We start from the raw sequence: 55,887 nt of genomic DNA, 5'->3' as shown, positions 1-55,887 counted from the left end.
GCCGATGCTCGGCTTGCGCGGCATCCTGCGGCTGGCGCCGTACCGGCATGCCACGGTGCTGGCCGGGGTCGGCGTCGGGGGTGGCAGCCTCGTCTACGCGAATACGATGTATCAACCGCAGAGCGACGATTTCTACCGGCATCCGCAGTGGGCCGAATTGGCGGATTGGCGAGCGGAATTGGCGCCGCACTTCGAGACGGCGTCGCGGATGTTCGGCGTCCAGCCGTATCGCGGCGAGCGGCCGGTCGACACCTTGATGCGCGACCTTGCCACGAATCTCGGTGTGCCGCAGGGGTATCGGCCCACGCCGGCCGCGGTGTTCCTCGGTGCGCCAGGTAAGACCGTGCCGGACCCCTACTTCGGCGGTGCCGGGCCCGACCGGACCGGCTGCATACGGTGTGGGCAGTGCATGCTCGGCTGCCGCCACGGTGCGAAGAACACGTTGCCGAAGAACTATTTGTGGCTGGCGGAACGAGCGGGCGCCACGATCACCGCCGACTTGAAAGTGGTCGATATCGCGCCGCTGCGGGCCGATTCGGGGGCGGACGGCTATCGAGTACGTGCCCGCAAACCCGGCTTTAGGTGGGGACGAACGCGCGAATTCACCGCTCGCGGTGTCGTTGTCGCCGCCGGGGCACTCGGGACGAACGAACTACTGAGTGCCTGCAAACGCAACGGGTCGCTGCCCGGACTCTCGGACCGGCTCGGTGACCTGGTGCGCACCAATGACGAATCGATTCCGGCGGCGTCGACGGCCGACGCCACCGCGGACTATCGCAGCGATATCGCCATTACCTCGAGTATCTTCCTCGATGACAACACCCATATCACCAACAACACCTACGGCGACGGCGGTGGGCTGCTCGCCTTGGCGTACGGACCCGCCACCACCGCCCGGTCGGCGCTCGGCCGTTGGGGCCAATTCCTGTGGCGTTACCCGGGATATCTGGCCCAAGTAGTGATCCGAGGGAAATGGTCTCGGCGCACCGTGATCTTCACCGTGATGCGGGGCACCGATGTCTCGTTGCGGTTGCGCCGTGGCTTCGGTCCAGGACGGCTGCGCACGGAGTCGACCGGCTCCGTGGCAGGAGGGGAATCCGCCGTGGACGTCGCTCGGCGGGTGGCTCGGCTGGCGGCGGCCGACATGCGCGGCCGTCCGCTGGCCGCACTCGGCGAGACCCTCGGCTCGGCTCCGATGACCGCGCACTTCCTCGGTGGTGCGGTCATCGGTGCCGACGCCGAACAGGGCGTCATCGACCGGCGCCATCAGGTTTTCGGCTATCGGAACCTGCTCATCTGCGATGGCTCCGCGGTGCCCGCGAACGTCGGAGTGAATCCGAGCCTCACGATCTGTGCCATGGCCGAGGCCGCGATGGCCTATGTGCCGCAAGCTCAATCCAGCACGTCGGCAACCAGGACTCGCACCAAGCGCGTGTAAAGCCTTGCTGGACGCGGCAATTCGGCCGCGCCCTGCGCATCGATCAATCGCGGCGCGCGTAATTCGCGGGTACGGCGCCGATAAGTCGCCGCGCCGCCGCCCGCCGCGAGCAGGTTGCGCACCCAGTCGCTCCGGTCGCCGTACACCAGCGGGACCAGCAATAGGTCGCCTCGATAGGAGGCGAAAACCGGCGTGTCGAACGCACGCCCGGACCGACGGCCGACATGGTGAATGATGGTGTACGGCGGTAGTTTTCCCGCCGTCGGCCGCACGAGCCGGTTCGTGACGATCCGATTGAATTCGGCCAGTCCGCGCGGTGCGATACCGCGTCCTCGGTGATGTTCGAGCATGAGCGGAGCCTATGGATCGGCACTGCGGTGCCGCCATGACCTGACCCGCCAGACGGTCGAGTTTCTCGGCCAATAAAAACATCGTCCGGACTGTCCGGAGGGCAGCACCACCGGGTGGTCCCGGTGGTGCTGGTTGCCACTCGCCAGAATTCCGATCGCCCGGAGGAGGCGACCCTGCGCAGCGGTGGCGGCCGGAGACCGGCTACCCGTCGAGTCCCTCGACGAGTACTTCGGCACGGTTGCCGCAGTTACAAACGCAGTACCCGCAGGTACAGCACGCGGTGCAATCGCACGGTGGGATCAGGCCCACCGGGGCCGAGCGGTCCTCGGTCATGGTGAGGTCTGCCGGTTCGAGATCGAGCAATGCGAGGGCGAGTTTCGCCGAGGTGGTAGGCATGCGCCTTTCCTCTCCTGGTTAGGTTGAACAAGGACCTCGAATATGCGCGCCGCGCTTGCCCTTTCGACAGGGAAACGATCCCCGCCGAACCGGGTCGCGTCCCGGTTCGGCCGGGAACATTTCCCGGCCGTTCGGGAATTCACGCCCTGTCGGGGTGACCATCGCTCGTGTGATGGTGCTCCTCGAGGCGAAGGGAGTCCGGCATGCGTCCACGATTGAATCCGGCCGTGCGTTATGTGGCCTGTCCCGACGGGGTGTACCTGTTCGGTGACCGGGGTGCGCGCACGCTGCGGGGAGCTCGGGCCTTCGAATGGCTCAGCAGGCTCGAACCATATCTGAACGGTGAACTGGACCTGGACGAGCTGACCGCGGCGCTGTCCGCCGAGCAGCGGGCCACCGTCGAGGGCATGGTGACGGCACTGCACGACCACGGATTCGTGATCGACGCGCAGGCCGATCTGCCGCACCACCTCTCGGCGGCCGACCAGCGCACCTATGCCCGCGAGATCGCGTTCCTCGCTTGCGCGATCGACTCGCCCGAGCATCGGTTCCAACGTCATCGGGAGGGGCGGGTGACGGTGCTCGGCGGGACAGGGACCGAGTCCGTGGTCACCGCGGTCGTCGCGGCCGGACTGCGATCGGGTTGGGCGGATGTTCGCGTTATTGCCGAGGAGCAGGCCCGCGCCGCACTGGCGGTGGCCACCGAAGTCGCTCGTCGAGACGAACAGCAGCAGGTGGTTGTCGAGACCGGGGCGGTGGATTTGCGCGACACCGATGTTGTGCTGCAAATCGCGAGTGTCCCAGACGAATTGGTGAATGTTGCGCGTGCGTTCCCGCAAGGAATGTCGCTCGGGCAGATGCTGATCGGGACCGACGAAGCCTGGATTTCCGAGGTCGGCGACCCCATCGACAACGCCGCCTGCTGGAAACGCCTGCGCGCCAACCGCAAAGCTGTGGATATGCCCGGGCCGAATCGGTGGATCACTGGACCGGTGCCCGAGGTGCTCGCCGCGCATCTGGTCCTCGGGGCTTTCCATCACCGCACCGGACTGACCATGCTGCCCGCACCTGCGCCGAGTGGGCCGCGATTGACCAGGGTAGATCTGCGCACCTTGGATATGACGACGCACAGTGTCACGCCGATACGCACTGCCGCCGAACGTGATTCACGGCCACCGGATGGGGGAGTCGAGCAGATCGCCCTGGCACCGGACGACCTGCTCACCAAGGCCGGTCCGCTCGTCGACGAGAATACCGGCGTCATCACGGTTCTCGACGAGAGCGACCTGCCGCAGTTCCCGCTGTCGCTCTGCCGTGCGGTGGTCTCCGATCCGGCGGCAGTGGTCCCGGCATCGGCCGCACCTGCGGAGGTGCTCGGATGGGGACCAGACCAGCATGTTGCCCGTACCCGCACGGTGTTACGGGCACTGGCCGTCTACGCATGGCTCTCGGTGGGGGCGACAACGACCGGCTTGGATCTGATGACCGGCGAAACACGCTCGTTGTCAGCGACATTCGCGAGCAAAGCGGCGAATCCACGGTCAGTCGGCGTCGCTGCGGGACTCACTCAGTCCGACGCCATCGCATGGGGGCTGCGCCAGCAGTGCGAAGCGTTGCTCATCGAGCGCCGTGCGACGTGGGCGCAGCAGTTTACCGTCGACGCGCATCGAATGCCGTTGGACGAGGCCGGGGTTCGGCTCCTGCGTCAGCTCGATGTGGCGGGATGCCGGACGTCCGTGGTCGACCTCACCGACGTCCTCGGCGTGCCGGCCTACTGCATGCGCACCGATCGTGGCGACGAGGTGGTGAGTTGCGCGGCCACCGCACCGGACGCGGTGCGCGACGGCTTGGAGCGCATACTGCTGGCCTGGCAGGGTTATCCGACCAGCTGTGCTGCCGCGACCGTTGGTACGTCCGAGGACCCGGGCTTGCTCGCCAAGGCCTTACACGAATGCGGATTCACACCCGTCGCAATGCTGCTCGACAGCGACGTCACGCTCGTGCACACCGTCCGGGTGGTGCTCGATGCCGCATGACATCGCTGTGCTCGGCGAGGGACTGCTCGCCGCCGCGGTTCGAGCGGCCTTGTCGGCGGCCGGCAATCGCGTCTGCGCCGTCGGCGACGGACAATCATGCGATGCGCTGGTCGTCGCCGAAGACAGCCCTGGCACCGCGGCGCCGACCACCGGTCGCACGGCCGAATTGCCTTGGATTCCCGTGCGGCTGAACCATACTCGGGTACTCGTCGGGCCTGGCCGGGTGCCCGGTAGACCCGGCTGCCCGACCTGCGCGCACCGCCGTCGCGAACACAATCGGGTCGACGCGCCGCAGCGGGCGGCGCTGGCCGAACAGTTCGGCGCGGATCTGCTCGACCGATCCTCACCACTGCTACTGGAGACCACCGCGGCCGCCGCCGCGGCGCTCACTGTCGCCGAGGTGACGCAGTTGCTGGCAGGCGCACCGACTTCCACCCAGTGGAGCCTGAACCTGGAAACGGCGGTCACCAGCACCCACCCGATCATGGCCGATCCGCTGTGCCCGGATTGTGCGGAGTTGCCCGACGACAGCCCCGAACTCGTGCGAATCCCGCCGGCCCCGAAGCCGGAACCACAGCGGATACGTACCCGCGACCTCACTGCGGATCTGCCCGAGCTGCAACGGATTTACGTCGACGAGGACACCGGGATGGTCCGCGCGATCACCACCTGGACTACCGCGACCTGCCCGATGTCTAGGGCGGCAATCGAATCCGAACAGGCCCCCGCGAGCAGCCACGGTTACGGGCGCGGCTTCGACGTCGACGCGACCAAAGCCGCTGCGGTGGCCGAGGCACTGGAACGCCTTGGCGGACAACGTCCCCGCGGCGTCCGCACTGCGGTCCGAGCCGCGTACGCGGCGGTCGCCGATCGGGCCGTCGATCCGCGCACCTTCGGCCTGTACTCCGACGAACGATATGACAGTCCCGGCTTCCGGTTCCATCGCTACCATCCGGACCTGGAAATACCGTGGGTGTGGGCGTATTCGTTCGCCCGCGCGGAGCCCGTGCTGGTGCCGGAGTGCCTGGCGTACTACGGCGTGCACGACAGTCGTTTCGTCTACGAGACTTCCAACGGATGTGCCGTCGGAAGTTCGCTCGCGGAGGCGGCCCTGCACGGGTTGCTCGAGGTCACCGAGCGGGATGCCTTCCTGCTCACCTGGTACGCCCGGCTGCCCGCGCCTCGGGTGGACCTGAATTCGGCGGTGGATCGGCGGATTCCGCTGCTGGTGGATCTGGTCGCGCACGAATTCGGCTACGAGGTAGCGGCTTTCGACTGCGCGACCGAGGTGGGCATCCCGGCGTACTGGCTGATGGCCGTTGACAAGACTCCCGACGACGGCCGACCACGGGTCCTCTGCGGGGCGGCGGCGCATGTGTTTCCCGAGCACGCGTTACTGAGTGGCATCCAGGAAATGCTCACGATGCTGGAGGGATTTGATACTCGCTACGATCCCGAGGCGGCCCGTCGCATGGTCGCCGACGCCGACGCCGTCGGTGACATGGAAGACCACAGCATGCTCTACGGCCACCCGGATGCTTTTTCCCGCTTGGACTTTCTGCCCTTCGACGGCCCGCAGCGGCCGATACCCGGCTCCACGTGGCCCGAATTCGCCGACCTCACCCAGGATCTGGGGCACCTCGCCGACCGGTATCTCGCCCGCGGCCTCGATGTCCTTGTCGTCGACGAGACCTCGGCGGAGCATCGTGCGGGCGGGCTCGCCTGCGCCGAGGTCCTCGTTCCCGGCACGCTGCCCATGACTTTCGGGCACCGGCACCGCCGCGACCACGGGTTGCCGCGAATTCGCACGGCACCAAGGGTTCTCGGCTACGCCGAACACGACCTCGCCCCGGGCGCGGTCAATCCGTATCCACACCCGTTCCCGTGAGGAGGCAGTCGATGAGCGCCGAGATCGGCTCGCTGATGGCGACATTCCTGGACCGCAGCCGCGGTCCGGCGCGCGGTCCGATCGACTGGGACGCCGCCCCGGCGAAGTACAAGCACTACCCAGCGGCCGACCGAGTACACCTGCCGTGGGGCGGGGCCGCTGCCGCGCCGGTCCTTTCGTTGACCGGTGACCTGCTGCTCGATCTGTGCGGCCTCACGCGCGTGCTGTGGACGCCGGTCGTCGACCATGACGGCGTACCGACGCCCGGCGCGTTCGCGATCCAGCTCGGGCGGTCCGCCCCGTCCGGTGGTGCGCTGTATCCGCTGGAGGCGTACGTCGCCGTTGCCGAGCCCGAACCTGCGCTCTATCACTATGATTCGGCGCATCACTGCCTCGAGCTGTTGCGTCCGGGCGATCATCGCGGCGCACTGTCTGCCCTGGCATCCGAGCCCCCCAACCCACTCCCTGCCGCAGTGCTGGTACTCGCAACTCGGTTCTGGCGCAATGGATTCAAGTACGGCGAGTTCGGCTACCGTTTGCAGACACAGGAAATCGGCGTGCTCGCCGCCCAAGCGGAGGCGGTGGCCGCGCGCCTCGGCACCACCATTCACACTCACCTGCACTTCGCCGACGAACCGATCCATGAGCTGCTCGATCTCGATCCGCGCGCGGAGGCCGCGCTGGCCATGATGTTCGTCGGTGAGGACACCACGGCGACAAGCACACCCTCCTACGCCGAACTGATCGGACTCGCCCCGGCCATCGCCCTGCAGCGCACACCGGCGATCACCGACAAGCTCCCTGCCATGGCGGCACTGCATGCCGCCTCGATGACAGAACCGGATGACCCAGCAGCGGAACCAGCGCCGTATCCGATAGAGGCCGGCCGCGCCGTCCCACTCCCACAGGTGCCGGTGGCCCTCGAGGCAGGCATCGAGGGCAGATCCTCACCCTCCGACGGGTTCTACCCTCGCCCCATCGGGGAAACCCAACTAGCCGGTCTGCTCGGTGCGGTCGCCGAAAACTGGGTAGGGTTCAGCCGAGGATCGGCACTGTACTGCCTCGTCACACGGGTCGGCGGAGTGTCACCCGGCCTGTACCGCTACGACCCCACCCGGCACACGCTCATCGAAATCGCCGCAGGCGTCGACGCCGCCATCCGATGCCACCCCATCGTCGGCGAGGCCGCCGCAATCCTGCTGCCCGTCGGCGATTTCGAAGCTGGTCTCCCCGCCGCGGGGCCTCGCTGGTATCGGATCGTACAAGCCGACGCGGGCGTCGCCTTGCAACGCGGAGCGCTCGCCGCCGCAACCCTCGGCCTCGCCACCCGTATCTACTCCGGCGAAACCCCCGACTTCACCACCCACCTCGGTTGCACAGGAACCCGCACCGCACTAGCCGCGCTATTGATCGGACTTCCGCGAGTGACCTCGACACTGAACCAACGGATTCACCCGAACGGTTGAAACATAAGCAGATAATTTTTAGATTTCGTCGACTATTCGACCCGCAGCAGCGGAGCAATCGACGACCCGCTCCTTACGCGTGAGTCAGGGCCGAAAGGCACTGTCCGCGTGTAGTTGCCGCTCCTACCATGGACCGGAGGTGCTCGGCACCTTCGGTACTGGGAGAAGCTGATGTTGAATATAAAAGACCCGACAACGACCGATATCCTTGCCTCGCGGGGGATTCCGCAGCAGGACTTTCTGAAGGCCACCGAACTGCTCGTTCAGTTCGTCAAGCCGAAGCCTAAGTCGGGCACGTCCGCGTACAAACTGCTCGGAATCATTGCCATGAGTGCGATCGAGGACAAGTCCGAAACGTATTCCGAGCTGGATGTCGCCTATGCCTACGCGAAGCTGTACGAGCTCGCCCAGTCCAGGAAGACCCAGAACGAAGTCGACCGCAAATACTTGATCGAGCTCATGGACAGCAAAGAGAATCGGGAGCGGGCTGGGAGACTCGCCGGTGCGCAGCGTGACCAGTCGAAGAAGGGCAGCGAGGCCCTCGACAAACTGGAGGCCGAGAAATACATCTTCATCGCGCGCGGCACCGATCCGAGCCAGGCGCGAAAGATCATGACCCAGGAGACCTTCGGGGGACTGGAGCCCAATCCCGATCGCACCGCCGCGCCCACGGACAAGGACGCGGACAAACAGACCGGCTTCGGCGACAAGGGCACGGAGGCGGGCGTCATCGAGGAGTGGTCGCTCGGACAACTGGACGGCTTCGCCACCAACGGGTTCATGTTGCTGGCGGCCACCGAGCCCGCGTATGTGACGTTGCCGCCGAAAGGAAAGCGCAGTGCCGGGGAACGCGGCGTCTGCGGCTACGCCGACCGTCGGCTCGCCGGCGTCGCCATCGGCGGCGAGGGCAGAGCGGGTGACGGCATCGACCCGTTGGTTCGTGAGATCGACGGCATCAACAAGGCCGATCACCGCACCCACGCCTCGCTGCTGGCGCTGCGAGAATCGGCGGCACGCCGGGTCACCTGAGTGATCCGCTGTCGGACAACACGTTTCGAGAGACAGGTTCGCGACGAACGTCGCGGCGGTTACTGTCATGGGATGAGTCCGCAGCCGCTTGCCCTGCCGTCCGACGACTGGTCCGAATGGCTCGACGGATATGTGCGCGGCAGGCTGCGGACCGCGTCCGAGACGCTGCATCGACTCGATGACGGCACCCACCGCGAAACCGCTGACGTGCTGAGTCTCTGGAACGATGCGGATATCGCGCTGCGCGGTGCCGAATCGGCCGCCTTGTTGTTCGTCGAGGTGCATCCCGATCCGGAGGTGCGTGCGCTTGCCGAGAAGCTTGTGCAAGAGGCTGATCGGGTCAAGACCGATCGTGGCCTCGATCGTGGGCTCTACGACATCGTCGGGGCCACCGACTCGACCGGTCTGGACGAGGTGGCGCTGCGCCTGCGCGAGCATGTGCTGCGCGACTTCCGCCGCAGCGGCGTGGACCGCGACGATCGGACGCGAGCCAGACTGCGCGACATCGCAGAGCGACTCGCCGAACTCACCCAGGATTTCGGCCGGGCGATCCGAGACGATGTCCGCTCGATACGGCTGCCCCCCGAGCAGCTCGACGGACTGCCCGCCGACTTCATCGCCGCCCATCCGCCCGCCGAGGACGGCTTGGTCACCATCACCACCGACTACCCGGACTTCCGCCCATTTCGGGTCTACGCCCGAGACCACGATGCTCGGCACCGGCTGACGGTCGAATTCGAGAGTCGCGGTTGGCCGGTCAATGACGCTGTCCTGCACGAGATGCTCGACCTGCGCGACGAGCAGGCCCGGCTTCTCGGCTATGACAGCTGGCCCGACTACGACGCCGAAGTCAAGATGATCGGCACCGGCACTGCCATCGCCGAGTTCATCGAGCGGATCTCGACCGCCGCGGCAGCCGCGGGTCGGCGCGACTTCGACACACTGCTCGCGCGACGACGCGAAGACGACCCCGCCGCTACCTTCGACCGCGCCGACTTCAGTTACTACAGCGAGCTGATCCGGCGGGAACAATACGACGTCGACGCCAGGGAGGTGCGCCGATACTTCGATTTCAGCCGGGTACACGCGGGCCTGCTCGCCGTCACCGGTCGGCTGTTCGGGCTGGAATATCGGCCGGTCGACGTCCCGCGCTGGCACGCGGACGTCACCGCATATGACGTCTACGCCGACGGTGAACGACGCGGACGCATCTACCTCGATCTCCACCCACGCGAGGGCAAATACAAGCACGCCGCGCAATTCGATCTCGTCGGCGGGATCACCGATCGGCTGCTGCCGGAGGGAGTATTGGCATGCAACTTCTCCCGCGGGTTGATGGAACACCACGAAGTCATCACGCTGTTCCATGAATTCGGGCACCTCATCCATCACGTGCTCGGCGGCAGGCAAGACTGGGCGCGGTTCTCCGGCGTGGCCACCGAGTGGGATTTCGTCGAGGCGCCGTCGCAGATGCTCGAGGAGTGGGCATGGGACCCGGTCATTCTCGGTACCTTCGCCGTTGACGAGACCGGAACTCGCATACCCGTCGATCTGGTGGAACGGATGCGCGCCGCAAAAGACTTCGGCAAGGGTATTCTGATCCAGACCCAGGTCGGCTACACCGCGATTTCCTATCTGCTGCATCGTGATCGGCCCGCCGACCACACCGAAGCGGTCGCCGAAACCATGGAACGTTACAGTTCGTTCGCCAGATTGCCCGGCACCAATTTCCAGGCTTCGTTCGGGCATCTCACGGACTACTCATCCGCGTACTACACGTATTTGTGGAGCCTGGTCATCTCGAAGGATCTCTTCTCCGCCTTCGATACCGATGATCTGTTCGATCCCAAGGTGGCGCAGCGGTATCGCGACCGAGTTCTCGCTCCGGGTGGATCGAAGGACGCCGCCGATCTGGTCACCGATTTCCTCGGCCGCCCGTTCACCTTCGATGCGTTCGCGGCGTGGCTGGCAGCGCGCTGACGCCCGAGGCTATCCGATGACGCGCTGGAGATTCCGCAATGTGAGGTGGATGTTCTTGCGCTGGAAGTCCGCGAAAGTCTTTCCGCTGGTGACGATTCGGTCGAAAACTGCGGCAACGCTGTCCGGCCATCCGGTCCGGTCGTCGTGCCAGGTCTCGGTGACGCGAGTCCCGCCTGCCTCGGGTTCGAATCGATACTCCCAGCTGGCAATCGGTGCACGCACGATCGGCTTGCGGAGTCCGATCACATGCACGCGGAAGGCGAACCGTTCACCGGGATCTGCCGCGGTGACCGTGCAGCGGGTGGTCCATCGGGTAAACCCGCGCTTGTTGTGCCCGACGAAAACCATGCCGACATAGGCGGACTCTCGCGGCTCCTCGACTGTTGCGCCACGGTTCTCCGGACTCCATTCACCCATCTGCGTAGGATCGCTGACCCGCCGGTACACCGCGATCGGGTCGACATCGATCAGGATGGTGTCCGATACGGTCATCGTGCGTCTTACCACCAAGGTCTGCCTCCGATTAGTTCCTGGACTCGCTACGGTACCGATCGAGTCCGTTCGGTCGAACAGGCCAGGACCCGCAGACCGCCCCGTTGGTCGGACATGAGAAGTGCTCCTTCCGCACACAGCAGAAGGTATTTCGCAGCCAACCGGTCGACGGATTGGTGAGTATTGCCATCACCTCCTCCATTCCCTGACCTGGGATTCGATTCCTTCTGCGCGGTGCCTCGGTCGTAATGTGCGAGGGTTCCGATCGGGGACCGGTCCTGACAGGGGAGCGTATTGGTAGACAAGTTGTCGGCACCGTGCGAAGACCGGTTCGCCGAAGAGACCGAGCGGTTCCGGCGGGAGTTGTTGGCGCACTGCTACCGGATGGTCGGCTCAGCGCATGATGCCGAGGATCTGGTGCAGGAGACGTACCTGCGGGCGTGGCGGTCTTACCCTGGGTTCGAGGGCAGGGCGTCGGTTCGGTCCTGGCTCTACCGAATTGCCACCAACGTCTGCCTGACCGCGTTGCGGCCGCGGCGAATTCGGGTGCTGCCCTCGGGGTTGGCAGGTTCGTACGATGGGCCCGATCGACCGCCGAATCGCGTTGCGCCAGGCGAGGTCTCGTGGCTGGAACCGCTACCGGACGCATTGATCGCCCCGGCGGACGACGATCCGGCCGCGGTGGTGATCGCCCGCGAGTCGGTGCGGCTGGCCCTCATCGCGAGCCTGCAGCACCTGCCCCCTCGGCAGCGCGCGATCCTCCTGCTGCGTGAGGTGCTGGCGTTCTCGGCGGCCGAGACCGCGGAGATCCTCGGCACCACCACCGCGGCGGTCAAGAGTGGCCTGCAGCGGGCTCGCGCCCGGCTGGACGAGCTCGAGCCGAAGCCCGCGGAACTGCTCGAACCGGGTGATCACCGGGCGCGTGCGCTGTTGGACGGGTACATCGCGGCTTTCGAGCGATCCGATGCTCGGTTGCTGGAACAGGTGCTGCGCAGGGACGCCACGCTGGAGGCGACGCCGTTCCTGGACTGGCGGGCAGGCCGGGCGGGGTGCATCCAGATGCTCGACGCGTATGTCCTTGGTGTGCAAGGTGACTGGCGGATGCTCGCGACCGCCGCCAACGGTCAGCCCGCCGCGGTGATCTATCGCCGTGACGTGGACGGCAAGCTCCAGGCTTACGGTGCGGTGGTGCTGGAACCCACCGCCAGCGGCGTCTCGCGCGTGATCGCGTTCCACCATTCCGCCTTGGTCACCACCACATTCGGCTTCCCGGACTCGCTCGCAGAATGACTCCGACTCGGCGTCCCATCGGCACGCCGGCCGTCCCGAATAGCGGGCCTGTTCAGGGGAGCAGGGCGAGTTTGCCGATGGTCTCTCGGCTTTCCAGGTCCGCGAGCGCCTTTGCGCCATCGGCTAATTCGTATGTAGTGGGCTGTTCGGGGGAGAGCACGCCGGCGGCAATAAGCGCGAACAGCTCGCCCATCACCTCGCCGAAGGTCTGCGGCGCGGCCTGGATCAGCACGCCGATGTTGAGCCCGATGAGGTGAACCTGATGCTTGTATACCAATTCCCAGTTGGTGATCGAGGCATCACCACCGGCCAGCCCGTACACGACGACCCGTCCAGTGACCCGCTTGGCCGCAGCCAAACTCGCGCCGAAGGTATCCCTGCCCGCCGATTCCAGAACAACATCGGCACCTGCGCCACCGGTCAGCCCGAGCACCTCGGCGGCGATATCGGTACCGCGAGAGTCCAGCACCTGGTCCGCGCCCAACGCCCGCACCGTCTCGTGCTTGTCCGGCGAGGCCGTGGCGATGACCGTCGCGCCGTAATGCTTGGCCATCTTCACCGCGGCCTGGCCGGTCCCGCCCGCCGCAGCATGAATCAGCACGACCTGTCCGGCGGCGAGCTGCCCGAGCTGCCTGAGTGCGGCCAGCGCGGTGGGCCAGTTCACGACCAGCCCCAGCGCCTGCTGAGCTGTCCACCCCGCAGGTACCGGCACCGCCGCAACCGCCGACAACACCATGTACTCGGCGAAAGCGCCATACCCGACACCGATTACGCGTGCACCGAGCTCCAGGCTGGTAACCGCCTCGCCCACCGCGACGATCTCACCGGCAGCCTCGAAACCCGCCAGGTACGGTGGCGGCCCGCCCAGCGCCATGCCACGTGACAGCGAGATATCGCGAAAGTTGATGCCAGCGGCGGTAACTCGAATCAGAATCTGCTCGGCGCTCGGGACAGGCACCGGCACATCGTCGATCAAGCACATGTCGTGCGGACCGTTCAGGGACATCTGTCGCAGGGCACGCATGGTGGCGGGGAGGCTCAAGGCAGTCAGCTTTCTTGTCGGCTCACACGATTCGAGGCCGCCCGCTTCGCCGGCCGCCTCTGCACCATGTAGACCTCAACCGCCGCCCAAAGGAATCGGTATGGTCACCAGCGTCGCAAGCTGATGATTTCGACGGAGTTGATGATCCCGGCGTTGGTCAGGGATTCTGATGTCCTTGTCGCCAAGGCGGATGCCCATGGGTAGGTGGCGACAACTTGGTTGTAGGAACGGTCGTTGGCGTTGATGCTGCGGTACCACGCACGGATGTAGTTTCCGTCGTTGAACAACAGGACATCGACGTAGTCGTTCGTCGACAACGCCACCCGGAAAGCAGCTGTCGGTATTTGCGAAGACCTGTGCAGTTCGAGCGCGGCGCCGATATCCAGCGCCTTGATCTCGTAACTGCCGATCCCCGCCGTCGAACGATATTTGAGTCTCCGCTGTGGGAACGGCGGTTGCACCGTGGCAGCCCACCGTACGGCGTCGGCAACCCGTTCATGACTGGTTTTGGCGACGAGAGTGAGCGCGCACTTCCGGGGGAGGATAAGGCCGGCCATGTAGCCAGCTTCGCAGCACGCGTCCAAGACGTCTGTCCGCTGATCAGACGACATTCCGATACATCCCCTCCGTGCATCGGCGAACCGGTCCGGTCAGCCTTCCCCGCCGCAGAGCTTCTCGGAGATTTCCCACAGCGCTGCCGCATGGTCCTCGTCGAGCGCGTATGGTGCTGTGTCGCTGCAGATTCCGCAGTTCGCGAGATAGACCGAACCGGTGTCGGCGAGTGCTGGGCTCACGGCGGCCCAGACCTGGGTGGCGGCGCCCTGGTCGGGCATCGTGATCTTCGGGCCGGAGTCGGGCTTCGGGCCGGTTGGTTCGGTGACGTGTTTGGCGCGCCGGGGCAGGTAGGTGCGGAGCTTGGTGATGTCTTCGGGCGTCATATGGCGGGCGAGTGCGGTGGCGACCATGCCGGGGTGGACCGCGTACGCGCGCACGCCGCGGTCGCGTAGGCGCCGGTCCAGCTCGACCATGTGCAGGATGTTGGCGGTCTTCGAGGCGCCGTAGGCGCGGAATTTGTCGTATTCGCGTGCGTGCCAGTTGATGTCGTCTAGGTCGATGTCACTCATGCGGTGACCGTCGGAGGACAAGATGACGACTCGGGCACCGTCGGCGGCGCACAGCTGGGGGATGAGCAGCCGGGTGAGTTCGAAATGGCCGAGATGGTTTGTGCCGAACTGGATTTCGAAGTCGTCGGCGGTTCTGCTGAGCGGGGTGAACATCACTCCGGCGTTGTTCATCAGCACATGGATCTGTGGGGCGACGTCGGCTATCGCGGCCGCGGCCAGCCGGATGTCGGCCAGCGAGGCCAGATCCAGTACGACCGCGGTGGTCCGCGCGCCCGCCACCTCCGCCCCGATCCACTGCTGTGTCGCGGCCAAGGCTTTGGCATCGCGAGCGGCAAGCACGACACGAGCGCCTGCGGCGGCCAGCGCCCGCGCCGATTCCCGGCCCAATCCGGACGACGCGCCGGTGATCACACATGTCTTGCCGTGCAGGTCGATGCCGTCGACGACCTCCAGTGCGGTGGTGGGCGTCATCCCTGGTTGCCGAACGCGTGGATGCCTGTCGGCGAAAGATCGGTCGCGCCGTTGCGGGCGTCAGTCACGTTGGGAGACATCGTTATTCACCTATTTTGCTGGGCGGGTCACGCTGATAGTCGCTTTGAACAAAGTATGTCAGAGTGTTCAATGTGTCAACGATCGAATCGCGTTGGGCGCAGCCGTGATCCGCCGGCCTCGTCGGGTCGCCGCCTTGCCGCCGGCCGGATCAGCAGCGACGATAGTGCGCCGCTACCGTCGACAAATGCGACGAGAATCGAGATGGACGTACTGATGGCCGGACCGAGCCCGACGACGCAATCCGCAGCCGGAACCCGCCTCAATCGACGGGGCAGGGAGACGCGGCAGCGACTGCTCGACGTCGCCATCGGCTGTCTCGCGGCGGGAACGGGCGAACCGCTGTCGGCGAATCGGGTGGCTCGCGCCGCCGGGGTCAGCTGGGGGACGTTGAAGCATCAGTTCGGCGACATCGACGGACTGTGGGCCGCGGTCCTGGTCGAGTTGACCGATCGCACCGGCGCGAACAGCCCCGAGAGCTGGCCCCGGTTCAGCGGCTCGATCCGAGAGCGGGTGTGCGAGATGGTCGATGCCATCTGGACCATCCTCGGCACGCCCGAAGGACGTGCGGTCGAGACGCTGCGCGCCGGACTGCCCAACGATCAGGCCGAACGCCTTTCGGTCTTTCCGCAGACCGCGGTGGCCATGGCCGGGTACGAGGACGCCTGGCTCAGGGCGTTCGAGTATTCGCTGGCCGACCTCTCGCTCGATCCGGACAAGGTGCACCGGATGCGCTGCCTGATTCCGCCTGCGATACGCGGCATCAATAGCGAGCGTCGCCTCACTCCCGCGGCCGAAGTGGCCAGCGCGCGTGCGGGACTCGTTGACGCGATCACGGCTTACCTGCGGTAACTCCCATTCATTGAGAACCCTCGTTGACAATTGCGGCGCGGCGGCCGATGGTTACCCGCAGCTTTCGCCATCTTGTCAGGAGTGACCCATGTCTCAACCTCGGGCCGAAAACGGCATGCGACTGCAGCGCAGCAGCCGCGACACCAGCACGCTGATCCCGCGCCTGACCGATTGGCTGGCAACACAATTGCCGGTGGACGCCGATCCGAGCGTGGTCCTGCGGACCGGCATCGACAGCAACGGCATGTCGGCGGAGACCCTGGTGCTCAACGCGACCTGGACCGAAGCGGGAGTCGCGCACGCCGCCGACCTGATCGCTCGAATGGTGCCTGCCCCAGGCGATTTCCCCATCCTCGAGCACTACAACCTGCCGGACCAGTTCGACGCCATGCGCATCGTGGCCGAAGCGAGCGAGGTCCCCGTCCCGCGCGCGCGGTTCATCGAACCGACCGGCGCGGTGCTCGGCACGCCCTTCCTGCTGATGGACCGCGTCGACGGGTTGGTGCCGCCCGACGTCATGCCCTACACCTTCGGCGACAACTGGCTCTTCGACGCAAGCCCGGAGCAGCAGCACCGACTGCAGCACAGCACGATCGAGGCACTCGCCGCGCTGCACGCGATCCCGGACGCGCCAACCACTTTCGCCTTTCTCGACCCGAAGCAACCGGGTTCGAGCCCGCTCGAACGGACCCTGAACCGCGCCAAGGGGTGGTACGAGTTCGCCGCCCGCGACAGTGGCAGGTCGCCGCTGGTGGAGCGAATCCTGGTGTGGCTCACCGCAAATCTGCCCGAGACCGGCGAGACCGTGCTGTCGTGGGGCGACGCACGCATCGGCAACTGCATGTACCGGGACTTCACGCCCGTCGCGGTACTCGACTGGGAACTGGCCACGATCGGCCCCCGCGAGCTCGACCTGGCCTGGCTTGTGTTCGCGCACCGCGTCTTTCAAACGATCGCCAACACCTTCGGTCTCCCGGGCATGCCGGACTTCCTGCGCGCGGAGGAGGTGAAGGCGACCTACGCCGAGTGCGCGGGCGTGCTTGTCGGCGACCTCACCTGGTACACGCTCTACGCCGCGCTCAACTACTGCGTCGTCTTCATGCGCGCCGGTGGACGTCAGGTGCACTTCGGCGAGATGGCACGTCCCGACGATATCGAACTGGTCTTTCATCACAAGTCGCTCGTCGAGGAACTGCTCGCCGAAGTCGGCGCCTAGCCCATCGAAAACTACCAGGGGAAAACAACTCTCGTGATCGAGCAACTGAACGAACTGGCCTACTACTGCATCACCCGGCACCCGGCCGACGCGCGGGTCCTCCTCCCGGAGGCGCGCACCGCCGAGGAGCTCGGTCTCGGCTCGTGCATGATCGGCGAACGGATGACCGTCAAGGACTCCGCGGTCCTGTCCGGCGGACTCGCCGGATGCACCACCGATCTGGGGATCGCGGCGGCCGCCACGAATCACCACACCCGGCACCCGATGGTCACGGCGACAATGGGTTCCACGATGCAGGCCATCACCGAGGGCCGATATGCCATGGCGTTCGGTCGCGGCATGGCGGCGAACTGGAAGGCGATCGGGCTGCCTGCCGTCACCGAAGCCCAACTGCGCGATTTCGTCGGCATCCTGCGCCGCCTCTGGGCGGGCGAGACCATCGTCGGTCACGATGGCCCCGCCGGTTCGTGGCCCGTGCTGTATCACCAGAACGGACTGGAGGATTCGCCGCCGATCGGCTTCGTCGCCGTCGGCCCGAAGACACTCGAGCTCGCGGGCGAGATCGGTGACTTCGTCGTCCTGCACACCTTCTTCTCCGACGAGGCCACGGTGAAATCCGTTGCGGCGGTGCGCCGTGGTGCTGAACGGGCGGGCAAGGACCCGGACAGCGTCCGGATCTGGTCGTGCCTGGCGACCGCGAGCGACGCACTCTCCGAAGAGGATCAGCTGCGCAGGCGGACCGGCCGCCTGGTGACCTACCTGCAGGCCTACGCCGACATCCTCATCGCCGCCAACGGCTGGGACCCACAGGTGTGGGAGCGGATCCGCGGCACCCAGCTGTTCCTCGACGCCGCCGCGGCCGGGCCCATCGACGCGTCCGCCTCCGTCGAGGTGCTGGAGCAGTTCGACGCCCTCATCCCGGACGAATGGCTGGCCTCGGCCGCCTACGGCACGCCGGAGCAGTGCGTGCGGAAGATATCGCGCGAGTACGACCTAGGCTGTCACTCCGTGATCATGCATGGCGCGAGCCCGCACGAACTGGCGTCGGTGGTGGCTGCCTACCGAGCCGACCGACCGACGCTGCGCCGGGCAGTGGCGGCGAATCCTGGAAAGTTCGGGTGATGCCCGTGGCACGGGAGATTCGGGTGCTCGCGCTGAATGTGTGGCACAGCGGTAGCAAGGTCGCGGACGGCACTCAGCTGATCGCCGATCTCATCAGCTCGACCGGGGCTTCGATCGTGCTGCTGTCGGAGGCGACCACCGCGACTAACGCTGTCGCGGCCGAATTGGCGCGGCGGGGACGCGAATTCACTACCGTCACCTCGCGCGACACGGGCATTCTGACGGTGTTTCCCGTCGAGGACTCCGCCGATCTGCAGTGGATGGTCAAGGCGCGGTTGAACATTGACGGACAGCGCGTCACCGCCTATTCCGCGCATCTCGAGTTCCGCTGGTACGCCTCCAATTTGCCCCGCGGCTACGGACCCGGGGTCCCCGAGCCGGGTGAATTCGCCGAGTACAACTTCGCGAAGCTGCCCGGCGGCCCGGTGACGGATACCGCTGCGATCCAGCGCGTCAACGCGGCCTCGGGGCGTCCCGACGTCATGAGCACCCTGCTGGCCGACGCGAAAAACGAGATCGCCCAAGGGGCTTCGGTCGTTCTGGGCGGCGACCTGAACGAGCCGTCCGTGCTGGACTGGACGTCCGCCACCGCGAACATGTTCGACCACAACGGCGTCACGGTGCCGTGGGAGTCCACTCGACGCCTGCACGCCGCCGGTTTCGTCGATGCCTACCGATCGATGTATCCCGATCCGGCCACCCACCCCGGCCTCACCTGGCCCTCGGACAATGCCGAAGTAGCTGTCTCCGAGCTCGCTTGGGCGCCCGAGGCCGATGAACGCGACCGCGTCGACTTCGTCTTCACCAACGGTGCCGCCCTGACGCTGGCCACCGTCGGCATCGTCGGTCCCCGCGGGTCCATCGTGCGCGGCACCCGGCAGCAGGAGACCACCGAGGACAATTTCGCCGCCTCGCCACCGCGGTGGTGTAGCGACCACAAAGGGATACTCGCGACGTACCAACTGTCACATCATGGCGAGGCTGACGGCGCCGAGTAACGCCAGGCCGAAGGCGGCCAAGACGGCCAGCGCCAGCGTGCGGATCAAGCCCGGCCCGACGGTACGAGCGATGAAATAGCCGACGACCGCACCGACGACCGCCAGGACAATCCCTTCGCCCTTGATCAGATAGAAGACCGAGGCCAGCGCCGCATTGCCGACCTCCGCGACGCCGCGTGCGTCGTCACCGAACGGGATCGGGAACCGGTAGACGATGCCGACCAGGCCTGCCGCGATCGGCGCGGTCAGTACCGCGGTGATCAAACCCCAGACCGCCACCGCCCACAGCGCGGGTGTGCTCGTCCGACCTTCGTCGATCTCCATGCATGCCCACTTTCTGCTCGCCGTAGCTGAATCGTAGAGTTGCCGATCTTTCGCTGGGCGGTCGACCGTGAGGGCGTTCGGTCCGCGGGCCCGGTGCGGCTGTCGCGACCCTGTCAAAAGCGCTCGGGCGCAAGTAAAATGGCTGGAATACCTGGGGCGCAAGGAGGGGTCATGTCACCCGATCCGCGAAATCCGAAGCACGGTCGACGTCGAGCCGCCCGGGTGGTCCGAGCCGCCACTGTCCTCGCGGTGCTCAGCACCCTCACGCTGACGCCCACTCAGGCCTCCGCGCAGCCGTACCCGATCGGTGGTGCGATCCGGACCGAATACGACGAGGCCGGTGGTTTCGCGTTCTTCGGCAACGCGCTGAACCCGGAGTCCGATGCCGCCCGCGGCGGGCGCTGGCAGGAGTTCGAGAAGAACAGCTCGATCTATTGGCATCCGCTGGTATCCGACGGTCACGCCAATCAGATCGGCGGCGCGATTCGCGCCAAATGGGGCGACCTCGGCTGGGAGAACGGCGCGTTGCGTTATCCGACCAGCCGAGAGCTGCCGACGCGAAAGCCGGGGCGGTTCAACCAGTTCGAGGGCGGCACGATCCACTGGTCGCCGTCGACCGGCGCGCACAACACCTGGGGAGCGATCCGCGACAAGTGGGCCACCCTCTCCTGGGAGGACGGCCGACTCGGATTCCCGGTCACCGATGAGTTCCCCGCCAAGAACAATGGGGCAGGACAGCATTTCGAAGGCGGCTCGATCTACTGGTCGGCCAATACCGGTGCCCGCGTGATATCCGGGGCGATTAGGGACACCTGGGCGAGCCAGAATTGGGAGAACGGCCGCTACGGTTATCCGATCAGCGACGAATACGACTACAACGGCGGCCGCGCCCAAGATTTCCAGGGTGGTCGCATCGAATGGCATCCGCCCCGCTGACCTGGCCGGATCGTTACGCCACCACCTCATCGCAAGGGGCTGGACGGTACCACTGCGGCCCGTGCGGGCGCATTTATGCAGTCTGTGCATATGTCTGTGCGCGGCGGGTACGCGGTACGCAGTTACTTCGACGAATGGAGGCTCTGATGAACGTCGACGACAACGTTTCTGCGGATCGCGGCCCGGCGCTCAGAATTCCGCGCAGCCGAGGAGCGCTCGGCGGGCTCGCGGTGTTCTTGCTCGGCATCTGGGGCGCACTGATTCCGTTCCTCGGGCCGTACTTCGACTTCTCGTTCACGCCCGATGATTCTTGGGTGTGGACCTCGGCGCGTGGCTGGCTCGAGGTACTCCCCGGCGTCGCCGCGATCGTCGGCGGGTTCCTGATGTTGGCGAGCCGCAACCGGCTGGTAGCCGGCTTCGGTGGTTGGCTGGCGGCCGCGGCGGGTGTGTGGTTCATCATCGGGCCGTTCCTGGCGGATCTGCTGAACATCGGCACCCTCGGCGAACCGGTCGCGGCCTCCGACCTGAAACGCGCTGTCCTGCAACTGACCTTCTTCTACGGCCTCGGCGCGCTGATCCTCTTCTTCGCCGCGACCTCACTGGGCCGGTTGTCGGTCCGTACCGCACGCGATATCGCCTTCGCGCGACGTGAGGTCGATGCCAAGACTGTTCGGACGGACAGGCGCGGTCCCGTAGTCGCCGGACCGGAACCGGTTACCACCACCGGGCCCACCTTCGGCACCCAGCCACAACTGAACAAGCCGGGACTGGGCGGCGGCCACGCCTGATCCGGGCTACCGGCGCAGCTCGGCGATAACCTGACGGGCTTGGTCCCGTGCGCCGAGCGCGTTCGGGTGCAGGGGCGCGGCCAGGTCGGTGGGGATGGGTCCTTCGACCCACTTCGTGCCTGGTGCCTGGCACATGTCGTGGCCGATGCTGCTGGTGTAGGTGTCCACATAGGTGGCGCTGTGCTGGGTCGCCTGCTCGCGCAGGACTTGGTTGAGCAGTGTGATTTTGTCGCGCAGGAAGGGCACGTCGCCGTCGGAGATCGGGACGATCGGCCAGCAGCCGTCCCCGGTCTCGGGCATGACCACCGGGTAACTGACGAGCAGTACCTTGGCTTTCGGCGATCGCTGGTGGATGCCGTCCAGTGCCGCACCTATTTTGGGGCCGACCGCGCGGACTTGCTCGGCCAATGTGTCGGTGCCGTCTGCTGTGTAGAAGTCTTTGCACGGAGAGCCGTGCGGAACCGCAGCGTCGCGCACCCCGCAGTTGAACACGATGTCGAAGGCCGGTACGTCGTTACCGCCGATGCCGAGGGTGACCAGTGCGGTATCCCGCCGCAACGCGTCGAACTGCGGCGGATTGGCGGTGAGCACCTGGGGGTTGGTCAAGGCTTTGGTGGTCGCGCCGGCACAACTGGCATCGGTGAACGACCTGGGTCCGATCGCATCGGCGACCTGGCGCGGGTAGTTGTCGGCGGACCTGGCGCAGCGAGGGACGACGTACGGCAGGAACGATCCTGACGTGTAGGAATCGCCGAGCGAAACGTAGGACGGGTACGCGGTTGCCTCCGGCGCGGCCGAGACTGCCGGAGCGGCAACGGTTCCCGCGACAAGAGCCGTCAGGATGGCGATAAATGCTGGTCGCTTGGACATCGAAATCTCCTGTGGAATTCAAGAGCGAAGTGCCATGGCTCGTGCGGTCGGCCAGGCTGGGACACCCATTCAATGGTGTCCCATGTCACACTAGAATCGATGCAGCCCGCGCCACCAGTTTCCCCAGTTCCCCAGTTGACCTCGGTCGATACCGTGCTGCGCGCCGCGGTGGAGATGTTCCTGCGCGACGGCTGGATCGACGCGCGGGCGCTGGCCGCGACCGCCGGTATCGGCCGCTCGACGCTGTACCGGCGCTACGGGGACCGCACACGCATTCTCGGCGAAGTCATTTGGGTGATCGCCACCGCCGGGTTCGAGGACATCCGTCGGGAGTGCGGTGGACGGGGCGCTGCCAGTGTCGCCGAGATCGTCCGGCGCTGCCTGCACCTATCCGCCGGTTACCCGGCCATGCGCACCTTCGTCGCACAGCACACCGACACCGCGCTGCAGGTCCTGACCTCCCGCGACGGGGTCATCCAGCGACGGTTCGTGGCCAGCATCGCGCAACTGATCCGCGAGGAGGTCGGCGAACCGGACGATATCGACGCGCACACCCTCGCTTACGCGATCGTCCGGATCGGCGAATCCTTCTACTTCCGTGAACTCATCACCGGCGAACCCGACGACATCGACGCCGCGGCGGCCGTCATCCGCCGACTACTCAAATAGGTTCCGGATATTCGCGCGGACCGCCTTGTCGATCGGTGTCGAGCCCGAGTTCAGTTCGAGGATTTGCCGGCCGATGCACGGCTCGTGCAGTAGTTCGGCGAGCGTGGCGGCCACGTCGTCGCGAGTGATCTCGCCGTGGAACTCGGCGGGGCCGAGAGATACGTTGCCTGTTCCCGGACCGTCGAAAAGTAAAGCGGGACGCAGGATCAGCCAATTCAGTTCGCTGCGGCTGAGCGCGATGTCGGCCTCCTTCTTGACGGTGAAGTAGTACTCGACCTCCTCGCCGTTGTCGCGTTCCCGCCATGATTCGGGGAGCACCGAGACCAGGGCGAAACGCTCGATACCGGCGCGGCGGGCGGCGTTGATGGCTTTCGCCACCCCGTCGCCGTCGATCGCCTTCGTGACTTCCCTTGTGCCGCCGTTGGATCCGGCGCTGTAGACGATCACGTCGGCCGTACCGAACGCTGCCGCCAGTTCCTCCTCGCTCAGGGCTGCCAGATCGCCGACTTGTGCGGTGATGCCCTGTGTTTCGAGTTCGGCCCGCTGCTCATCCCGGCGCACCAGCCCGTTGACCGTGTCGCCGCGCGACCGCAGTTGCTGCGCGAGCAGACCACCGATACCGCCGGTGATGCCGATGATGAAAACGTCCATCGTGAAAGCTCCTTCAGTCCGGTGGGCCATATCTCAGGTTTCAACGGCGCGGGTTCCCGGGAGAATTCCCACAGAGTTTCGGCGACGAGCAGTGGAATCGCTTCCGGCTAAGCCGGATTCGTCGCCTTTTTCACGGTCCTGATCACCGGTGCCGTCTCGATGTGGGTGATGGCGGGCAGGGCGGCCACCCGGGTGGTCAGATAGCGATACAGCGCCCGCTGATCGGCGCATACCGCGGTCGCGTACAGGTTCGTCGGCCCGGTTGTGGCTGCGGCGAAAGCGATTTCGGGATGCTGGGCCAGTGCCGCGCCGGCCTGCGCCAAATGCGCGGGGGAGACCGAGATCCACAGCAGAGTGCGGACGCCGAGACCGACTCGGTGCAAGTCGATGTCGATATCCAGGTAGAGCACTCGGTGTTCGCGCAGTTCGGTCATCCGCCGCCGGACGGTGGTCGGCGACCAGCCGGTCACCGCGGCCAACTGCTCGACACTGGTCCGCCCGTCGTCGGCCAGGGCGGCGAGGAGTTTGCGGTCGCCGTCGTCGAGTTGGACCGGGCCCGGCCGATACGGCACCGGAGGTGTGCGCAGCCGCGCGGCCTCGTCCTCGTGCAGCGCACCGAGTTTGGCGATCAGGTTGTCCGAGTTGCCGTAGAAGACGTGTAACACCGAGTGGGCGGTCACCCCTTCCACCTTGGAGGTGCGCGGGAGTTTGTCCAATAACAGTGTCTCGCTGTCGGTTTCGTTCTCTGTGCGGACCGCGCAGCTGATCTCGGTGCCACCGGAGTGCAGGGTCACCCACGCGGTGTCCGATCGCCGGGCCAGCGCCTCGGCGACCGGGACGGCCGCGGCGGGTGCGCAGCGCACTCGCAGGAACCAGGTCGTGCCGCCCAGTGCGGCCGGGTCGACGCCGCCGATCACTCGAACCACCCCGGCCGACCGCAACCTGGCGTAGCGGCGGGCGATCGTGCGATCCGATACGCCGAGAACCTCGGCGATGACGCTGAACGCGGCCCGGCCATCGATCTGCAAAGCGTGTAGGAGACGACGATCCAGTTCATCGATGACGAATTCCACCGCGACGACGGTAGTCATTGTCGGATATCGACACAATGGGCCCGGTCACTGGCTCGGCGATGCTGGCGGGCGCATCGTTGCCGTGTCCCGGTCGATACTACCGAATCCATTGCGACACAAGGAGAACCCATGAACACCGAGGTGCTCATCGTCGGCGCCGGGCCGACCGGCCTGACGTTGGCCAACGAACTACTGGTGGCGGGCGTTTCGACCACGTTGGTCGACAAGCTGGCCCGGCGCAGTCAGATCTCCAAGGCGGGCGGTGTGCAAACCCGCGTTCAGGAGGCTTTCGACCAGCGCGGTCTGTTGGAACCGTTGCTGGCCAGCGGAAATCACCAGACCAGCACCGCGCACTTCGCCGGTATCCCGCTGCTGCTCACCCGCGGGCGGCATCGCCTGCCGTGGCGGACCATCCCGCAGGTGGTGATCGAAGGCTTCCTCGAACAGCACCTTGCCGCACATGACATCCACGTTCGACGCGACCACGAATTGATCGGCCTCACCCAGCACGACCACGGTGTCACCGCGACCTTCGCCAACGACGTCACCATCGAGGCAGAATACGTTGTCGCCGCCGACGGCGCGCACAGCACGGTGCGGTCCCTGCTCGGCGCCGAATTCCCTGGGCGAGTGGGGAAGTCGACCGCGATCGCCGCCGACGTCCGGCTCGACGGCGACGCCCCAATGCTGACCCGCACCTGGAGCGAGGACGGATACTCGGCGCAAATCTTCTCGCTGGGCACCGACCCGGAAGGCAGGCCACTGCACCGGCTGGCCCTAGGCGGGCCGGACCGGACCCTATCCAGGGATGTTCCCGTCACCGAGAACGAAATCCGCGACGGCCTGCGCTGCGTATTCGGCGACCGGGTGCGCCTACTCGAACTGCGCTACGCCCGCCGCATCACCAACGTGTCCCGCCAAGCCGCCCAGTACCGGCACGGGCGCGCATTCCTGGCCGGCGACGCCGCCCACGTCCACCTCCCGATCGGTGCGCAAGGCATGAACACCGGAATCGGAGACGCGGTCAACCTCGGCTGGAAACTCGCTGCCGCCGTGCACAATTGGGCTCCCGAACAGCTACTCGACACTTACCACGCCGAACGACACCCGGTCGCAGCCGCAGTACTGCGCAACGTCCAGGCACAGAGCCTGCTGATGGATTGGGAAGGCAAACACGACCCGGATGTGCTCGCCGCCAAGGACTTGTTCACATCACTGACCCAACTGCCCGAGGTCCAGTTCCACCTCGACAACATGCTCTCCGGAATAGGCATCCGCTACGCCATGCCCGGCAGCACCAACCGACCACTCGTCGGTCTCCCCGCTCCAGACCGGAAGATCGGCCCGACCCGTCTGCACGAGCTGCTACGTTCCGGCCGCGGCCTCCTGCTCGACCCGTCCGACAAACTCACCGAACTCGCTGCGCCCTGGTCAGATCGGGTAGACCGTGCAAGTCTGGGCGCCGACACCGAACCGATGCTCATCCGCCCCGACGGCTACGTCTGCTGGACTGCAGGCGATGACCACAGCACTGACGGATTGACCCCGGCTCTGACCTCCTGGTTCGGTATGCCTCACGGATGAACCGCTGAGCTGCTGCGCCACACCGGCCTGACCGTCGGCCACGTGGCGCTGCGCTGCGGTTTCGCCAGTCCAGGCGCCCTATCAACTGCCTTCTCGAAGCACACCGGAACTCGTCCACCGGTGTATCGCAGTTCTTGACCGGCGCTCTGTGCCGCTGCGGCTTTCACCCGCTTGATTGCGGACTCTCGTCACGCAACACCATGTAGCTCGAGGTCCTCGCCCGCAGCAATGCCCGCATATAGGCGGGCCCGTCATCATCAGGCCAGACGGTTCGGCGCTCACCCACGAGCTCCACACCGTCTTCGTACAGCCACTGGGCGGCGTAGGGCTGTTCCTTGTTGAGAATAATCAGCTCTACTCGGCCGTTGGCCGACAGACGGAACTCTGCGATCGGCCGATCTTCTGTGTTGCCCAAGTTGTACATGGCCACCACAGTCGGTGTGTACTCGGTCATCCCGTGTCATCTTTCTGATCATCATCGCACTGTTTACTGCCTCCTTGACCGACTTACTGCCCGTCGGCGGCCTTCATGCCTGGTTGGGGACTCTCGTCACACAGCTGTATATAACTTGAGCGTGATGGCAGTAGCAATGCGCGCATAAAGGCGGGCCCGTCGTCGGGTAGTACATAGCGGTGCTCCGCGAAGATCTCCACGCCCTCCTCGTATAGCCATCGGGCGACATTGGACTGTTCTTTATCAAGGATGACCAGTTCTGATCGGCCATCGACTGACAGGCGGAATTCTGCTATCGGCCGAAGTTCTCTGTGGCTCAGGTTGTACATAGCCACTACGGTCGGTGTGTACTCGGTCATTCCGTGTCATCTTTCTATTGCAGTTCCTGACCGCCACCGCAGCTTTCATTCGCCCGATTGCGGACTCTTGTCGTGTAATTGGATGTAGCTTGAGCTCGACGACGGCAGCAGCAATGCGCGCATAAAAGCGGGCCCTTCGTCTGGCAGCACGTACCGTCGCTCTGCGAATATCTCTACGCCCTCCTCGTACAGCATCTGAGGAGCGTAGGCCTGTTCCTGGTTCAGGATGATCAGTTCTGCCCGACCATCGGCCGACAGGCGGTATTCTGCTATTGGCAGATTTTCTCTGTTGCCCAAGTTGTACATGGCCACTACGGTCGGTGTGTACTCCGTCATTTCGTGTCGTCTTTCTGATCATCGTTGGGGCGGAACGGTTGACGTGGCAGGAGGCTCCGGTCGATCGGATTCTTCGGCGGAGAAACCGAGCCGGTAGCAGGTGGGGCAGCCGGTGGAATCTTCCCCGGATTGATGATACCGGGCCATGCGTCTCCGGTGATCCGGCCATGTGTACGAATCTCGGCCAACCGCGCGAGCACGCCATCGATCGATGCTGCGGGTAAACCCGTGTCTTTCAATGCTATTCGGAGATGCTGCGTATCGACAGCGCGCACCTTCGCCATCATCTCCGGACTAAGGTTGACACCCACAAAGTTATAGACAAAGTCTGACCGGATGCCTGCGATCGGATCAGGAGTAAACGGAAATGAGTGGCCGTGATCAATGGCAATAAGATTTCCGTTGGGATCGGTAAGGAAGTTCTTGTAGTGACGATCCGCATTGCCTATCACGTAGTCGAAAACCGCCATTCGCTCTCGCTGGGATCGTGGATACCTGACGTATGGCAGCGAGGCAATGCTTTCCATCCAAAGCTGATTTGAACCGGTCCCGCGAGGGCCCGCAATCAGCCCGGTGGGCGGTACGAGCCCGAAGTCCAATATCTCGTCGATGCGTGCTGCCAAGACCTCGTTATAGCCCATTGGCACCGGAGTTCCGATACGGCCCGCGAGAGATTCCCCGAAGATCGGTTTGTAGATACTGGACGAGCCGATATCCAGGGTGACTGTGAAGGCGAGGTTTGTGTTGCTTCCGGCGACGGGCTCTGGACTACCTACTATCTTGCTATTGTTCATAGCCTGCTCGGCCTGACTTGGCTGATACTCGCCGCCAGCGAAACCCGGGTTCCGGTCGAGGGCGGAAGTCGGTTGGGTTATGCCAGGCTGTGGCAGGTGCGAAGCCCCGCCCGGAATAGTCGCCGCAGGCGTAGCCTCCGACTCGGCAGTGGAAGTCCCAGTCAGGCTTGGATTCCGTGGCGGTGCGGTAGTTATTTCGGCCTCTGCCGTAGCGTCCGATTCGGCTCGTCCCGTCGCTGTTCTCGAGGCGGATGAACCTATACCAGCGTTCTCCGGACTTGGCAGGCCGCGTCGCGCCTCCGGCGTGCTGGCCTCCGGCCCAGCCGTTGCCCCGATGCCTGTCGTCGATTCCGCTGCGCGACTCGTTCCGGCAGCAGTCTGTGTCCCGCTTTCAGTGACGGTCGCGCCTTTGACGACTCGGACACCTGATGCGACCCCATCGACAACGAACTCGCCGGCTCGGAAGACCATCCTCGTGATACCGCCGTAGGGCACAGGCAGAACCGAGAAGATTATGCCCTCGGCGGCGAGGTCGACGTTCGCGGTTCCTGGGTCCAGATAGTTCGGGTCTCGCGGGACTTTCGTCGCGTGCTGGTCGTAGGTGTAGTACTCGACTGGGACGCCGTTCTGGTAGTTGGTGCCGCGCACCATCGGGTCGGTGCGGAGTTTTACGCCGGTTGCGGGGGACCAGTCGCCGCGTGGCCAGTCGTCGACGGCTTCGGTGCTGAGCAGTTTTCCTTCGATGAAGGTTGCGTAGACCCGGCGCATTGTGCGGCCCTTGTCATCGATGAGATCCCATTGCTGATACAGCAACCCGTTGGGGTTGGGGCCCAGCTCGCCGCCGATGCCCTGCCACTTCCAGCCGGTGAACGGATCCGCGTTGACGGCGGGCTTTCCGTGCTTCGGTAGCTCCGACGGATCTGTCGGGAACATTCCCGCTTCTGGATTGATGTTTTGGTGGGATACGACGTCGACCAGCGGTTCCATCCCCGGGATCTGCGTGATGATCGTGCGGGTGGTGGACCGGCCGTCCTCGGTCGTGGTTGTGTCGTTGAGGCGGACGATCCCGCCGGGCAGTACCTGTACCTGGCCGGGCGCGGGCAGTGGAGTGATCGTCATGGCCGTGATTCCCCCTCCGACACCCTGCAACTCGGTGGGCGGGGATGTTCCGTCGAGATTGTAAAGCTGCTGCAGCCCAAGCTTTTCGAGTTTCGCGCGCAGGGCGGGATCGATCTGCGGTTGATCCGGTACCGGGCGGCCGGGCGGCGGCGACTGGGGGTCGGGCTTTCGCTCGAAGGTGATCTGGCCGCCGACTGTCTGATCGATTACGGCCCGTTGTGCCGGTGGCAGATCGTTGTAGGCCTGCTGGGCGGCCGGTGACGCGGGCGCCGGAGGTGGCGTCGGGGTTCGGCGGGTGCCATCGAGGTTGTAGAACTGCTGCAGCACCGGATTCAGGCGGACCGCGCGGGGGTCGAACGTGGGCGGCAGTTCCGCCTGGGGCGTGGCGGGGTCGGTAGGTGTATCGCGGGCAGGCTGGGCTGGCCCCGGGGCAGTCGGTGTCGTTTGCTGCGGAGCAGGTGGCGTACTCGGTTTGGGTGAATCCTTTGTCGGCGCAGGCGGATTCGTTTGAGACGGTGCCGGCGTCGGCTGCATCTGGGCACGCTGATCCCAGTATCGCTGGTTCTCCTCGACGCGAGCCTGGTTCTGTTGCGCGCGTTCCTGTTCGTTGGCGGGTGGGGGCGCGCCCAGTCCGGTTTCGAAGCTGACCGGCTTGATGACCGGCGCGGCATCCGGGACGATTCGGGGGATCGGATCCGGAACCTGTGCAGCGTCGAACGACGGTGTGGAATCGGTTGTCTGCAAGAGAGATTGGGCTTGTTCGGTCAGGCCGCGGCGGGCCTCGATCCGCTCGATCATCCGCGCGGCCGAGCGTGGATTCATGCGATGGAAGGTGTATGTGTTGCCGCCTGCACCATCGGACCTGTCATCGACCGCTGGGCTGGTCAACCGGCCGGGAATGAAGGGCGGGATGGGCGAATCCGCGCCAGAATTGGTCATCTCGTTGCACCTCAGGGGATTTGGAACACGGCCGAACCAGGTCGAACCGGTGTGCGTTGCGGGAATGCGGGGCTGTGCGCTCGGCGCTACGGTGTCCGCCTGATGGCTGTCGTGTCCGTGAACGAACAAAGCCCCGATCCCCGAAGAACGGGATCAGGGCTGCACATCGACAATTGTCGAAACGGATTTGGGGAGAGAAAGATTCGCCACAAGGAGGGGAGGGCACAGCGATGCTGCTGCATCCATCGTCACCTAACGTTGTTGACCTTGTCAACAGGTCCGGCCACAACTGGGCAGATTCGTCCGGTCACCGGAGGACTTTGTGGCCGTCGCCACGGTGACCTTTCCTGCCGACAACGGTTCGGGGCAAAGTCGGCAGTTTGCGTCTAAATCACCTGAGTACGGATATATTCGTTGGGCGCGTGCGGCGGTGGTACAGCAGCCATAGTGGAGCCACCGTTCGGCCGCAGGGCGCAGGGCGAGAGGACGTACCCATGAGCTCGGGTAATAGGGGCGGTCCGGCGGTTTCGTTCAACCGCCCTTCTTCGGCGCGGGTGTATGGGTGGATGCTCGGCGGGAAAGATATTTATCCGTCCGACCAAGACATCCTGCTCTACATGTTGGGCCGATTTCCGGAGTGCGTCGATATCGCGCGGCAGAACCGGCAGTTCCTGTACCGCGCGGTCCGTTACCTGGTGCAGGAAGCGGGGATCAGCCAGTTTCTCGACATGGGGTGCGGGCTGCCGACGGATAACAATGTGCATCAGGTCGCCCAGCGGTTCGATCCGGACGCGCGGGTCGCCTACGTCGATGCCGACCCCATTGTCCTGGCGCACGGCCGCGCGCTGCTGGCCGATTCCCGGGCGAGCACCACGGTCGTGACAGCCGACATGCGCCTGCCCGAAACGATTCTCGCCGATCCCGATGTCGAAGGCCTGATCGACTTCACCAAGCCGGTCGCGGTGCTGTATCTGTCGGTCGGCCATCATCTCAAGGACGCCGACAAGGTCGGCAAGGGTGCGCGACGTGTGTTGCGGCACATCATCGATACGGTCGCGGTGCCGGGCAGTCACCTCGTCTTCTCCCAGGTTGTCAGCGACGACGCCGAGCTAGGTAGGTCGTTCGCCGCGAAGATCGACAACTCCGGCATCCCGTGGCAGAGCCGCACACCTGCGGAGGTGGACGCGCTGTTCGACGGTCTCGAACCGGTCGACCCGGGTCTGCGCAATCTCGTCGACTGGCGTCCCGACCCGAACCAGCCGCCGCTGCAATCGGTACCGGAGCCACTGCTCAAGTACGTCGGTGCCACCGAGCGTCGCACCAACGTCTATGAATACGGCGGAATCCTGCGCAAGCCCTGAACGGAACTGCGTTCGTTATCCTGTTGTCTCGCTGTGGCTTTGGCTGGTCTCACGCAACGCGGAGTTGTCGCCGCGCAGGCGGTCGTTGTCGGTGTGCAGGTTGGCATTGGCGTCTTCGAGGTCGAGGATGCGGGCGATGCCTGCGAGGTTGACGCCCGTCGCGGCCAGGGTGGCGATGCGTTGCAGGCGGGCGATGTCGTCGCTGCTGTACCGGCGGGTGCCGCCGTTGCTGCGCGCCGGGGTGAGGAGGCCGTGGCGTTCGTAGAGTCGCAGTGTTTGCACGCCGATGCCGGCGAGGTCGGCAGCCACCGAGATTCCGTACACCGCTTGGCCGGGCTCGGGCAGGTGTGCGCCTTGCTGGATCTCCTGGGGCATCGCTCTCCTCATCTGTAGGTACTTGTCAGGTTTTCTATTCTAGGCACTTGCGTTGACTTGTCGATAGTGCTACAACAAATCTATTCCAGATGGCATAGGTTATCTGACCTGACGATGAAGATGGTGATGCCGATGGACACCTGGCCCGCGGAACTCAACGAAACGCGCGGTGCCACCGCCGCAGCGGTAGCGCGATGAGCGCCGAGTCTCGCGCGTTGCAGGTGCAGCTGAACTGGGTCGACTCGGCGGCGATACTGACCGTCGGCGGCGAGGTCGACGCGGCCTCGGCGCCACAGCTGCAATCGGGCATCGAGGATGCGCTCGGCGCCGAACCGGCGCTGCTCGTGGTCGACCTGTCGGGCGTGCGGTTCTTCGGGTCCGCGGGGCTCAGCGTGCTGTTGTTCGCGGTGGAAGCGGCCGCGAAGGACGGACTGCGAGTGGTCGCGTCGGCGCAGGTGCGACGCCCGATCGAAGTGACCGGGCTCGACGGGATACTCGACGTGTTCGACTCCTTGCAGGACGCGCTCGCCTCGGGTGACACCCCGGACGTTGCTTGAATGCGCCACTGGCGCAACGCCTTACCGTGAGCGGTGGACTCGCGTCTCATCCCAGACCGGTGTGTCGCGTTCGTAAACGGCACCGTCGGAACCGAATACGAGGAAACGGTCGAACTCGCGGGCGAACCAGCGGTCGTGCGTGACGGCGATGACCGTGCCCGCGAACTCGGCGATGCCCTGTTCGAGCGCGTCGGCGGAGTGCAGGTCCAGGTTGTCGGTCGGCTCGTCGAGCAACAGCATGGTGACCCCGGACAGTTCGAGCAGCAGGATCTGCAGCCTGGCCTGCTGGCCGCCGGAGAGTTCGTCGTAGCGCTGCTCGGCGGCGCGGGCGAGCCCGTATCGGTCCAGCACCCGGCTGGCGGCCTCGCGGCCCATGCCGTCACGGTGTTCGTTGCCTAGATGCAGAATCTCCAGCAGTGTTCGGCCCGACAGATCCGGCCGGGAATGGGTCTGTGCGAAGTAGCCGGGGCGGACCCGGGCGCCGAGCGCGGCGGTGCCGGTGTGCGGCACGGGCGCGAGGTCGATGTCCTGGATGGGCCGGTGTGCGAGGTCGGGATCGGTGCCACCCGCGGCGAGCAGCCGCAGGAAGTGTGATTTGCCGGATCCGTTGGCGCCCAGCACCGCAACGCGATCGCCGTACCAGATCTCGGCGTCGAACGGCCGCATCAATCCGGTGAGTTCGAGTTGCGTGCACACCAGCGAGCGCCGACCGGTCCGGCCGCCGCGCAACCGCACGGACACGTTCTGCCGCAACGGAACCGACTCGGGCGGGCCCGCCGCCTCGAACTTGGCGATTCTGGTCTGCGCGGCGTGATAGCGGGCCGCGATACTGTCGTTGAACTTGGCCTTCTCCCGAAGGCGGAGCACGAGCGCACGCAATTTGGCATGGTCCTCGTCCCAGCGTCTGCGCAGCTCGGCCAGGCGCGAATTGCGGTCCTCGCGGGCCTGCTGATATCCGGCGAAACCGCCACCGTGAATCCATGCGGTCGCGCCGTTGACGCCGGGTTCGAGGGTGACGATCCTGGTGGCGGCGTTCGCGATCAGCTCACGGTCGTGGCTGACGAACAGCACCGACTTGTCCGATTCGGCGATCCTTCGTTCCAGCCACTGCTTGCCGGGCACATCCAGATAGTTGTCCGGCTCGTCGAGCAACAGCAACTCATCCGGTCCGGCGAACAACGCCTCCAGCACAACCCGCTTCTGCTCACCGCCGCTGAGCGTGCGCACGGCCCGCCATTTGGCCTGATCGAACGGCACGCCGAGCGCGGCCATCGTGACCCGATCCCAGAACGTCTCGGTCTCGTACCCGCCGACATCCACCCAATCCGTCAGCGCATGCGCATACGCGAGCTGCGTCGCCTGCTCGTCCTGTTCGATCAGCGCGTTCTCGGCGTCGTCGAGCGCGGTCGCGGCCTTGCGAACCGCGTCCGGCGCAACCGCCACCAGCAGGTCACGCACGGTCGAATCATCATCGACCTGACCCACGAACTGCCGCATCACGCCCAGACTCCCGGACCGGGTAACCGCACCGCCATCAGGAGTCAGATCGCCGGCGACAAGCCCGAGCAACGTCGTCTTCCCGGTCCCGTTCGGCCCGATCAGCGCCGCCTTGACCCCCTCGCCGATCCGAAAGCCGACCCCATCGAGCAGCTGTCGCCCATCGGGGAGAAAGTATTCGAGATCCGCGATATCTATGTGCGCCATGGGACCCCCAGCCAACCCCACCGACCCCACAACCTGCAACCCAGTTTAGATTCCGATGTCGAGGACGGTCAGGTAGCTGTTGATGTCGTCGTTCACCGCTGCGCGCAGGTCGTCGAATTCCGCTTGGACGGTCTGCTGGGTCGAGATCTGGCCGGACAGTGTCGATGAGTGCCGGAGTACGGATCTCGACGGTGCGCGGGTGGGCTTCAGGGTTGGCCCGTTCGGTCCGTTGTCGAATAGCTGGTCGGCGACCATCTCGAAGACGGTTGCCGGGAAGGCATCGCTGTGGTCGAGCCAGTTGTTCAGGGTGGCTTCGACGGGGTGCTCGGTGGAGTCGGTGATTGTGTGTTGGATTGCGTTGGTGGCTCGGCCTGCTCGGTAGACGTCCGTTGCGGTGACGCTGCCGTCCGCTGTGCAGGCGGTGTACAGGCTGTCGAGATCCACTTGCAGCTCGACGGTGAATGATTCTGTGCCGGTGTCGAATTGCTCGGTGAGAGTGTTGGTCACCGTGATCGGTAGCGCGGTCGCGTTGTGCAGGCTTCGCACGATTTCCTCGGTGGCGGCGGCGTCGCAGGAGACGAGAAAGGTGTTGTGGGCGTGGATTTCGATGCTTCCGGTCGCACTGTATTGGGCGGTGAGCGTTATGTTGCGGGAGAGGGCTCGGGTGTGGGCCGCCGTGCAGGACACGGCATTGCGAGTGATCGGTACCGGCACTAGTTCGGGAGTCGGTGCGTTGGGGCGGTAGTTGACCAGGTGCGCGATGCGGGCGGGTGGGTCGGGATGATCGTGGCGCACGATCTTGCCGAGGATCTCGGCCGGCACGGACTCGGGCAGGGCAAGAGTGGTGGCGAAAGTGCAGGTGCCGCCGAGGTATTCGATCGCCGGGGCGTCGGGGCGGGGCCGCTTGGCGAGGGCGGACATCGAGAAGTCCAGCTCGGGTCCGACGTCACGGTGGGCCAGGAAGACCGTCGCGGGCTGGAAGTAATACCGGGTGGGCTGGTCGGCGGCCGCGAGTTCGGTATTGCGTGCGTCGGGGTAGACGCGGAGGTCGAAATCGGTGGTACCGAAGGGGAATACGAGAGCATCCGGCCCGAAGAGGGGCCCGGCGGGGTCTGGCATGGTGGCGTCTTTCGTCAAGTGAGCGTGTTGCCGGTGACGACGAAGATCGGTTCGTCGACGAAATCGTGAGCACGGCTCACCGCTCGCGGGCCCGCGGTGGTGGTGAGGGTGAACACGACGGTGCAGTTCAGGCCGGTGACGGCGGAGCCGAGCGGAATCAAGACGTGCACGAAGTCGATCGGATGTCCCGGGCTCAAGCTGAGTGCGGGTATCGCGATCCGGGGATCGTCGTCGACCGAGATCTGAATGTCCATGCGGGTGATGCCGTCGGCGTCGAAGTTCAGTCCCGCGGCGTTGATGGTGAGCGGATGCTGCACCTGCTGGATGGTGGTCGTATTGAAGGTGACGTAGTTACGCATGGCCGACTTCGGCAGTGGTACCGGAACATTGAGAGTGCGCGAAACGACGGCGGCGGTCGCTTGCGCGGCATCACCCGGCAACGTGCTCGATTGTTCGGCGGCCAGCACCCGGTCGGACAAGCCGATGACGGTCGGCTGGGCCGGGCCGAGTAACGCGAATCGGTGCAGCACCAGATCGAGCGGCCCCCGGTTGGTGGCCTGGACTACCGGAGTGGCGGCCGAGACGATAGTGGCGGTCAGATCATCGGAGTCTGCCGTTTGGTACAGATTGAACACCGCCTGAGTCCGTACCAGCCCGGGGAACGCATCGTCGAGCCGGATCGCGAGCGCGCCGAACAACGGTGCCGGCCCCCTAGTGGCGAGCTGTTGGAGGAACAGGTTGACAGTGGTGGTGGCCGGCGTGGGTTGGCTGTCGGTGATATCGACACCGACCTGCACTGTGTGCGCACCTACGCCGTCGGCGAAAGCCGCTGTCGCGGCGGGGAACCCGTCCAGTGTCCCGGGATGACGCGGATCGAGCCCGGCCGGCAGGGTGAGCCGCAGCCGTCGGCCAACGGCCTCCGGTATGCCGGGGAGGTCGGCGGCCAACTGCGCGAGATCGATCGGATCGGCCAGCGGCGCGAGCAGGAAGGTGAAATGGAAGCGGCAGCCGGTGAGCGTGTCGGGCGAGTCGTCGACGATGGAATCACAGACCGCGGCAACACCTTTGGCGCCCCGAACGATGCCGTAGGCCGCGGGCACCGCGACTACGGTTCCGCTGACCTGACCGAAGTAGAGTCTGCGCAGCGATGGGTAGCGGTCGGAGACATTGCCGAGCGAGGTCAGTTCGCGATATTCCGAACGGACGCCCGCGAACTTGCTGAGATCAGAGCTGTCGATGATGGGCCGAGTAGTGCCGTCAGCGGTGATCGTGAACCGGCTCCGATAGGTGTCGGTCGCGAACATGAGCCTGAGCGCGGTCGATCGGTGGAAAAGCGCGGTCACCGGCATGAATCGGAACGATCCCAGGACCGGCTGCGTGGGTTCGCCCCCGCCGTGTTCACCGTCACCGAAGACACGGAACTGGTAGCCGTGGAAGATCGGCCCGTGTATCGGGAACCCGACGTCGGGAGCGGTGAGCAGGACCATCTTGTAGACGCTGTAGCTGGCGGCGATCTCCACTGTGGCGTTGCCGCTCCGGGTCAGGTGCACGTAGGCGGCCTCTACCGCATCGCCGATGAGATCGAAAGTCGCGCTGATGGTTCCGGCGTCGGTATAGCTCGCGCCGCTCGTCGCGGTGAGCATCTGCGGGTTCCCAGCGGAGTCGGTCACCGGTAACGACAGCGTGAACTGCCGGACCGCCAGGTCGGCGACCAATCGCGGCGGCAGGCCCGCAGATCCGCGGTAGAGCGCAGCGATGTTGTCCGGCATCATCACGCTTACCGAGAACGTCAGTTGCGCACGGTTGAACGGATCGCCATGCGGATCGACTCCGGACTGGACTGCGGTGAAGCTGAACGTCGGATCGTCGGCGACCAGGGCGAACGCGGGCAGATACCAATTCGGACCCGAGACACTGTCCAGCAGACCGGGAGTGCCGCTCTCGTAGCGCAAACACGGGATATCCCAACCGTCCTGCGGGTACGGCATCGGGTACAAACTGGTGTCGTAGATACCGGGGCCGATCCGGGCGAGCAGCCACGGCGTCGCCCCACTCGCGACGAACTCGTCGAAGGCGTAGTCGATCAAAAGATCACGGTCACCCTCAGTGCCGCCGCCGACCGGCTCGATTATGGCATCGGGCATTGTCTTCTCCGTAGATCCGTTGTGTCGCAAGCGATCAGGCGCTGGCGACAGCCCGGTTGACGTAGTCACGGATGGCGGCGACCTTATCGGGCGGCGCAGCCGGCAGTGGCGCGTCCAGCAACGGAACGTATTTGATGCGCCCCTGCGGCAGTGGAACTTTCACCGGTGTCGCGGTGGAGTAGATGATGGTTTCGTCGAGGAAGTCCGGACCGTCGACCACCACCTTCATGGTGTAGCTGAATTCGCTCTCGGCGTCGTACTTGTCGGTGAACACCTCCCACAGCGCGTCGGCCTGATTCCCCTGGTGCACCGAGATGGGCGGGTAGGTATCCGCACCGATAGTCGGCGTGATCGACACCGTGATGTTCGGCGGCAGTTTCGCCGGATGCGGGAAGAACCGGACGAAGATATAACCGACCGCGGCGGCGGTGAGAATCTGGCTGTGGCTGGTGGTCAGCTCCTCGATTTCGGCGATCGCCGGATCGTGCGGTGCGATCGCGGCCGAGAGATTCACCCGCGGGTCCCGGCCGTCGAAGATCAGCTTGCGGCGCACCTTGACCTGGTCCGTCGGCCAGCCGGGCACCGGATTGTCCAGGCGCAGAAAGGAAATGTTGACGTAGTCGGACTCGTTGGCGTCGGTCCAGATCGCGGGCGACACCGGACCGCGCGGTGTGACCTGGCCCGGAATATAGTGCTGGCCCTGGGCGAGCGTGGTCAGATTGGGATGACCGTCCTCGACCGAGCGGGCGTAATCGGGATAGCTGACCTCGATTTGCGCGGCGCGCAGCGGATCGCGCAGCTCCGATTGCGCGTTGAAATCGATCTGGCAGGCGGCGGCCACCTGAATCTTCTTGAAGAACTCGCCGATATCGATGATGAACAGATACCTGTCGAGGTGCGCGCGCACCGCGGGCAGCAGATCGTTGAGATCGCCGCTGACGGTCTGGCTCACCGCGATGGTCTCATCCAGGATGAGCGTCTGGTTGAAATGGATGGCGCGCCGCTCGTAAGTCGACTTGAGCGAAACCGAAGTGCCGCCGAAGACTTGGCTGAACCAGCCGCGGTTCGCCGCCGCCTTGCTGTCGGTCTTGCTCGGATCCCAGTCGAAGATCTCCTGCTTGACCAGATCCATCGCGGTCTTCTTCATCAGGTCGACGTTCTCGGTGACCCATTTCTTGGTCTGCTCGTCGAGAATCGCACCGTTCTGGGTGATGTGCGTGGTCACCCCGCCCGAGGTGACGCAGGAACTGTAGGCGTATTCGGCCTCGAGGTCGGTGATCCCGAAGAACGAACCCGAGGACACCGCGGCCGAGAACGAGTCGTACACCTTGTCCACGTCGATATTCACCACGACCGTTACGCCGTTGATGTAGAACGCTTCCTGCAAGGTGTTGGCGACGGTGAACGGCGGTGAGGTGCCCGCTTTCAGCGCGCTGGCGATCGCGCCCGCGGCGACCAGGTTGCAGCTGATCAGGAAGGTGGAGATGCCGTGCTGCTCGATGCTGCCCTTGCCGCTGTACTGGGCCGTCATTTTCAGCAGATTGCCGACCGCGGCGGGGTCGGGCACCGAGCACACCACCGCGCTGTCGGTGATCGGGACGATACCGAGCACGGGGGCCGGGTCGTTGGCCTGATAGTTGAAGTACTGCGCGAGCCGAGGCCCAGGCATGCCGTGCTCGTGCTGCTGCAGTTTCTGTAGCACGCCCTCGATCACACTGTCCGGAATCGCGAAGGTAGTGGAGAAGGTGCAGAACCCGCCGCCGATCTCGGTCACCGAGTCGCGCAGTTCTTCCGGGGTGACGCTGGATTCCTCGTCGAGCAGGCCCTTGAACAATGTCATCTGGAAGTCGTACTCGTCGGGCGTATCGTGCTTGCGCGCCAAGTAAACTCGCGACGGCTGGAAGTAGTATTGGGTCGGCTGCCCGGCCTGTCGTAGTTCGGGATTGTGTGCGTCGGGATAGACCTGCACGTCGTATCTTTTGCCGGTCTCGTCGTTGACCGTTACAACGACGAAGTCCGGACCGAAGAGCGGTCCGACTCCGGAAACGAAGTCTGCCATGTCGAAATTCCTGCCGTGGTGTTGCTTGTGGTCCTCGTACGGCCCCGACGTCCGGTGCGAGATTATTGAGATAGCGTGATCCTGATCGGGCGGACCAGCGCGAGTAGCGACTACTCGCTTTTCGGGCGAAACGGGCAAGTCCAGTCCGGATCCACCGCGCGACCGGAATACTGACGAGCTTGCGATCCGGTCGCGGCATCGAGCATCGGGTTCACCGAGCCCTGTAGTGCGATGTCACGGGACCGGATGCGCCGTTTGAACGGCTCCAGCAGGCCCCGTTCGCGTAACCGCGCGAATTGCGTATGGGGGTTGAATACCAGAGTGGGCCAAGGGAATTGGCGGGCCGTCCGGGACGCGAGCGGATGCAGGCCGACCACATAGTAGGCATGCCCGCCGATACTGAACGAGAACCACGGATCCGCCGGATCGGAGCTGGCCTCGGAATCCCAAGGGAAGGACCGGATGTCGAAGTCGTGCAGGTGCTGCAGCTGCCGCCACAGCAGGTCTTCGAAATGCGCTTCGGACGTAATCGGTGGACCGGTGAACGCCGCGACGAACGAGGCGAACCCCGCCTCGGGCAGCTCGTGCGCGAAATCGGCCAGATCACGACAGCCCACGCGGGCGCTGGCCGCCGCGCCCAACTCGTCGTAGACCCGGATCCGGCAGAGGTCGCGGCGGACCGAGGACCTGGCGCCGACGCACGGAAAGCCCTCGCGCAGTACGGCTTCCCGGAACAGCGCCGGTATCATCGGCCGTCGATCCGCCGTCATGACGTCGGTCGCGAGTCAGAACCGTCCGGCGGGCGCTGCCGCGGGGACGGTCAAGGTGCCGGTCAGTGCGACCGCCTGATACTGCGGTGCGGCATCGCCGCCCGCGTCCGGGTAGGCGAGCACCATGGCGCCGGTCGCGGCCAATTCCACTGCCGCCGAATCCGGTTCGGGTGCGTCCGGCAGATAGACGGTGACCTGTGCGGTGCGCACGATCGGTCCACCGCGCCCGGCGCTGCGGTGCTCGATGGTGCCGGTGAGCACGCTGCCGGTGCCCGGTTCGTGGTCGGCCGGCGTGCTGTGCACCTGATGGGTGCCGCTGAACGAAAAGGTATCGCCGAGCACGATTTCCAGGTCGCCGGACGCGGCCGCGTAGGTGAGTTGGAGATCGGTACCGGCCAGGGTGTAGGTGGCGTTGGTAGTCATGGTGAATCCTCGGTTGGCATCGGATGTTGCTTCAGGAACGCTAGGTGCGCGGCGGAGCCGGCACACGCGTAGTCGGCTACTCGTCCGCGTTATCAGGGCAGCGGGCCGTCGATCACGCGGTCAACTGCGGCTTTGGCGTCGACGATGCCGTTGCCGTACACGGGGTTCGGCCAGGTCCAGCTGGGGTCGGGGACGTTGTGACTGGCCGTTTGCTCGATGATCTGCTTCACCTGACGCGGGGTGAGATTGATGTTGCAGGAGTAGAGCAGGCCCGCGATGCCGGACACGAAGGCGGCCGCCGGCGAGGTGCCCGTGGCCTCCGTGTATTGCGGCGAACCCCAGGTCGAGTACAGGTCGAGCGTCTTGACCTTCGAGCCCGGCGCGCTGACGCTCATGTGGTTTCCGGTATTCGACCCGCTAGTCGGGCCGCCGATCCACTGGAGGCGGAGTTTGGTGACGGCGCCGACGGCGATGACGCCGTCGTAGGCGGCGGGATAGCGCAGGATGTTGGAATTGTCGTTGCCCATGCCTGCGACCACGGTCGTATTCGCTTGCAGGGCATAGTTGACCGCGTCCCTGAGGTGCTTGGTGTCACCGATCAGGCTGACCAGGCTGATATTGGCCACCTGTGAGTACTCGCCCGCCCATTGGATCGCCTTCGCCATCTCATCGGTATTGCAGCCGCTGCCGACGCCACCGGACGGGGTGATAGTGCGGCACACGACCCTGGCCGCCAGGAGGCGGCAACCCCACGTCACCCCGGCGATGCCGATGCCGTTGTCGGTGGCGGCGCCGATGATGCCCGCCATGGACGTGCCGTGCCCGAGCTCGTCCTGGGGGTCGTCGTCGGGCGAGGTGAAGTCGCCGACCCGCTGCGAGCCGTAGCCGACGGTGGGGTTCTCGCAGAAATCCCAGCCCTTGCCGCGCGTCGAGGTGCCGAGCCGGGGCGCGAGATCCGGGTGGTTGCTGTCGCAGCCGGAGTCGATGATCGTGATTTTTACTGTGTCGGAACCTTTTTGGCGATCCCAGGCGAGTGGCGCGTTGATCATGTCCAAGCCCCACTGGTCGCCGTAGCTCGGATCGTTGGGGATGGCCGTGAGGTCACAGAGGCCGGCGGGCTCGGCGTGGGCGATCTCGTCCAGCTGGATGAGCGTCTCGATCGTGGCGTCGATGTCGGTGTCCTCGGACAGCCGGATCACATAGGTGGCGAGCATGCTGCTGATCAGGTCGGGATCCACTTCGTAGGGCTCCACCTCGGCGTAGAGCCGGATGACCGACTCCACGGGCAGCGATGCCAGGACGCCGTCGACGGTTTCGATCCCGAAACCGATATAGGCGCCCCCTTCGGCCGTGTCCGTGATGACGTCTGAGACAAGAGCATTCGCATCCGCAGTAAGCTCTACGACCACCTTTCCCGGTGCATAATCTTCCACTGACATTTCGATCCACCTATCTGGTCTTGCGATATCGAGAAGCGTGCGATCACGCCTCGGCGAGCCGAGTTTCTCGTTCACGACCGTAGGTAGCTCAAAGAGCCGGAAATAGCGTAGACAGGTACTCGATTTCTCGACCTAGTGTCAGGACGCCTTGAATTACTCGTCCTGGTGGATTGCCTAGGTCACCGAGTCGGTGGGCTGACGGTTCGACTGGTCGGCGGCGGCGCGGCGAATGTGGTCGGCGAGGGCCGCGAGCGCGGTCGATGAGGCTTTGGCCGTGGCGCCCCACGCCAGGAGGTGGTGGCGACGCGACCAAGCGTCCGAGAGTTCGCACACCTCGACGGATGGGTCGGCGACGACCGCGTTGCGCGGCACGATGGCCAGGCCGACGCCCGCGGAGACGAGGGTGATCACGGTGGTCAGGTTCGCGACACGGGTGCGATAGCGGGGGAGCGGGCCGCCGTGGGTGCCCGCGTTGCGCTCGATCCACTGTTGCAGCGAGGAACTGGTGTCCAGGCCGACCAGTGGATGCTCGGCGACCTCCCGGTAGGTGGAAGTGGTTCGCCCGGTGAGGATTCCGCCCGCCTGGCCGATCACCACCAGCGAGCCGTCGCACAGCGGCTCGACCTCCAGGCCGCAGTCGCCTGCCTCGTTGTCGATCAGGACGCCGAGATCGGCCGCACCGTCGGTCAGCATCCGTACCATCTCGGGCGTACGGCGTTCGGCCACAACGACATCGATGCCGGGCTCCGCGCGCAGAAACGAGATCAGGGCTTGCGGGATGATCCGGTGCATCGCGCCGCCACCGCCGAGCAATGTCACCGAGGCCTCGGGTGAACTCGTGTATCCGGCGAGGGCGCTGTCCAGTCGGGCCGTGTGCCGCAACACCTCTCGCGCGTGCCGCGCAAGCGTGGTGCCCGCCGGTGTCGCCCGCACGCCGCGTCGACCGCGGATCAGTAGAGGAAGGCCTGCCTGATGCTCCAGCGCGCGCACCCGGGCGCTGGCCGACGGCAGGCTCAGATGCATCTGCCGAGCGCCCGCCGTGATGGATCCCTCCGTGACGATGGCGAGAAACAGCCGGAGGTCGACGAGGTCGTATTGCACTTCACGAGCCTATGCCGCTGCCTAAGGCTTGGTGCTTGAATTGCGCATTGTGCGGAGGCCAGCCGTTCGGCGACGCTTGTGTCTGGCGTGCTGTTTTCGAATCCTCAGCCGCAATGAACGCTGATAAGGAGGTGCTGTGGCGACGCATCCTGCCACAAACCCTGATGGACTGCTGCCTGCCGAGCCCGCCGATGAATCTGCCGATTTCGCACGGCTACTGCGAATCTCCGGCCGCCGAGCACTCTTCCTCGCAGCGCTCGCTCTCCTGATCGGCACGCACCTGTTGGCGTTGCTCCTCGCGGTGGCCGGCATCGGACTCCTCGTCGTACCCGTGCCCGGCCCGCCGGATCGCGCCTCGCACTGAGGATTCGGCTGCTGCGAAGATCATTGTGGCGGAAGTACTACTGGACGTAGTATTGGCGAACCTGCTGGGGAGAGGTTCGCCATGGAAACCATCACTATCGAACGTGTCATCGCAGCACCTGTCGAGGATGTCTTCGAGTGGCTCGCCGACGCGAGTAACTACCCACGCGTCACCTGGGTTGTCTTGCGCCAGCGGCTGGCCACGCCGGGCGAGGATGCGCCGTACGGCCGCAACGCGATTCGCAAGCTCCTCTGGGTGGTGGGGTGGTTCGAGGAGCGGATCACCTCCTATGACCCGCCACATGAGTTCGGCTATCTGGTCGAACGCAGTATTCCGCCGTCGCGTCACGAAGGCGGAAAGTTGACGTTCACCGCGGTGCCCGGCGGCACGCGGGTGGTGTGGACGACGACCGCGGAAGTGCGGCTGCCCTTCGCGGCGACGCTGACCCGTGTTCTGGTGAAGCCGGGAGTGACCTTTATCTTCGGGAAGGTGCTCGCCGCCGCCGAGGCCGACCTGACGAAGGGCTCACGGTAAGTACGAACGTGGGCAGTCGCGCGAGATAGCGCTGAGTCTCACCAACTTGCTGAACGGCGGGGTGGCTTTGTCGCGCTCGTTGTGTGACACTTTGTTCAGAACTGGACACTTTGTTAAGGAGTCATCGGAATGGTTGCGACGCTCGTGCCGGCGGTATGTCTGGGCGGCTTCGGGATGGCCGAGGGGTGAGCACTGCCGATGCGGTGTTCGCCGCGATGTGGCCCCTGGTCGACGGCATCGCGGCGACCTTCGGGCGCAGCTGCGAGGTGGTGTTGCACGACTACCGCGACCCGGAGCGGTCCGTGGCCGCCGTCGCCGGTTCGGTCACTGGCCGCGAAGTCGGCAGTGCCATGAGCGAAATCGGTTTGCGGGTGCTGGCTGCGGGGGCGGAGGCGCGCAACGAGGTCGGCTACCTCACCCGCGCGCAGGACGGGCGGTTGCTGAAATGCACGACGCTGCCGCTGCACGCCGACGGGATGTTGATCGGCGCGTTGTGCATCAATATCGACGTCTCGGCCATCAATCGGGCCACCGGCGTGTTGTCGGATCTGCTCGGGTTATCCATGGTCGCGGAGGCGCCCGTGCCCGCGACGGATTTCTCCGGGGATCTGAACCAGGTGCTCGACTCCCTGATCGAGCGAGCCGAGCGCGTCCACGCGGTGCCCGCATCGGCGCTGGGGCGCGAGCAACGGCTGGAACTCGTCTGTTCGCTGAATGACGCGGGCGTCTTCGCGCTGCGCGGCGCGCCCGCGCGGGTGGCCAAGCGCCTCGGCATCTCGCGAACCGGCCTCTACAACGACCTGGCCACGGTGAAGAAGGACAGCGAACAGCCATGACCGACACCGCCTTTCGGGCAACCCGCCCACCCGCCGACGCCCCGGTACTGATCACCGAGTCCGTGTCTGCGTCCCTGATCGATGAGGAACTCGCGTTGCAGGCCGCGCGCGAGGCCTTCCTGGCGAGCGCGACGGGAACCGCGTTTCCCGTGGTGATCGGGCATCGTGCGCCGGCCAACCGGTTCACCCTGAAATCCGGCACGGCGGGCGATCTGGTCGGCGTCAAAATCGGTAGCTTCTGGCCCGGCAACGACCAGATCGGGATGCCGCGCCACAGCTCGACCATCGTGCTACTCGACCCGGCGACCGGTCGCTTGGCCGCGGTGGTCGAGGCCGCGACCGCCAACTCCTATCGCACCGCTGCCGCAGATGCACTCGCCGTCGACACGCTCGCACGACCCGACGCGCGCACCCTGACCGTGATCGGCACTGGCAACCAGGCTCTCTATGAAGTGCGTGCTGTCACCCGGATTCGACCGATCCAGCAGGTCTTCGTGGTCGGCCGCCGCCCCGGCGTCGCGCGCGACTTCGCCCAGGACGTGACCGCGTACACGGGTCTGCCTGCCGAACCGGCCGAGACGCGAACCGCGGTCACTGCCGCCGACATTGTGGTCACCGCAACCACTTCCCGCGAACCGCTGTTCGACGCCGCGTGGATCGCACCGGGCACCCACATTTCCGCGATGGGCGCCGACGGTCCCGGCAAACAGGAACTGCCGCCAGAGCTGTACGACCGGGCGCGCTTGTTCTGCGACCTGCCGGACCAGTCTCGATCCATCGGCGAATTCCAGCACGCGAGAACAACACCCACCGCGCTGGCGGCCGTGCTCACCGCTGCCGCCGAGGGCCGACGATCACCCGAGGACATCACGGTGTTCGACAGCTCCGGTTTCGCGCTGCAAGACCTTACCCTCGCGGCCGCCCTGCTGCGGCGGTACACCCACAACAGCCAGGACAACTCGTGATCACGCTGACCGCTCCCGACACTCCCTTCGCTGTCGTCGACACCGCTCGACTCGACCGCAATATCCAGCGGCTGCACGATCACCTGGACACTCTCGGCGTACCACTTCGACTCCATGTCAAGACCACCAAGTCGACCGACATCGCCCAACGCGTGCACAAAGACGGACCAGGGCCGATCACTGTTTCCACTCTTGGTGAGGCCGAATACTTCGCCGACGCCGGTTATTCCGACATCCTCTATGCCGTTGGTATCGACCCGCACAAATTGCCCCGCGTCGCCGCACTCATCCGCCGCGGCGTCATTGTCACTGTCCTGCTGGACAGTTCAGCCCAAGCGCAGGCGGTCACCCGCTTCGCCAACGACCACAGCATCCGGATCCCGACGCTGATCGAGATCGACTGCGACGGACACCGCGGCGGCATCACGCCCAACGACCCGGCCTTGGTCGAGATCGGCCGGATCCTCGACGACAATCTCGCCGGTGTCCTCGGCCACGCGGGCGAGTCCTATTTCGCGTTCACCCCCAATGCTTTACATAAAGCCGCTGACAACGAGCGCGACGTCACGGTCGCCGCGGCAAACGCTCTCACCGCCGCGGGGCTGTCCTGTCCGATCGTCAGCATCGGATCGACCCCGACCGCGCACCGTGCCACCGACCTCACCGGCGTGACCGAGGTCCGCGCGGGCAACTACGTCTTCTTCGACCTCGTCATGGCAGGACTCGGCATCTGCACGCCGGACGATCTTGCCTTGTCGGTAGTCGTCACCGTCATCGGGCATCAACCCGCCAAAGACTGGATCATCACCGACGGCGGCTGGATGGCCACCTCGCGCGACCGCGGCACCCAGAGCCAACCGGTCGACCAGGGCTACGGACTCGTCACCGACCTCGCGGGCCGTCTCATCCCGGATCTGCTGATGACCGGAGCCAGCCAGGAACACGGCATCCTGTCCCGCCGCCCCGGCACCACCGGATCCCTGCCCGACCTTCCCGTCGGCACTCGCTTGCGTATCCTCCCGAATCACGCCTGTGCGACCGCCGCCCAGCATCACCTCTATCACGTGGTCAACAGCTCGACGAGCCCCGCCGTCCCCACCATCGACGCAGTGTGGATTCGCCACAACGGTTGGTGACGACTGAGTCGTACTGCCGTAAGTACTTTCGTCCTGTGTATGGCGGTGCTGGTGCACCGTGAATTCTGCACCGTCAACGCAGTTGCTTATGGAAGATCAGGAAATCGCACGGGGTGGCGAGTAGCGGGACCAGGTGTGGATAGTCTTGCTCCAGTTCACCTTTGCGCTCGAGGTTGTAGCCGAGGCGCAGGTACCAGTTGCGCAGTGACTCCTTGACCGAGTGCGTCCAACCGCGCGGTACCAGAAGTTCCAGCTGAACTGTTTCGGCGCCCTGTTCGGCGCACCATTGCTCGGCGAAATTCACCAGCGCCCGGCCGATTCCGGTGCCGCGCTGGTCGGGGGCGCACACCAGCATGCCGAATTCGCCGATGCCGTCGCCTAGTTGCTGCACGCGCACGGCGCCGGTGATCCGGTCGTCCGAACCGCGAGCGGCGACGATCTCGCCCGCCGTGATCAGTGCTGCCAGCTCGGAAGGCGTTGTGCGATGGTAATCGTCGCACCAGATGCCCGCTTCGGCCACCGTGTAGACGCGGTTGATCAGTTCGCTCAGATCCGCCACCAGCGCGGCATCGTCGGCCGCTGCCGCGGGAAGTATCTCGATCGACACCATCGGTCCCTCCTTCGATTCCAAGATCGACAATAACGCGTGCCATCGGCGGTGTGGGCGCGCAGACCAGCGGCCCCGGCGTAGCCAGAGCGGCACCGCGCGTTCTCCAGACAACTTGCCCGCGCGTTCAGTGGAGTTTCCGCCACGGTTACCTACGGTGCAGTTGTCCGTACAACCCGTGCGGTCATTGTCGTGTCATGACAGAGCAGCGGTACCGAGCGATCGCGGACGAGCTGGAATGCGAGATCGCGGGCCTACGTCCTGGCACTCGGCTCGACAGCGAGCACACCCTGATGGCGCGTTTCGGCGTCAGCCGGGCCGCCGCCCGCGCCGCGGTGCAGGAATTGGAGCGCCGACTGCGGGTGCGGCGGGTGCGCGGGTCCGGCACCTTCGTCAGCGAACGAATCGACTATGTCATCTCCAGCGACCGGCGGCCGTCCTGGCATCGCACGGTGCTGGCGGCCGGTGCTGAGCCGCGCTCCGTTGTCCTCGAGTGGGCGCTCGCCCCGCTCCCGGCGGAGTGCGCGCAACGGTTGGAGGTCGCCGACGGCACGGTCGCGCATCACATGCTCCGATTGAGCTTCATCAACGACGTCGTCGCCGCGTGCGGGTCGGAATGGGTTGTCTACGAGGCTGTTCCGGATCTGGCTGCGGGCATGCGGGTCGAGGAGTCGCTCGACGAGGTGCTCCGGCAAATGGGTCATGTGCGCGCGGTCCGGTCCTGGTGCCGGGTCGCCTCCGACATTCCGACACCCGAGGTACAGCAGCGGTTGCAGCTGATCACGGCCGCCCCGGTCTGGGTGGTCGAGTCGGTCAACCGGGACGCCGACACCGGCAAGCCACTCACCTACAGCAAGTCGTGGATGCGCGGTGATGCGGTGCGCGTCGTGATGGAGATCGGCTCCCCGGATCCCGCCAATTCCGCTAACGAGATGAAAGAGGTTGTCCAGCAGTGAGTTTCCCCACCTACAGTCGCGAACGCGTCGCTGAGCTGCTCGCCGCGGCGCCGGAGCGTGACCTCGTCGAACTGGCCGATACGTGCCTGGCCGACGGCGTCGAATTCGCCGTGCTCACCGCGCCCGAGGTCGGCTCGGTCGCCGCGCAGGTGCGCGAGCCGATCGCGCACGACCGCTTCTTCCTCGGCGCCGTCCTGGCCTGCCGGGCCGAGGTGCTGCTCGGCGGAACCCGAGGCTGGGCCATGCGGATGGGCGACAACCGCAGGGCCACGCTCGCCGCCGCCGTCTGCGCGGCCGAGGTCGACGCTGAGCGCCCGCAGCGCGAGCGAGTGCTGGGACTGTGCGCACGCGTCGACGCCGACCAGCGCCTGGCCGAGAGCGGCGAATGGATCCAATTGGCCCCCACCATCGTGCAATTCGAGGAGCTGACCTAAATGAGTGTGACCGCTCTCGGCGCGGCACTGCGACCGGACCAGACGCAACGCGTCTTTCGCGCCGTGCTCGACGCGTTCGCCCGTCCGGGAATCGCAGTGACCTTGCCTCAGACCGATTTTCCGCCCGCGTTGCTACCGGTCCTTTCCCTGGCCGACCTCGAGACCGGCATCCATCTGCTCGAGGACGAGGGCTGGGACACCGTGGTCGCGGTGGCCACCAGTGCACCTGCTGCCACTCTGCAGACCGCGAAATACGTCACCGCACTACGCCCGCTCACTGCGACCGAGCTCGGCGACGTCGCCGTCGGCACCGCACTCAGCCCGGAATCGGGGGCGACGGTGATCTGCGCGGTGGGCGCGCTGAGCGGCGGGACCAGCGTGCGGCTGACCGGTCCGGGCGTGCGTGCGCCGATCGAATTCGCCCCGGCGGGAATCGATTCCGAGCTGTGGGTAGTGCGCGAACGGCTCGTCGCCGGGTTCCCGGCCGGAATCGACCTGTTGCTGATCGATTCCGACGGCGGATTGGTCGGGATCCCGCGTTCCACCGTCGTCGACACCGGAAAGGCCAACTGAGATGGGATATTCGGGAGCACGCGGCGGTCTGGACGCCATCCTCGCCGCCGAGTCCTTGGTGCACGGTGCCCGAAACCACGACCCCGCACCATGGTTGACCACGGAGCAGATCACCGGCCGGATGCGGCTGGCCGTTGATCGGGTGATGGGCGAAGGCGGACTGTACGACGAGGACACCGCCGCGGACGCACTGCGCCAGGCGGAGGGCGATGTCATCGAGGCCACCCACCTGGTGCGCGCACACCAGTCGACCCTGCCGCGGCTGGCCGTGAGCGAACCGATCGACCCCGACGAGATGCTGGTGCTGCGCCGTATCGTGCCTGCGCACCGCACGCCGGACGGACCGCAGTTGCTCGGCCGCACCAGCGATTACACCGGTCGCATGCTCGACCGCGACGCACAACCGGCCCCGGTCGTCGTCGAATCGGACCCACCGGCGGTCGCCGAACGCGCTGACGGACAACGGCATCCGCGCCGATTCTCCGACATGCTGCGCGAGATGGACCTGCTGGTCGACAACCGCCCGGCGGCGGACGCACCGGACCCGGACCCGTTCGACATCACCAGACATCCGGCCCGTCCGCCCGCACCCCGCTCGGCCATCCTGGCCAGCATGGCGCGCGCGGAGACCGGTTCGCTGATCAGCACCTGGTACCGCTCCATCCGCGGACCCGAGGGCAACCTGCACGAGGTCACCCTCGGTGAGGTCCGGCACGGCAGGCTGCCGCTGCGTGTCGCCCACCCGCACACCGGAAATCCCGTGCTGCTCGGCTACATTCGCGCCTCTGAATGCGAGGCCATCGAGGATCTGGACGGACCGGAGGAGGACCGCAGCCGGTTCGACGTCGGCTACGGACTCTGCTTCGGGCACAACGAACGCAAAGCCATCGCCATGGCGAACCTCGATATCGCGTGGCGTCGCTTCGGCGATGCCGACGGACTCGAGCAGGTGCTGCTGCTGACCACGGACGGCCTGGATTCCTGTGGTTTCCTCGAACACCTCAAGCTGCCGCACTACGTCACGTTCCGTTCGATGATCGACCGTAAGCGTGCGGTGCGCGACATCGACGGTGACCCGGCTGACCGGGCCGCGGACGCTATCGGAAGGACCTGCTGATGACCATTACCGATACCCGAACATCCACCATCTCAGGGATTTTCGGCGAGCTCGAGGCCGCCGCGATCCGGCCCGGCATCCTCGACGAGGGCTCCAAACGAGAGATCCGCCGCGCCACCTTGGCCGCGGTCTGCATCCCCGGCTACCAGGTGCCGTTCGGCTCCAGGGAGATGCCGGTGGCCCGCGGCTGGGGTTCCGGCGGACTGCAGGTAACCCTGGGCCTGCTCGGTCCCGCCGACACCGTCAAGGTCATCGACCAGGGTGACGACGACGGCGTCAACGCGACCAACCTGCGCAGGCTGATCGTGGCCAGCGAACACTGCTCGCAAACTCAGGACACCCGCGAGTGCACCGTGGTGCAGACCAGGCACCGAATCCCGGAGGAGCCGCTGGTCGAGGGCCAGACGCTGGTATTGCAGGTCCCGGTGGCGGAACCGCTACGCGGCGTGGAGACTTCGGTGCGCGAGTGCGCCAGAATGCATGCCGAGGCCGACTATTCGATGATCTGGGTGAGCCTGTATGAGGATCTCGTCCGCAACGGCGTGATCACCAAGACGACGGGCTACCCGGTGCTCGTCGACGACCGCTATGTCATGATCACCACGCCGATCCCGCGCTGGGATGTGCCGCGCCTCAACGACTCTCCGCATCTGTCGCTGTTCGGCGCCGGTCGCGAGAAGCGGATCTTCGCGGTGCCGCCGTACACCTCGGTCCGGCCGTTGACGTTCGACGATGTGCCCTTTGAGGTGGAGGGCGACGCCGGACAGCGCTGCGCCCGATGCGGTTCGACGGACACCTTCCTGGTCGAGGCGCCGGGCGGACGCCAGTCGTGCAGTGACATCGAATGGTGCACAAGAACTCTCGACCAGGACGTGGATGCCCCGGCGCACACCGCGCACGCGCCGCTGCGCTTCCTGCCTGACCCGGCGCGCCGAGTTCGTGCCGCCGCCAACGCGGTTCGCCGCGATGCGGTGCCACTCGCCGTCCGCCCGGTCCCCGCGACCCCCGAGGGCTGGACCCTGGCGGCCTGCGGCGTCGGCAAGGTGCACGGGCCAGGGGGAGCGGCGGCGGTGCCCGGGACCGGTCCCGAGACCGGCACCGCGATCAGCCCGCGCACCGGTGCCGTCGTCGCGGCCTGGGACGTCAGCTTCGATGTGGCACCGGGCGAGGCGCTCGGACTGATCGGCGAGTCCGGGTCCGGCAAGTCGACCGTGCTGCGCTGCCTGGTCGGCGAGGAAACCGCCACGGCGGGAACGATGTTCCTCACCACTGTCGGCGACGGCCGCACCGACGTCTTCGGGCTCGACGCGGCCGCGCGGCGCGCACTGCGCATCGACACACTCGGCCTGGTCCACCAGAACCCGGCCGACGGCCTGACGATGCGCGTCTCCGCGGGCGGCAATATCGCCGAACGGCTCACCGCCGCCGGGTGGCGCAACTACCACGAGATCCGCGACCGCGCCGCCTACCTGCTGGAGCAGGTGGAGGTGCCGCTCGATCGGATGGACGACGCCGTGCACACGTTCTCCGGCGGCATGCGCCAGCGGGTGCAGATCGCCAAGGCCCTGGCCACCGACCCGCGGGTGCTGCTGCTGGACGAGCCGACCACCGGCCTCGACGCCTCCGTCGCCGCCGGCGTGCTCGACCTGCTGCGCAAGCTGCTCGCCGAACGCGACACCGCGGCCGTGGTGGTCAGCCACGACTTCGCCGTCATCGAGGCCCTCACCGATCGCTGCCTCGTGATGAACGTCGGCCGGGTGGTCGAATCCGGCCTCACCGATCAGCTGTTCCAAGACCCGCACCACCCCTACACCCAGCGCCTCGTCGCGTCCGCGCGCAGGTGATCCGACCGTGACAACGGAGGTGACCATGAACGATCGAACTCCTTCCACCCCAGTGCTTTCCGTCCGTGGACTGCACAAGACGTTCACCTTGCACACCATCGACGGCCGCACCGTGATCTCGTTGCGCGGCGTCGACCTCGATGTCGGCGCGGGTGAGCACGTCGCGCTGGCCGGGCCGAGCGGCGCGGGCAAATCGAGCCTGCTGCGCTGCGTGCACCGCAGCTACCTGCCCGACGCGGGCACCGTCACCCTCGGCACCGACACCGGGCCGGTGGAGCTCACCACCCTCGGTGACCGTGAGATGGCGAGGCTGCGCGGTCGGGAACTCGGCTATGTCTCCCAGTTCCTTTCGGCACCGCCACGCACTGGCCCGCTGGAAGTCGTTGCGGCAGCGGGCCGTCGACGCGGACTCGACCGGGCCGACGCACGGACCGCGGCCGTCGAGTCACTGCGCAGGCTGGCCCTGGACGAGGCGCTGTGGGATGTTGACTGTGGCGTCCTGTCCGGTGGCGAGCGGCAACGGGTGAACATCGCTGCGGGCACCGTGCATCCGCCCCGGCTGTTGCTGCTCGACGAACCCGTCTCCGCCCTCGATCCGAGCAATCGGGAACGAGCCCTGGAACTCATCGCCTCGCTGTCCGCGCGTGGTGTTGCGGTCCTGGCGGTGTTCCACGATCTAGCCGCGATCAGGCAGCTTGCCTCGCGGGTAATTCGATTCAGTGACGGCCGGATCGCCCAGCAGGGCACCCCAGCCGAGGTTTTAGGAGCAGCCGCATGACGAACACTCTGGAACAACCCCGCGCCTGGTCGTTACCGCAGGCACCGCGCGACTATGTGCTCGGGCACGTGCGCGCCGTGCTGGCCGACCAGGTGCTCGACGACGCGCGAATCGTGGTCCGCGACGGCCGAATCATCGAGGTCGGTCCGGCTCGGCGCGGCAGCATGGTCGACGTCGACGGCGGCGGGCTCATCTGTACCCCCGGCCTGGTCGACGTGCATTCCGACGGACTCGAGCGCGAGCGGATGCCGCGGCCGGGCGCGGAACTGCCGTGGCCGTTTTCGATGATGTCGTTCGAGGGCAAGTTGCGGGCCGCCGGGGTGACGACGGTCTTTCATGGCGCGTCGTTCTCCGATCAGGAGTCGGCAAAAGATCGGCGCAGTGTGGACGCCGCGTTGCAGATGTGTGCGGCGATCGCGGATTGGAGCGAGAACGGCAGCAGGCTGGTCGACCACCGGGTGCTATACCGGCTCGATGTGCGTTCGGCGGCGGGGCTTGCCGCACTGCAGGCTCATTTCGAGCAGCAGGTCGCCGCGGGCCGGATCGGGCGTGACGTGCAAGCGATCATTTCGCACGAGGACCACACCCCCGGAATCGGGCAGTACGCCGATCGCACGTTCTACGAGAAGTACATGGTCGGCATGCGCGGGATGACCGCGGACCAGGCGCGGGCCGCCGTGGACGAGCTCATCCGGGACCGGCAGGGCAACATCGGCGTCCGTGAGGAGTCGATGAACTGGCTTGCCGGGCAGGCGGAGACGGGCCGGGTGCGGATCTTCGGCCACGATCCGGAATCCGCGGTGGAGATCGCCGACCTGGCCCGGCGCGGCGGCAATGTCGCCGAATTCCCGACCACCGAGGAGGCGGCGCGCGAGGCGCGGGCCCGCGGGATGTCGGTGGTGATGGGTGGACCCAACATTCTGCGCGGCGGTTCGCATTCGGGGAACGTGTCCGCGGCGGCGCTGGCCGGGCTCGGCCTGGTGACGGCGCTGGCGTCGGACTATCTGCCCTCGTCGCTGCTCGGGGCCGCGTTCACGCTCGCCGACACCGCGACGATGCCGCTGCCCGCTGCGGTCGCGCTGATCACCAGCGGCCCGGCCGCCGCGGTCGGGTTGTCCGATCGCGGTGAGCTGGCCGCCGGTCAGCGCGCGGACCTGGTGCTGATCAGCCTCGAACATCGTTGTCCGGTCGTGCGATCGGTGCTGCGGGCGCACTGAAGTCGAGGTCGGGTGGTCCGCGTCATCGTGAACAACTCACGCCATCAGCCGCTGGTCGTTTCGCAGCGATTCACTGACGGTTGGAGCGGGGGACACGGTGGTCGCGGACGCTCGACCGTGCGGTGCGGTCTCGCCCGCCCCCTCTGCACGGCCCCGGATCTCGGGGTATGAAGGAGAAGACTTCATGGGTAGCAAGATTCGCCCTTCGCTCGCGGCGGCCGCGCTCGCGGCGGTCGCCGTGCTCGCGCTGGCCGGCTGCGGTAGCAGCGCCGTCAAGACCGACGCCGGAAAATCGGCAGATCCGCAGACGCTGGTATTCGCCTCGATTCCCTCGGAGAATTCGCAGAGCCTGCAGCAGCAGTACAAGCTGGTCGCCGACGCCATCGAGAAGTCGACCGGCCATCCCGTGCAATTCCAGAACGCCACCGACTACGCGGCCGTGATCGAGGGCCAGCGCGCGGGCAAGATCCAGCTCGCGGGCTACGGGCCGTTCTCCTACGTCACCGCGAAAGACAGTGGCGTGCCGACGATTCCGATCGCCGCGCCGATCAAGCAGGCGGGCGCGGCACCCGGCTACCTGTCCTACGGCATCGTCAAAGCGGGCTCGAACATCAAGAGCCTGGCCGATTTCCGCGGCAAGACGGTCTGCTTCGTCGATCCGTCCTCCACTTCCGGCTACCTGTACCCGTCGGCCGGGCTGAAGGCGGCGGGCGTCGATCCGGACAAGGACATCACCCCGGTTTTCGCCGGTGGCCACGACGCGTCCGTGCTGGCGGTCAAGAGCGGACAGTGCGACGCGGGATTCGCCTACGACACGATCGTCGACAAGACCCTGATCGAGAAGAATCAGATCAAGCCCGGCGAGATCAGCGTGCTGTGGAAGTCGGAGACCATCGCCGCGAGCCCGGTGGCCATGAGCAGCACGCTCTCGCCGGAATTGCAGGCCAAGCTCACCGCCGTGTTCCGCGACGTGCTCAACAAGCCCGCGCTGATCAAGGCCGGGACGTGCACCGACGAGAAGAGCTGTCAGCTGCCCGAGTCCGCGTACGGCTATGCGGTGGTGCAGGATTCGCTCTACGACGGCGTGCGCAAGGTCTGCCAGATCACCAAGGCGAAGGTCTGCCAGTCGTGACCGGCGTGCCTGCGGACGTCGCGCTGGGCGCGACCATCGACCGAATCCTGCGACCGGCCATCACCCTCGACCACGTGCGCAAGGATTTCGGTCCGCGGCTCAGCGCGCTCGACGACGTGTCCCTGCAGGTGTACCCGGGTGAGGTGCTCGCGCTGCTCGGGCTGTCGGGGTCGGGCA

Annotated in this window: 56 protein-coding genes (2 of these 56 cut by a window edge); 32 read left to right on the top strand and 24 right to left on the bottom strand. The window is 65.9% G+C overall.

The window, feature by feature from the left end; all coding sequences use genetic code 11:
- Positions 1-1,438 carry the 3' portion of an FAD-dependent oxidoreductase gene (locus ACFWF1_RS30870; RefSeq protein WP_379281371.1) on the top strand. Its footprint begins 194 nt before the window's first position, so 1,438 of the gene's 1,632 nt are visible here — the last part of the coding sequence; its start codon lies beyond the left edge, outside the window; it ends in the stop codon at positions 1,436-1,438.
- Here ACFWF1_RS30870 and ACFWF1_RS30865 read toward each other — a convergent pair.
- The gene (locus ACFWF1_RS30865; RefSeq protein WP_379281372.1) at positions 1,393-1,788 is read right to left on the bottom strand and encodes a nitroreductase family deazaflavin-dependent oxidoreductase; all 396 of its coding nucleotides are present in this window, start codon (positions 1,786-1,788) and stop codon (positions 1,393-1,395) included. The two genes, ACFWF1_RS30870 and ACFWF1_RS30865, sit on opposite strands and share 46 nt — an antisense overlap.
- Positions 1,789-1,990: 202 nt before the next feature.
- Entirely contained in the window at positions 1,991-2,185 is a 195-nt protein-coding gene (locus ACFWF1_RS30860; RefSeq protein ID WP_379281373.1) for a hypothetical protein, read from the bottom strand.
- Positions 2,186-2,388: 203 nt separating this feature from the next.
- On the opposite strand from ACFWF1_RS30860, the gene ACFWF1_RS30855 reads away from it, so the two are divergent.
- The 5 genes from ACFWF1_RS30855 (at position 2,389) to ACFWF1_RS30835 (ending at position 10,584) form a co-directional block, all read left to right on the top strand.
- Positions 2,389-4,221 (top strand): hypothetical protein, encoded by a 1,833-nt coding sequence (locus ACFWF1_RS30855; RefSeq protein WP_379281374.1) that lies wholly within the window; start codon positions 2,389-2,391, stop codon positions 4,219-4,221.
- Positions 4,211-6,109, top strand: a complete 1,899-nt coding sequence (locus ACFWF1_RS30850; RefSeq protein ID WP_379281375.1) for a TOMM precursor leader peptide-binding protein — start codon at positions 4,211-4,213, stop codon at positions 6,107-6,109. Before ACFWF1_RS30855 ends, ACFWF1_RS30850 begins: the two co-directional genes overlap by 11 nt.
- A gap of 11 nt (positions 6,110-6,120) precedes the next feature.
- Entirely contained in the window at positions 6,121-7,575 is a 1,455-nt protein-coding gene (locus ACFWF1_RS30845) for a SagB family peptide dehydrogenase (RefSeq protein WP_379281376.1), read from the top strand.
- Between the two features lie 171 nt (positions 7,576-7,746).
- On the top strand, positions 7,747-8,604 hold the full coding sequence (locus ACFWF1_RS30840; protein ID WP_379281377.1) for a hypothetical protein: 858 nt from the start codon (positions 7,747-7,749) through the stop codon (positions 8,602-8,604).
- Positions 8,605-8,676: 72 nt separating this feature from the next.
- A complete protein-coding gene (locus ACFWF1_RS30835) occupies positions 8,677-10,584 on the top strand; it encodes a M3 family metallopeptidase (RefSeq protein ID WP_379281378.1) in 1,908 nt (635 codons plus the stop codon).
- A 9-nt stretch (positions 10,585-10,593) separates the two neighbouring features.
- On the opposite strand, the gene ACFWF1_RS30830 is transcribed toward ACFWF1_RS30835, so the two are convergent.
- Positions 10,594-11,076, bottom strand: a complete 483-nt coding sequence (locus ACFWF1_RS30830) for an SRPBCC family protein (protein ID WP_379281379.1) — start codon at positions 11,074-11,076, stop codon at positions 10,594-10,596.
- Positions 11,077-11,370: 294 nt separating this feature from the next.
- Here ACFWF1_RS30830 and ACFWF1_RS30825 point away from each other — a divergent pair, with 294 nt between their 5' ends.
- Positions 11,371-12,366 carry an RNA polymerase subunit sigma-70 gene (locus ACFWF1_RS30825; protein WP_379281380.1) on the top strand — a complete coding sequence of 332 codons (996 nt, stop codon included), beginning with the start codon at positions 11,371-11,373 and terminating at the stop codon, positions 12,364-12,366.
- Positions 12,367-12,418: 52 nt separating this feature from the next.
- Here ACFWF1_RS30825 and ACFWF1_RS30820 read toward each other — a convergent pair whose 3' ends face one another.
- The 3 genes from ACFWF1_RS30820 to ACFWF1_RS30810 all read right to left on the bottom strand — a co-directional run bounded on the left by ACFWF1_RS30820 (position 12,419) and on the right by ACFWF1_RS30810 (position 15,003).
- Positions 12,419-13,372, bottom strand: a complete 954-nt coding sequence (locus ACFWF1_RS30820; protein ID WP_379281381.1) for a zinc-binding dehydrogenase — start codon at positions 13,370-13,372, stop codon at positions 12,419-12,421.
- 140 nt (positions 13,373-13,512) lie between these two features.
- Positions 13,513-14,019 carry a hypothetical protein gene (locus ACFWF1_RS30815; protein WP_379281382.1) on the bottom strand — a complete coding sequence of 169 codons (507 nt, stop codon included), beginning with the start codon at positions 14,017-14,019 and terminating at the stop codon, positions 13,513-13,515.
- 39 nt (positions 14,020-14,058) lie between these two features.
- Positions 14,059-15,003 (bottom strand): SDR family NAD(P)-dependent oxidoreductase, encoded by a 945-nt coding sequence (locus tag ACFWF1_RS30810; RefSeq protein WP_379281383.1) that lies wholly within the window; start codon positions 15,001-15,003, stop codon positions 14,059-14,061.
- 282 nt (positions 15,004-15,285) lie between these two features.
- Between ACFWF1_RS30810 and ACFWF1_RS30805 the strand changes: the two genes are divergently transcribed.
- The 4 genes from ACFWF1_RS30805 (at position 15,286) to ACFWF1_RS30790 (ending at position 19,269) form a co-directional block, all read left to right on the top strand.
- Positions 15,286-15,933: a TetR/AcrR family transcriptional regulator gene (locus ACFWF1_RS30805; protein ID WP_379281384.1), complete on the top strand. Its 648-nt coding sequence runs from the start codon at positions 15,286-15,288 to the stop codon at positions 15,931-15,933.
- 88 nt (positions 15,934-16,021) lie between these two features.
- On the top strand, positions 16,022-17,149 hold the full coding sequence (locus tag ACFWF1_RS30800) for a phosphotransferase family protein (RefSeq protein ID WP_379281385.1): 1,128 nt from the start codon (positions 16,022-16,024) through the stop codon (positions 17,147-17,149).
- Positions 17,150-17,185: 36 nt separating this feature from the next.
- Positions 17,186-18,271, top strand: a complete 1,086-nt coding sequence (locus ACFWF1_RS30795; RefSeq protein WP_379281783.1) for a TIGR03857 family LLM class F420-dependent oxidoreductase — start codon at positions 17,186-17,188, stop codon at positions 18,269-18,271.
- Entirely contained in the window at positions 18,271-19,269 is a 999-nt protein-coding gene (locus ACFWF1_RS30790) for an endonuclease/exonuclease/phosphatase family protein (protein ID WP_379281386.1), read from the top strand. The genes ACFWF1_RS30795 and ACFWF1_RS30790 overlap by 1 nt, the downstream gene beginning before the upstream one ends.
- Here the strand turns inward: ACFWF1_RS30790 and ACFWF1_RS30785 are convergent.
- Positions 19,237-19,593 (bottom strand): hypothetical protein, encoded by a 357-nt coding sequence (locus ACFWF1_RS30785; protein WP_379281387.1) that lies wholly within the window; start codon positions 19,591-19,593, stop codon positions 19,237-19,239. The genes ACFWF1_RS30790 and ACFWF1_RS30785 overlap by 33 nt on opposite strands.
- Positions 19,594-19,764: 171 nt before the next feature.
- Between ACFWF1_RS30785 and ACFWF1_RS30780 the strand changes: the two genes are divergently transcribed.
- Positions 19,765-20,529 (top strand): LGFP repeat-containing protein, encoded by a 765-nt coding sequence (locus tag ACFWF1_RS30780; protein WP_379281388.1) that lies wholly within the window; start codon positions 19,765-19,767, stop codon positions 20,527-20,529.
- Positions 20,530-20,675: 146 nt separating this feature from the next.
- On the top strand, positions 20,676-21,317 hold the full coding sequence (locus tag ACFWF1_RS30775) for a hypothetical protein (protein WP_379281389.1): 642 nt from the start codon (positions 20,676-20,678) through the stop codon (positions 21,315-21,317).
- A gap of 6 nt (positions 21,318-21,323) precedes the next feature.
- On the opposite strand, the gene ACFWF1_RS30770 is transcribed toward ACFWF1_RS30775, so the two are convergent.
- Positions 21,324-22,187, bottom strand: a complete 864-nt coding sequence (locus ACFWF1_RS30770) for an SGNH/GDSL hydrolase family protein (protein WP_379281390.1) — start codon at positions 22,185-22,187, stop codon at positions 21,324-21,326.
- A 135-nt stretch (positions 22,188-22,322) separates the two neighbouring features.
- Here ACFWF1_RS30770 and ACFWF1_RS30765 point away from each other — a divergent pair, with 135 nt between their 5' ends.
- Positions 22,323-22,856 (top strand): QsdR family transcriptional regulator, encoded by a 534-nt coding sequence (locus ACFWF1_RS30765; protein ID WP_379281391.1) that lies wholly within the window; start codon positions 22,323-22,325, stop codon positions 22,854-22,856.
- On the opposite strand, the gene ACFWF1_RS30760 is transcribed toward ACFWF1_RS30765, so the two are convergent.
- Positions 22,845-23,507: an NAD(P)H-binding protein gene (locus ACFWF1_RS30760; RefSeq protein ID WP_379281392.1), complete on the bottom strand. Its 663-nt coding sequence runs from the start codon at positions 23,505-23,507 to the stop codon at positions 22,845-22,847. The genes ACFWF1_RS30765 and ACFWF1_RS30760 overlap by 12 nt on opposite strands.
- Positions 23,508-23,614: 107 nt before the next feature.
- Entirely contained in the window at positions 23,615-24,598 is a 984-nt protein-coding gene (locus ACFWF1_RS30755; protein WP_379281393.1) for an Lrp/AsnC family transcriptional regulator, read from the bottom strand.
- A gap of 111 nt (positions 24,599-24,709) precedes the next feature.
- Between ACFWF1_RS30755 and ACFWF1_RS30750 the strand changes: the two genes are divergently transcribed.
- Positions 24,710-26,164, top strand: a complete 1,455-nt coding sequence (locus tag ACFWF1_RS30750; RefSeq protein ID WP_379281394.1) for an FAD-dependent monooxygenase — start codon at positions 24,710-24,712, stop codon at positions 26,162-26,164.
- A 9-nt stretch (positions 26,165-26,173) separates the two neighbouring features.
- The gene (locus ACFWF1_RS30745; RefSeq protein ID WP_379322241.1) at positions 26,174-26,302 is read left to right on the top strand and encodes a helix-turn-helix domain-containing protein; all 129 of its coding nucleotides are present in this window, start codon (positions 26,174-26,176) and stop codon (positions 26,300-26,302) included.
- Between the two features lie 25 nt (positions 26,303-26,327).
- Here ACFWF1_RS30745 and ACFWF1_RS30740 read toward each other — a convergent pair whose 3' ends face one another.
- Genes ACFWF1_RS30740 through ACFWF1_RS30725 form a run of 4 tightly spaced genes read right to left on the bottom strand, consistent with a single transcriptional unit; the run spans position 26,328 to position 30,165 of the window.
- Positions 26,328-26,618: a hypothetical protein gene (locus ACFWF1_RS30740; protein ID WP_379281395.1), complete on the bottom strand. Its 291-nt coding sequence runs from the start codon at positions 26,616-26,618 to the stop codon at positions 26,328-26,330.
- 53 nt (positions 26,619-26,671) lie between these two features.
- Positions 26,672-26,977, bottom strand: coding sequence for a hypothetical protein (locus ACFWF1_RS30735; RefSeq protein WP_379322239.1), 306 nt, complete (start codon positions 26,975-26,977; stop codon positions 26,672-26,674).
- A 45-nt stretch (positions 26,978-27,022) separates the two neighbouring features.
- Positions 27,023-27,313 carry a hypothetical protein gene (locus ACFWF1_RS30730; protein ID WP_379281396.1) on the bottom strand — a complete coding sequence of 97 codons (291 nt, stop codon included), beginning with the start codon at positions 27,311-27,313 and terminating at the stop codon, positions 27,023-27,025.
- On the bottom strand, positions 27,310-30,165 hold the full coding sequence (locus ACFWF1_RS30725; RefSeq protein ID WP_379281397.1) for a hypothetical protein: 2,856 nt from the start codon (positions 30,163-30,165) through the stop codon (positions 27,310-27,312). Before ACFWF1_RS30725 ends, ACFWF1_RS30730 begins: the two co-directional genes overlap by 4 nt.
- A gap of 494 nt (positions 30,166-30,659) precedes the next feature.
- On the opposite strand from ACFWF1_RS30725, the gene ACFWF1_RS30720 reads away from it, so the two are divergent.
- On the top strand, positions 30,660-31,526 hold the full coding sequence (locus ACFWF1_RS30720; protein WP_379281398.1) for an SAM-dependent methyltransferase: 867 nt from the start codon (positions 30,660-30,662) through the stop codon (positions 31,524-31,526).
- 15 nt (positions 31,527-31,541) lie between these two features.
- Here the strand turns inward: ACFWF1_RS30720 and ACFWF1_RS30715 are convergent, their stop codons facing one another.
- The gene (locus ACFWF1_RS30715; RefSeq protein WP_379281399.1) at positions 31,542-31,901 is read right to left on the bottom strand and encodes a helix-turn-helix transcriptional regulator; all 360 of its coding nucleotides are present in this window, start codon (positions 31,899-31,901) and stop codon (positions 31,542-31,544) included.
- A 194-nt stretch (positions 31,902-32,095) separates the two neighbouring features.
- On the opposite strand from ACFWF1_RS30715, the gene ACFWF1_RS30710 reads away from it, so the two are divergent.
- Positions 32,096-32,458, top strand: coding sequence for an STAS domain-containing protein (locus ACFWF1_RS30710; RefSeq protein ID WP_379281400.1), 363 nt, complete (start codon positions 32,096-32,098; stop codon positions 32,456-32,458).
- A 21-nt stretch (positions 32,459-32,479) separates the two neighbouring features.
- Here the strand turns inward: ACFWF1_RS30710 and ACFWF1_RS30705 are convergent, their stop codons facing one another.
- From ACFWF1_RS30705 to ACFWF1_RS30670, 8 genes are all read right to left on the bottom strand, one after another.
- The gene (locus ACFWF1_RS30705; protein WP_379281401.1) at positions 32,480-34,162 is read right to left on the bottom strand and encodes an ABC-F family ATP-binding cassette domain-containing protein; all 1,683 of its coding nucleotides are present in this window, start codon (positions 34,160-34,162) and stop codon (positions 32,480-32,482) included.
- 45 nt (positions 34,163-34,207) lie between these two features.
- Complete coding sequence (locus tag ACFWF1_RS30700; RefSeq protein WP_379281402.1) at positions 34,208-35,281, bottom strand: hypothetical protein; 1,074 nt, start codon at positions 35,279-35,281, stop codon at positions 34,208-34,210.
- A gap of 14 nt (positions 35,282-35,295) precedes the next feature.
- Positions 35,296-37,425: a hypothetical protein gene (locus tag ACFWF1_RS30695; protein ID WP_379281403.1), complete on the bottom strand. Its 2,130-nt coding sequence runs from the start codon at positions 37,423-37,425 to the stop codon at positions 35,296-35,298.
- 34 nt (positions 37,426-37,459) lie between these two features.
- A complete protein-coding gene (locus ACFWF1_RS30690; protein ID WP_379281404.1) occupies positions 37,460-39,484 on the bottom strand; it encodes a hypothetical protein in 2,025 nt (674 codons plus the stop codon).
- 110 nt (positions 39,485-39,594) lie between these two features.
- Complete coding sequence (gene gntA / locus ACFWF1_RS30685) at positions 39,595-40,254, bottom strand: guanitoxin biosynthesis heme-dependent pre-guanitoxin N-hydroxylase GntA (protein ID WP_379281405.1); 660 nt, start codon at positions 40,252-40,254, stop codon at positions 39,595-39,597.
- Between the two features lie 15 nt (positions 40,255-40,269).
- Positions 40,270-40,677 carry a hypothetical protein gene (locus ACFWF1_RS30680; protein ID WP_379281406.1) on the bottom strand — a complete coding sequence of 136 codons (408 nt, stop codon included), beginning with the start codon at positions 40,675-40,677 and terminating at the stop codon, positions 40,270-40,272.
- Between the two features lie 92 nt (positions 40,678-40,769).
- Positions 40,770-42,116, bottom strand: a complete 1,347-nt coding sequence (locus ACFWF1_RS30675) for a S8 family serine peptidase (RefSeq protein ID WP_379281407.1) — start codon at positions 42,114-42,116, stop codon at positions 40,770-40,772.
- A gap of 174 nt (positions 42,117-42,290) precedes the next feature.
- Positions 42,291-43,217: a LysR family transcriptional regulator gene (locus tag ACFWF1_RS30670; protein WP_379281408.1), complete on the bottom strand. Its 927-nt coding sequence runs from the start codon at positions 43,215-43,217 to the stop codon at positions 42,291-42,293.
- Positions 43,218-43,353: 136 nt separating this feature from the next.
- Between ACFWF1_RS30670 and ACFWF1_RS30665 the strand changes: the two genes are divergently transcribed.
- The 5 genes from ACFWF1_RS30665 to ACFWF1_RS30645 all read left to right on the top strand — a co-directional run bounded on the left by ACFWF1_RS30665 (position 43,354) and on the right by ACFWF1_RS30645 (position 47,052).
- Entirely contained in the window at positions 43,354-43,581 is a 228-nt protein-coding gene (locus tag ACFWF1_RS30665) for a hypothetical protein (protein WP_379281409.1), read from the top strand.
- Positions 43,582-43,662: 81 nt separating this feature from the next.
- Positions 43,663-44,115 (top strand): SRPBCC family protein, encoded by a 453-nt coding sequence (locus tag ACFWF1_RS30660; RefSeq protein WP_379281410.1) that lies wholly within the window; start codon positions 43,663-43,665, stop codon positions 44,113-44,115.
- Positions 44,116-44,300: 185 nt separating this feature from the next.
- Positions 44,301-44,951 carry a transcriptional regulator gene (locus tag ACFWF1_RS30655; protein WP_379281411.1) on the top strand — a complete coding sequence of 217 codons (651 nt, stop codon included), beginning with the start codon at positions 44,301-44,303 and terminating at the stop codon, positions 44,949-44,951.
- Positions 44,948-45,916: an ornithine cyclodeaminase family protein gene (locus ACFWF1_RS30650; RefSeq protein ID WP_379281412.1), complete on the top strand. Its 969-nt coding sequence runs from the start codon at positions 44,948-44,950 to the stop codon at positions 45,914-45,916. The genes ACFWF1_RS30655 and ACFWF1_RS30650 overlap by 4 nt, the downstream gene beginning before the upstream one ends.
- The gene (locus ACFWF1_RS30645) at positions 45,913-47,052 is read left to right on the top strand and encodes a DSD1 family PLP-dependent enzyme (protein ID WP_379281413.1); all 1,140 of its coding nucleotides are present in this window, start codon (positions 45,913-45,915) and stop codon (positions 47,050-47,052) included. Before ACFWF1_RS30650 ends, ACFWF1_RS30645 begins: the two co-directional genes overlap by 4 nt.
- Before the next feature lie 73 nt (positions 47,053-47,125).
- On the opposite strand, the gene ACFWF1_RS30640 is transcribed toward ACFWF1_RS30645, so the two are convergent.
- Entirely contained in the window at positions 47,126-47,662 is a 537-nt protein-coding gene (locus ACFWF1_RS30640; protein ID WP_379281414.1) for a GNAT family N-acetyltransferase, read from the bottom strand.
- A gap of 194 nt (positions 47,663-47,856) precedes the next feature.
- Between ACFWF1_RS30640 and ACFWF1_RS30635 the strand changes: the two genes are divergently transcribed.
- The 9 genes from ACFWF1_RS30635 to phnC form a co-directional block, all read left to right on the top strand.
- Positions 47,857-48,615, top strand: coding sequence for a GntR family transcriptional regulator (locus ACFWF1_RS30635; protein ID WP_379281415.1), 759 nt, complete (start codon positions 47,857-47,859; stop codon positions 48,613-48,615).
- The gene (locus ACFWF1_RS30630) at positions 48,612-49,049 is read left to right on the top strand and encodes a phosphonate C-P lyase system protein PhnG (RefSeq protein ID WP_379281416.1); all 438 of its coding nucleotides are present in this window, start codon (positions 48,612-48,614) and stop codon (positions 49,047-49,049) included. The genes ACFWF1_RS30635 and ACFWF1_RS30630 overlap by 4 nt, the downstream gene beginning before the upstream one ends.
- The gene (gene phnH / locus ACFWF1_RS30625) at positions 49,050-49,622 is read left to right on the top strand and encodes a phosphonate C-P lyase system protein PhnH (protein ID WP_379281417.1); all 573 of its coding nucleotides are present in this window, start codon (positions 49,050-49,052) and stop codon (positions 49,620-49,622) included.
- Position 49,623: 1 nt separating this feature from the next.
- Positions 49,624-50,739, top strand: coding sequence for a carbon-phosphorus lyase complex subunit PhnI (locus ACFWF1_RS30620; protein ID WP_379281418.1), 1,116 nt, complete (start codon positions 49,624-49,626; stop codon positions 50,737-50,739).
- Positions 50,739-52,583: an alpha-D-ribose 1-methylphosphonate 5-phosphate C-P-lyase PhnJ gene (locus ACFWF1_RS30615; protein ID WP_379281419.1), complete on the top strand. Its 1,845-nt coding sequence runs from the start codon at positions 50,739-50,741 to the stop codon at positions 52,581-52,583. Before ACFWF1_RS30620 ends, ACFWF1_RS30615 begins: the two co-directional genes overlap by 1 nt.
- A gap of 25 nt (positions 52,584-52,608) precedes the next feature.
- Complete coding sequence (locus ACFWF1_RS30610; RefSeq protein WP_379281420.1) at positions 52,609-53,361, top strand: phosphonate C-P lyase system protein PhnL; 753 nt, start codon at positions 52,609-52,611, stop codon at positions 53,359-53,361.
- A complete protein-coding gene (locus ACFWF1_RS30605) occupies positions 53,358-54,578 on the top strand; it encodes an alpha-D-ribose 1-methylphosphonate 5-triphosphate diphosphatase (protein ID WP_379281421.1) in 1,221 nt (406 codons plus the stop codon). Before ACFWF1_RS30610 ends, ACFWF1_RS30605 begins: the two co-directional genes overlap by 4 nt.
- 184 nt (positions 54,579-54,762) lie before the next feature.
- Positions 54,763-55,710, top strand: a complete 948-nt coding sequence (locus tag ACFWF1_RS30600) for a phosphate/phosphite/phosphonate ABC transporter substrate-binding protein (RefSeq protein WP_379281422.1) — start codon at positions 54,763-54,765, stop codon at positions 55,708-55,710.
- Between the two features lie 5 nt (positions 55,711-55,715).
- On the top strand, positions 55,716-55,887 hold the 5' end (the start) of the coding sequence (phnC, locus tag ACFWF1_RS30595; RefSeq protein ID WP_379281785.1) for a phosphonate ABC transporter ATP-binding protein. The gene runs 641 nt beyond the window's last position; the window shows 172 of its 813 coding nt (coding positions 1-172); the start codon lies at positions 55,716-55,718; its stop codon lies off the right edge, out of view.

The organism is Nocardia sp. NPDC060255, from assembly GCF_042727395.1.
Classification (GTDB): Bacteria; Actinomycetota; Actinomycetes; order Mycobacteriales; family Mycobacteriaceae; genus Nocardia.
This window is presented reverse-complemented; position numbering and strand designations above follow the sequence as displayed.

Bases quoted from the DNA above. Each gene is read 5' to 3' on its own strand.
- ACFWF1_RS30865 (WP_379281372.1), bottom strand. From the start codon at position 1,788: ATGCTCGAACATCACCGAGGACGCGGTATCGCACCGCGCGGACTGGCC.
- ACFWF1_RS30860 (WP_379281373.1), bottom strand. From the start codon at position 2,185: ATGCCTACCACCTCGGCGAAACTCGCCCTCGCATTGCTCGATCTCGAA.
- ACFWF1_RS30855 (WP_379281374.1), top strand. From the start codon at position 2,389: ATGCGTCCACGATTGAATCCGGCCGTGCGTTATGTGGCCTGTCCCGAC.
- ACFWF1_RS30850 (WP_379281375.1), top strand. From the start codon at position 4,211: ATGCCGCATGACATCGCTGTGCTCGGCGAGGGACTGCTCGCCGCCGCG.
- ACFWF1_RS30845 (WP_379281376.1), top strand. From the start codon at position 6,121: ATGAGCGCCGAGATCGGCTCGCTGATGGCGACATTCCTGGACCGCAGC.
- ACFWF1_RS30840 (WP_379281377.1), top strand. From the start codon at position 7,747: ATGTTGAATATAAAAGACCCGACAACGACCGATATCCTTGCCTCGCGG.
- ACFWF1_RS30835 (WP_379281378.1), top strand. From the start codon at position 8,677: ATGAGTCCGCAGCCGCTTGCCCTGCCGTCCGACGACTGGTCCGAATGG.
- ACFWF1_RS30830 (WP_379281379.1), bottom strand. From the start codon at position 11,076: ATGACCGTATCGGACACCATCCTGATCGATGTCGACCCGATCGCGGTG.
- ACFWF1_RS30820 (WP_379281381.1), bottom strand. From the start codon at position 13,372: ATGTCCCTGAACGGTCCGCACGACATGTGCTTGATCGACGATGTGCCG.
- ACFWF1_RS30815 (WP_379281382.1), bottom strand. From the start codon at position 14,019: ATGTCGTCTGATCAGCGGACAGACGTCTTGGACGCGTGCTGCGAAGCT.
- ACFWF1_RS30810 (WP_379281383.1), bottom strand. From the start codon at position 15,003: ATGACGCCCACCACCGCACTGGAGGTCGTCGACGGCATCGACCTGCAC.
- ACFWF1_RS30805 (WP_379281384.1), top strand. From the start codon at position 15,286: ATGGACGTACTGATGGCCGGACCGAGCCCGACGACGCAATCCGCAGCC.
- ACFWF1_RS30800 (WP_379281385.1), top strand. From the start codon at position 16,022: ATGTCTCAACCTCGGGCCGAAAACGGCATGCGACTGCAGCGCAGCAGC.
- ACFWF1_RS30790 (WP_379281386.1), top strand. From the start codon at position 18,271: ATGCCCGTGGCACGGGAGATTCGGGTGCTCGCGCTGAATGTGTGGCAC.
- ACFWF1_RS30785 (WP_379281387.1), bottom strand. From the start codon at position 19,593: ATGGAGATCGACGAAGGTCGGACGAGCACACCCGCGCTGTGGGCGGTG.
- ACFWF1_RS30780 (WP_379281388.1), top strand. From the start codon at position 19,765: ATGTCACCCGATCCGCGAAATCCGAAGCACGGTCGACGTCGAGCCGCC.
- ACFWF1_RS30775 (WP_379281389.1), top strand. From the start codon at position 20,676: ATGAACGTCGACGACAACGTTTCTGCGGATCGCGGCCCGGCGCTCAGA.
- ACFWF1_RS30770 (WP_379281390.1), bottom strand. From the start codon at position 22,187: ATGTCCAAGCGACCAGCATTTATCGCCATCCTGACGGCTCTTGTCGCG.
- ACFWF1_RS30760 (WP_379281392.1), bottom strand. From the start codon at position 23,507: ATGGACGTTTTCATCATCGGCATCACCGGCGGTATCGGTGGTCTGCTC.
- ACFWF1_RS30755 (WP_379281393.1), bottom strand. From the start codon at position 24,598: ATGACTACCGTCGTCGCGGTGGAATTCGTCATCGATGAACTGGATCGT.
- ACFWF1_RS30750 (WP_379281394.1), top strand. From the start codon at position 24,710: ATGAACACCGAGGTGCTCATCGTCGGCGCCGGGCCGACCGGCCTGACG.
- ACFWF1_RS30740 (WP_379281395.1), bottom strand. From the start codon at position 26,618: ATGACCGAGTACACACCGACTGTGGTGGCCATGTACAACTTGGGCAAC.
- ACFWF1_RS30735 (WP_379322239.1), bottom strand. From the start codon at position 26,977: ATGACCGAGTACACACCGACCGTAGTGGCTATGTACAACCTGAGCCAC.
- ACFWF1_RS30730 (WP_379281396.1), bottom strand. From the start codon at position 27,313: ATGACGGAGTACACACCGACCGTAGTGGCCATGTACAACTTGGGCAAC.
- ACFWF1_RS30725 (WP_379281397.1), bottom strand. From the start codon at position 30,165: ATGACCAATTCTGGCGCGGATTCGCCCATCCCGCCCTTCATTCCCGGC.
- ACFWF1_RS30720 (WP_379281398.1), top strand. From the start codon at position 30,660: ATGAGCTCGGGTAATAGGGGCGGTCCGGCGGTTTCGTTCAACCGCCCT.
- ACFWF1_RS30715 (WP_379281399.1), bottom strand. From the start codon at position 31,901: ATGCCCCAGGAGATCCAGCAAGGCGCACACCTGCCCGAGCCCGGCCAA.
- ACFWF1_RS30710 (WP_379281400.1), top strand. From the start codon at position 32,096: ATGAGCGCCGAGTCTCGCGCGTTGCAGGTGCAGCTGAACTGGGTCGAC.
- ACFWF1_RS30705 (WP_379281401.1), bottom strand. From the start codon at position 34,162: ATGGCGCACATAGATATCGCGGATCTCGAATACTTTCTCCCCGATGGG.
- ACFWF1_RS30700 (WP_379281402.1), bottom strand. From the start codon at position 35,281: ATGCCAGACCCCGCCGGGCCCCTCTTCGGGCCGGATGCTCTCGTATTC.
- ACFWF1_RS30695 (WP_379281403.1), bottom strand. From the start codon at position 37,425: ATGCCCGATGCCATAATCGAGCCGGTCGGCGGCGGCACTGAGGGTGAC.
- ACFWF1_RS30690 (WP_379281404.1), bottom strand. From the start codon at position 39,484: ATGGCAGACTTCGTTTCCGGAGTCGGACCGCTCTTCGGTCCGGACTTC.
- gntA (WP_379281405.1), bottom strand. From the start codon at position 40,254: ATGACGGCGGATCGACGGCCGATGATACCGGCGCTGTTCCGGGAAGCC.
- ACFWF1_RS30680 (WP_379281406.1), bottom strand. From the start codon at position 40,677: ATGACTACCAACGCCACCTACACCCTGGCCGGTACCGATCTCCAACTC.
- ACFWF1_RS30675 (WP_379281407.1), bottom strand. From the start codon at position 42,116: ATGTCAGTGGAAGATTATGCACCGGGAAAGGTGGTCGTAGAGCTTACT.
- ACFWF1_RS30660 (WP_379281410.1), top strand. From the start codon at position 43,663: ATGGAAACCATCACTATCGAACGTGTCATCGCAGCACCTGTCGAGGAT.
- ACFWF1_RS30650 (WP_379281412.1), top strand. From the start codon at position 44,948: ATGACCGACACCGCCTTTCGGGCAACCCGCCCACCCGCCGACGCCCCG.
- ACFWF1_RS30640 (WP_379281414.1), bottom strand. From the start codon at position 47,662: ATGGTGTCGATCGAGATACTTCCCGCGGCAGCGGCCGACGATGCCGCG.
- ACFWF1_RS30635 (WP_379281415.1), top strand. From the start codon at position 47,857: ATGACAGAGCAGCGGTACCGAGCGATCGCGGACGAGCTGGAATGCGAG.
- phnH (WP_379281417.1), top strand. From the start codon at position 49,050: ATGAGTGTGACCGCTCTCGGCGCGGCACTGCGACCGGACCAGACGCAA.
- ACFWF1_RS30620 (WP_379281418.1), top strand. From the start codon at position 49,624: ATGGGATATTCGGGAGCACGCGGCGGTCTGGACGCCATCCTCGCCGCC.
- ACFWF1_RS30615 (WP_379281419.1), top strand. From the start codon at position 50,739: ATGACCATTACCGATACCCGAACATCCACCATCTCAGGGATTTTCGGC.
- ACFWF1_RS30610 (WP_379281420.1), top strand. From the start codon at position 52,609: ATGAACGATCGAACTCCTTCCACCCCAGTGCTTTCCGTCCGTGGACTG.
- ACFWF1_RS30605 (WP_379281421.1), top strand. From the start codon at position 53,358: ATGACGAACACTCTGGAACAACCCCGCGCCTGGTCGTTACCGCAGGCA.
- ACFWF1_RS30600 (WP_379281422.1), top strand. From the start codon at position 54,763: ATGGGTAGCAAGATTCGCCCTTCGCTCGCGGCGGCCGCGCTCGCGGCG.